The organism is Nocardia jiangxiensis NBRC 101359 (assembly GCF_000308615.1).
GTDB lineage: Bacteria > Actinomycetota > Actinomycetes > Mycobacteriales > Mycobacteriaceae > Nocardia > Nocardia jiangxiensis.
This window is the reverse complement of the sequence record NZ_BAGB01000025.1, coordinates 57,672-115,342: the sequence shown is the minus strand read 5'-3', so window position 1 is coordinate 115,342 and position 57,671 is coordinate 57,672. Positions and strand designations below refer to the sequence as shown.

The 57,671-nt window shown below is 67.0% G+C and carries 56 protein-coding genes, 1 tRNA gene and 1 pseudogene (1 of these 58 only partly in view); 28 read left to right on the top strand and 30 right to left on the bottom strand.

Annotated elements, in window-relative coordinates:
• From ON40_RS07865 to ON40_RS07845, 5 genes are all read right to left on the bottom strand, one after another.
• Positions 1–845, bottom strand: the 5' portion of a protein-coding gene (locus tag ON40_RS07865; protein WP_373281870.1) for an aldehyde dehydrogenase family protein. It extends 634 nt beyond the left edge of the window; the window shows 845 of its 1,479 coding nt (coding positions 1–845); the start codon lies at positions 843–845; its stop codon lies beyond the left edge, outside the window.
• Positions 846–907: 62 nt separating this feature from the next.
• Positions 908–1,696 carry a CbbQ/NirQ/NorQ/GpvN family protein gene (locus ON40_RS07860; protein WP_040820061.1) on the bottom strand — a complete coding sequence of 263 codons (789 nt, stop codon included), beginning with the start codon at positions 1,694–1,696 and terminating at the stop codon, positions 908–910.
• A 62-nt stretch (positions 1,697–1,758) separates the two neighbouring features.
• On the bottom strand, positions 1,759–3,456 hold the full coding sequence (locus ON40_RS07855; protein ID WP_245567709.1) for a nitric oxide reductase activation protein NorD: 1,698 nt from the start codon (positions 3,454–3,456) through the stop codon (positions 1,759–1,761).
• Positions 3,453–4,592 carry a spirocyclase AveC family protein gene (locus tag ON40_RS07850; protein ID WP_051192818.1) on the bottom strand — a complete coding sequence of 380 codons (1,140 nt, stop codon included), beginning with the start codon at positions 4,590–4,592 and terminating at the stop codon, positions 3,453–3,455. Before ON40_RS07850 ends, ON40_RS07855 begins: the two co-directional genes overlap by 4 nt.
• 3 nt (positions 4,593–4,595) lie before the next feature.
• Complete coding sequence (locus ON40_RS07845; protein ID WP_040820056.1) at positions 4,596–5,708, bottom strand: ABC transporter substrate-binding protein; 1,113 nt, start codon at positions 5,706–5,708, stop codon at positions 4,596–4,598.
• A 176-nt stretch (positions 5,709–5,884) separates the two neighbouring features.
• Between ON40_RS07845 and ON40_RS07840 the strand changes: the two genes are divergently transcribed.
• Both ON40_RS07840 and ON40_RS07835 read left to right on the top strand, forming a co-directional pair.
• The gene (locus ON40_RS07840) at positions 5,885–7,153 is read left to right on the top strand and encodes a cytochrome P450 (protein WP_083895476.1); all 1,269 of its coding nucleotides are present in this window, start codon (positions 5,885–5,887) and stop codon (positions 7,151–7,153) included.
• Between the two features lie 62 nt (positions 7,154–7,215).
• On the top strand, positions 7,216–8,127 hold the full coding sequence (locus ON40_RS07835; RefSeq protein WP_040820176.1) for an MBL fold metallo-hydrolase: 912 nt from the start codon (positions 7,216–7,218) through the stop codon (positions 8,125–8,127).
• Here the strand turns inward: ON40_RS07835 and ON40_RS07830 are convergent.
• A complete protein-coding gene (locus tag ON40_RS07830) occupies positions 8,112–8,555 on the bottom strand; it encodes a pyridoxamine 5'-phosphate oxidase family protein (RefSeq protein ID WP_040820053.1) in 444 nt (147 codons plus the stop codon). The genes ON40_RS07835 and ON40_RS07830 overlap by 16 nt on opposite strands.
• A 134-nt stretch (positions 8,556–8,689) precedes the next feature.
• On the opposite strand from ON40_RS07830, the gene ON40_RS07825 reads away from it, so the two are divergent.
• The 7 genes from ON40_RS07825 to ON40_RS07795 all read left to right on the top strand — a co-directional run bounded on the left by ON40_RS07825 (position 8,690) and on the right by ON40_RS07795 (position 14,350).
• Complete coding sequence (locus ON40_RS07825; RefSeq protein ID WP_040820051.1) at positions 8,690–10,009, top strand: NtaA/DmoA family FMN-dependent monooxygenase; 1,320 nt, start codon at positions 8,690–8,692, stop codon at positions 10,007–10,009.
• A 74-nt stretch (positions 10,010–10,083) separates the two neighbouring features.
• A complete protein-coding gene (locus tag ON40_RS07820) occupies positions 10,084–10,497 on the top strand; it encodes an NYN domain-containing protein (RefSeq protein ID WP_040820048.1) in 414 nt (137 codons plus the stop codon).
• A 94-nt stretch (positions 10,498–10,591) separates the two neighbouring features.
• A complete protein-coding gene (locus ON40_RS07815; protein ID WP_051192817.1) occupies positions 10,592–11,041 on the top strand; it encodes an SgcJ/EcaC family oxidoreductase in 450 nt (149 codons plus the stop codon).
• 45 nt (positions 11,042–11,086) lie between these two features.
• A complete protein-coding gene (locus ON40_RS07810; protein ID WP_051192816.1) occupies positions 11,087–11,311 on the top strand; it encodes a hypothetical protein in 225 nt (74 codons plus the stop codon).
• Between the two features lie 168 nt (positions 11,312–11,479).
• Positions 11,480–11,974: a methylated-DNA--[protein]-cysteine S-methyltransferase gene (locus tag ON40_RS07805; protein ID WP_040820046.1), complete on the top strand. Its 495-nt coding sequence runs from the start codon at positions 11,480–11,482 to the stop codon at positions 11,972–11,974.
• Positions 11,955–12,683, top strand: coding sequence for a 2OG-Fe(II) oxygenase (locus ON40_RS07800; protein WP_040820044.1), 729 nt, complete (start codon positions 11,955–11,957; stop codon positions 12,681–12,683). Before ON40_RS07805 ends, ON40_RS07800 begins: the two co-directional genes overlap by 20 nt.
• A 50-nt stretch (positions 12,684–12,733) precedes the next feature.
• Positions 12,734–14,350, top strand: coding sequence for a substrate-binding domain-containing protein (locus tag ON40_RS07795; protein WP_245567708.1), 1,617 nt, complete (start codon positions 12,734–12,736; stop codon positions 14,348–14,350).
• Positions 14,351–14,352: 2 nt separating this feature from the next.
• Here ON40_RS07795 and ON40_RS07790 read toward each other — a convergent pair whose 3' ends face one another.
• Complete coding sequence (locus ON40_RS07790; RefSeq protein ID WP_040820042.1) at positions 14,353–15,513, bottom strand: acyl-CoA dehydrogenase family protein; 1,161 nt, start codon at positions 15,511–15,513, stop codon at positions 14,353–14,355.
• Between the two features lie 166 nt (positions 15,514–15,679).
• Here ON40_RS07790 and ON40_RS07785 point away from each other — a divergent pair, with 166 nt between their 5' ends.
• The 7 genes from ON40_RS07785 (at position 15,680) to ON40_RS07755 (ending at position 22,835) form a co-directional block, all read left to right on the top strand.
• Entirely contained in the window at positions 15,680–16,267 is a 588-nt protein-coding gene (locus ON40_RS07785; protein WP_040820040.1) for a TetR/AcrR family transcriptional regulator, read from the top strand.
• Positions 16,268–16,478: 211 nt separating this feature from the next.
• A complete protein-coding gene (locus ON40_RS07780; RefSeq protein ID WP_040820039.1) occupies positions 16,479–17,552 on the top strand; it encodes an MCE family protein in 1,074 nt (357 codons plus the stop codon).
• 81 nt (positions 17,553–17,633) lie between these two features.
• A complete protein-coding gene (locus tag ON40_RS07775) occupies positions 17,634–18,236 on the top strand; it encodes a TetR/AcrR family transcriptional regulator (RefSeq protein WP_218008752.1) in 603 nt (200 codons plus the stop codon).
• Between the two features lie 100 nt (positions 18,237–18,336).
• Positions 18,337–19,536: a cytochrome P450 gene (locus ON40_RS07770; RefSeq protein ID WP_040820037.1), complete on the top strand. Its 1,200-nt coding sequence runs from the start codon at positions 18,337–18,339 to the stop codon at positions 19,534–19,536.
• Between the two features lie 11 nt (positions 19,537–19,547).
• Entirely contained in the window at positions 19,548–19,742 is a 195-nt protein-coding gene (locus ON40_RS07765) for a ferredoxin (protein WP_040820035.1), read from the top strand.
• 207 nt (positions 19,743–19,949) lie between these two features.
• Positions 19,950–21,683 carry a thiamine pyrophosphate-dependent enzyme gene (locus ON40_RS07760; protein WP_040820032.1) on the top strand — a complete coding sequence of 578 codons (1,734 nt, stop codon included), beginning with the start codon at positions 19,950–19,952 and terminating at the stop codon, positions 21,681–21,683.
• A 48-nt stretch (positions 21,684–21,731) separates the two neighbouring features.
• The gene (locus ON40_RS07755; RefSeq protein ID WP_040820030.1) at positions 21,732–22,835 is read left to right on the top strand and encodes a baeRF11 domain-containing protein; all 1,104 of its coding nucleotides are present in this window, start codon (positions 21,732–21,734) and stop codon (positions 22,833–22,835) included.
• Between the two features lie 33 nt (positions 22,836–22,868).
• On the opposite strand, the gene ON40_RS07750 is transcribed toward ON40_RS07755, so the two are convergent.
• The 3 genes from ON40_RS07750 to ON40_RS07740 form a co-directional block, all read right to left on the bottom strand.
• A complete protein-coding gene (locus tag ON40_RS07750) occupies positions 22,869–24,116 on the bottom strand; it encodes a multidrug effflux MFS transporter (RefSeq protein WP_051192815.1) in 1,248 nt (415 codons plus the stop codon).
• 265 nt (positions 24,117–24,381) lie between these two features.
• The gene (locus tag ON40_RS07745; RefSeq protein ID WP_083895475.1) at positions 24,382–25,209 is read right to left on the bottom strand and encodes a DUF8020 domain-containing protein; all 828 of its coding nucleotides are present in this window, start codon (positions 25,207–25,209) and stop codon (positions 24,382–24,384) included.
• A 255-nt stretch (positions 25,210–25,464) separates the two neighbouring features.
• Positions 25,465–26,190 (bottom strand): VC0807 family protein, encoded by a 726-nt coding sequence (locus ON40_RS07740; RefSeq protein WP_040820025.1) that lies wholly within the window; start codon positions 26,188–26,190, stop codon positions 25,465–25,467.
• 299 nt (positions 26,191–26,489) lie between these two features.
• Here ON40_RS07740 and ON40_RS07735 point away from each other — a divergent pair, with 299 nt between their 5' ends.
• From ON40_RS07735 to ON40_RS07720, 4 genes are all read left to right on the top strand, one after another.
• The gene (locus ON40_RS07735; RefSeq protein WP_040820023.1) at positions 26,490–27,683 is read left to right on the top strand and encodes a sensor histidine kinase; all 1,194 of its coding nucleotides are present in this window, start codon (positions 26,490–26,492) and stop codon (positions 27,681–27,683) included.
• A gap of 55 nt (positions 27,684–27,738) precedes the next feature.
• Positions 27,739–28,455 (top strand): response regulator, encoded by a 717-nt coding sequence (locus ON40_RS07730; protein ID WP_051192814.1) that lies wholly within the window; start codon positions 27,739–27,741, stop codon positions 28,453–28,455.
• Between the two features lies 1 nt (position 28,456).
• Positions 28,457–28,798, top strand: a complete 342-nt coding sequence (locus ON40_RS07725) for a hypothetical protein (protein ID WP_040820021.1) — start codon at positions 28,457–28,459, stop codon at positions 28,796–28,798.
• Positions 28,799–28,971: 173 nt separating this feature from the next.
• Positions 28,972–29,283 carry an excalibur calcium-binding domain-containing protein gene (locus tag ON40_RS07720; RefSeq protein ID WP_040820018.1) on the top strand — a complete coding sequence of 104 codons (312 nt, stop codon included), beginning with the start codon at positions 28,972–28,974 and terminating at the stop codon, positions 29,281–29,283.
• Between the two features lie 74 nt (positions 29,284–29,357).
• Here the strand turns inward: ON40_RS07720 and ON40_RS07715 are convergent, their stop codons facing one another.
• Entirely contained in the window at positions 29,358–29,582 is a 225-nt protein-coding gene (locus ON40_RS07715; protein ID WP_040820017.1) for a DUF3618 domain-containing protein, read from the bottom strand.
• 132 nt (positions 29,583–29,714) lie between these two features.
• Between ON40_RS07715 and bcp the strand changes: the two genes are divergently transcribed.
• A complete protein-coding gene (bcp, locus tag ON40_RS07710) occupies positions 29,715–30,188 on the top strand; it encodes a thioredoxin-dependent thiol peroxidase (RefSeq protein WP_040820014.1) in 474 nt (157 codons plus the stop codon).
• Between the two features lie 491 nt (positions 30,189–30,679).
• Here the strand turns inward: bcp and ON40_RS07700 are convergent, their stop codons facing one another.
• From ON40_RS07700 to ON40_RS07690, 3 genes are read right to left on the bottom strand one after another with little or no spacing between them, the layout of a single operon-like run.
• The gene (locus ON40_RS07700; protein WP_051192813.1) at positions 30,680–31,525 is read right to left on the bottom strand and encodes a helix-turn-helix domain-containing protein; all 846 of its coding nucleotides are present in this window, start codon (positions 31,523–31,525) and stop codon (positions 30,680–30,682) included.
• Positions 31,522–32,046 (bottom strand): DUF6879 family protein, encoded by a 525-nt coding sequence (locus ON40_RS07695; protein ID WP_051192812.1) that lies wholly within the window; start codon positions 32,044–32,046, stop codon positions 31,522–31,524. The genes ON40_RS07700 and ON40_RS07695 overlap by 4 nt, the downstream gene beginning before the upstream one ends.
• Complete coding sequence (locus ON40_RS07690) at positions 32,027–32,356, bottom strand: hypothetical protein (RefSeq protein WP_040820009.1); 330 nt, start codon at positions 32,354–32,356, stop codon at positions 32,027–32,029. Before ON40_RS07690 ends, ON40_RS07695 begins: the two co-directional genes overlap by 20 nt.
• 870 nt (positions 32,357–33,226) lie before the next feature.
• Here ON40_RS07690 and ON40_RS07680 point away from each other — a divergent pair.
• A complete protein-coding gene (locus ON40_RS07680) occupies positions 33,227–33,481 on the top strand; it encodes a hypothetical protein (RefSeq protein ID WP_157186228.1) in 255 nt (84 codons plus the stop codon).
• A 170-nt stretch (positions 33,482–33,651) separates the two neighbouring features.
• Here ON40_RS07680 and ON40_RS07675 read toward each other — a convergent pair whose 3' ends face one another.
• A complete protein-coding gene (locus tag ON40_RS07675) occupies positions 33,652–34,962 on the bottom strand; it encodes a DUF7159 family protein (RefSeq protein ID WP_157186227.1) in 1,311 nt (436 codons plus the stop codon).
• Positions 34,963–35,285: 323 nt separating this feature from the next.
• Between ON40_RS07675 and ON40_RS07670 the strand changes: the two genes are divergently transcribed.
• Entirely contained in the window at positions 35,286–35,918 is a 633-nt protein-coding gene (locus ON40_RS07670; RefSeq protein ID WP_235748388.1) for a TetR/AcrR family transcriptional regulator, read from the top strand.
• Positions 35,919–35,957: 39 nt separating this feature from the next.
• On the opposite strand, the gene acpS is transcribed toward ON40_RS07670, so the two are convergent.
• A complete protein-coding gene (gene acpS, locus ON40_RS07665; protein ID WP_040820002.1) occupies positions 35,958–36,383 on the bottom strand; it encodes a holo-ACP synthase AcpS in 426 nt (141 codons plus the stop codon).
• Positions 36,384–36,579: 196 nt separating this feature from the next.
• Positions 36,580–45,927 (bottom strand): type I polyketide synthase, encoded by a 9,348-nt coding sequence (locus tag ON40_RS07660; RefSeq protein WP_040819999.1) that lies wholly within the window; start codon positions 45,925–45,927, stop codon positions 36,580–36,582.
• A 388-nt stretch (positions 45,928–46,315) separates the two neighbouring features.
• On the opposite strand from ON40_RS07660, the gene ON40_RS07655 reads away from it, so the two are divergent.
• The 4 genes and pseudogenes from ON40_RS07655 to ON40_RS07645 all read left to right on the top strand — a co-directional run bounded on the left by ON40_RS07655 (position 46,316) and on the right by ON40_RS07645 (position 47,645).
• A tRNA-Leu gene (locus tag ON40_RS07655) sits at positions 46,316–46,399 on the top strand.
• A gap of 207 nt (positions 46,400–46,606) precedes the next feature.
• The gene (locus ON40_RS07650; RefSeq protein ID WP_051192811.1) at positions 46,607–46,948 is read left to right on the top strand and encodes a DUF2637 domain-containing protein; all 342 of its coding nucleotides are present in this window, start codon (positions 46,607–46,609) and stop codon (positions 46,946–46,948) included.
• A 5-nt stretch (positions 46,949–46,953) separates the two neighbouring features.
• A pseudogene (locus ON40_RS55975) lies at positions 46,954–47,025 on the top strand (hypothetical protein); the annotation flags it as partial.
• Positions 47,016–47,645, top strand: a complete 630-nt coding sequence (locus ON40_RS07645) for an SAM-dependent methyltransferase (protein WP_373281869.1) — start codon at positions 47,016–47,018, stop codon at positions 47,643–47,645. The pseudogene ON40_RS55975 and the gene ON40_RS07645, both read left to right, overlap by 10 nt.
• A gap of 39 nt (positions 47,646–47,684) precedes the next feature.
• On the opposite strand, the gene ON40_RS07640 is transcribed toward ON40_RS07645, so the two are convergent.
• Together ON40_RS07640 and ON40_RS07635 are read right to left on the bottom strand one after the other, a co-directional pair.
• Positions 47,685–48,029, bottom strand: a complete 345-nt coding sequence (locus ON40_RS07640) for a hypothetical protein (protein WP_040819997.1) — start codon at positions 48,027–48,029, stop codon at positions 47,685–47,687.
• A gap of 23 nt (positions 48,030–48,052) precedes the next feature.
• A complete protein-coding gene (locus ON40_RS07635; protein ID WP_040819994.1) occupies positions 48,053–48,325 on the bottom strand; it encodes a hypothetical protein in 273 nt (90 codons plus the stop codon).
• Here ON40_RS07635 and ON40_RS55970 point away from each other — a divergent pair.
• Entirely contained in the window at positions 48,245–48,424 is a 180-nt protein-coding gene (locus ON40_RS55970; RefSeq protein WP_083895483.1) for a helix-turn-helix domain-containing protein, read from the top strand. The two genes, ON40_RS07635 and ON40_RS55970, sit on opposite strands and share 81 nt — an antisense overlap.
• Here the strand turns inward: ON40_RS55970 and ON40_RS56480 are convergent.
• The 11 genes from ON40_RS56480 to ON40_RS07580 form a co-directional block, all read right to left on the bottom strand.
• Positions 48,390–48,800 (bottom strand): hypothetical protein, encoded by a 411-nt coding sequence (locus ON40_RS56480; protein WP_040819991.1) that lies wholly within the window; start codon positions 48,798–48,800, stop codon positions 48,390–48,392. The two genes, ON40_RS55970 and ON40_RS56480, sit on opposite strands and share 35 nt — an antisense overlap.
• Positions 48,801–49,017: 217 nt before the next feature.
• Positions 49,018–50,370, bottom strand: coding sequence for an NlpC/P60 family protein (locus ON40_RS07625; RefSeq protein ID WP_040819988.1), 1,353 nt, complete (start codon positions 50,368–50,370; stop codon positions 49,018–49,020).
• Between the two features lie 131 nt (positions 50,371–50,501).
• Positions 50,502–50,996 (bottom strand): MaoC family dehydratase, encoded by a 495-nt coding sequence (locus tag ON40_RS07620; RefSeq protein WP_040819985.1) that lies wholly within the window; start codon positions 50,994–50,996, stop codon positions 50,502–50,504.
• On the bottom strand, positions 50,993–52,255 hold the full coding sequence (locus ON40_RS07615; protein ID WP_051192809.1) for an acetyl-CoA hydrolase/transferase family protein: 1,263 nt from the start codon (positions 52,253–52,255) through the stop codon (positions 50,993–50,995). The genes ON40_RS07620 and ON40_RS07615 overlap by 4 nt, the downstream gene beginning before the upstream one ends.
• A complete protein-coding gene (locus ON40_RS07610; RefSeq protein WP_040819982.1) occupies positions 52,252–52,704 on the bottom strand; it encodes a nuclear transport factor 2 family protein in 453 nt (150 codons plus the stop codon). The genes ON40_RS07615 and ON40_RS07610 overlap by 4 nt, the downstream gene beginning before the upstream one ends.
• Before the next feature lie 27 nt (positions 52,705–52,731).
• Positions 52,732–53,157, bottom strand: coding sequence for a MaoC family dehydratase (locus ON40_RS07605; protein WP_040819979.1), 426 nt, complete (start codon positions 53,155–53,157; stop codon positions 52,732–52,734).
• Positions 53,154–53,600 (bottom strand): FAS1-like dehydratase domain-containing protein, encoded by a 447-nt coding sequence (locus tag ON40_RS07600; RefSeq protein ID WP_040819976.1) that lies wholly within the window; start codon positions 53,598–53,600, stop codon positions 53,154–53,156. The genes ON40_RS07605 and ON40_RS07600 overlap by 4 nt, the downstream gene beginning before the upstream one ends.
• A 1-nt stretch (position 53,601) precedes the next feature.
• Positions 53,602–54,024 (bottom strand): Zn-ribbon domain-containing OB-fold protein, encoded by a 423-nt coding sequence (locus tag ON40_RS07595; RefSeq protein WP_040819974.1) that lies wholly within the window; start codon positions 54,022–54,024, stop codon positions 53,602–53,604.
• Positions 54,021–55,187: a thiolase family protein gene (locus ON40_RS07590; protein ID WP_040819972.1), complete on the bottom strand. Its 1,167-nt coding sequence runs from the start codon at positions 55,185–55,187 to the stop codon at positions 54,021–54,023. The genes ON40_RS07595 and ON40_RS07590 overlap by 4 nt, the downstream gene beginning before the upstream one ends.
• On the bottom strand, positions 55,187–56,080 hold the full coding sequence (locus tag ON40_RS07585) for an SDR family NAD(P)-dependent oxidoreductase (RefSeq protein WP_040819968.1): 894 nt from the start codon (positions 56,078–56,080) through the stop codon (positions 55,187–55,189). Before ON40_RS07585 ends, ON40_RS07590 begins: the two co-directional genes overlap by 1 nt.
• A 51-nt stretch (positions 56,081–56,131) precedes the next feature.
• Positions 56,132–57,376 (bottom strand): cytochrome P450, encoded by a 1,245-nt coding sequence (locus tag ON40_RS07580; RefSeq protein WP_051192808.1) that lies wholly within the window; start codon positions 57,374–57,376, stop codon positions 56,132–56,134.
• Positions 57,377–57,671 lie beyond the last annotated feature (295 nt).

Sequence of the window (57,671 nt, the reverse complement as noted above, 5' to 3'; positions counted from 1 at the left end):
CCGGCGTGCAGGCAGGGCGCGAGCCCGAGCAGCAGGGCTTGCCCGAAGTCCGCATCGTCCAGCACGATGCTCGCCGATTTCCCGCCCAGTTCGAGGAACAGGCGTTTCATGGTCGCCGCACCCTTTTCCATGATGCGCTGCCCCACCGCCGTGGAACCGGTGAACGAGATCAGATCGACTTGCGGCGAGAGCGTGAGCTCCTCCCCCACCAGGTGATCCGAGGCGGTGACGATATTGACCACGCCCGGTGGGAAATCCGTGCGTTCGGCGATCAAGCGCCCGATCCGGGTCGCGTTGAACGGGGTGTCGGGCGCGGGTTTGAGGACCACGGTGTTGCCCGCGGCCAGGGCCTGCGCGAGCTTGTGAATGCTGACCTCGAACGGGAAGTTCCACGGCACGATCGCGCCGACCACACCGACCGGTTCACGCCACACCACACGCCTGGTCTCGCGGCCGGTCACCGGCACGTGCATATCGCCGAGATCGGTCTCCCACGAGTATTTCTCGATCAGCTCGGCCGGTACCTTCACCGCGTCGGCCAGCGGAGCGTCGAGCTGCGGGCCGAAGGTGATCGCCCGGGGACAGCCCGCCTCGGCGATCAGCTCCTCCCGCAACGCTTCTCGATCTTCTTCCAGCGCAGCCTGGAGTTGTTCGAGGCAGCGTCGTCGCAGTGCGCGGTCGGTGGCCCACGCGGTCCGGTCGAACGCTCGCCGCGCGGCCGCGATCGCCCGATGCATATCGGCCGCGGACGCATCGGCCACCTCGCCCAGTACCTGCTCGGTCGCCGGGTTCACGACGGGGAAACGACCGGCCTCGCCGTCGGTGAGGCGGCCGTCGATGAGCATGCGTGATTCGAAATCCATTGCCGCCGTGTCGGACATGCATTTCTGCATTCTCTCGGGGTCGTTCATTCCTGCACGTATGCGTCGATCACCGCGGCGAGGTTCGCGGCGACCAGCGGATCGTCCGTGAGCGGCCCGGCGATGGCGGCGAGTGCGGCCTCCCTGGGCGCGAGCCCCTGGGCGATCAACTTGGCCGCGCTGATCAGCACCCGGGTGGAGGCCACCTCGCGCAGGCCGGGGGCGTCGGCCTGCCGCACGGCACGACCGATCCGCACCAGCTGCGCGGCCGCGCGCTGATCGGCGCAGGCTTCGACGGCGATGATCTTCTCCTCGATTTCCGCTGGCGGATAACCCAGTTCGATGGCGATCATGCGCTGCCGGGTGGAATCCTTGAGATCTTTCAGGACGCTCTGATACCCGGGGTTGTAGGAAACCACCAGGCAGAAGCCCTCGGCAGCGTCCAGGGTCGTCCCGAGCCGGTCGATGGGCAGCTGACGACGATGGTCGGCCAGCGGATGCAGTACCACCGTGGTGTCCTGACGGGCCTCGACCACCTCGTCGAGATAGCAGATCGCGCCCTCGCGCACAGCGCGGGTCAGCGGACCGTCCACCCAGCGAGTCTCCCCGCCCTGCAACAGATATCGACCGACCAGATCCGCGGTGGACAGGTCGTCGTGGCAGGCCACGGTGATCAGTGGCCGCCCGGCCTGATGCGCCATCGCCTCCACGAATCTGGTCTTGCCGCAGCCGGTCGGCCCCTTGAGCATGATCGGCAGCCCCTGTCCGAACGCCGCGAGGAACACCCGTTCCTCGTTGCCGACCGGCACGTAGTAGGGGCGAACGGAATTCTCCATATCGTCCTGGCCTTTCTCCGTGATCTTCCGGGATTCGCTTGCGCGACAGAGCTATCGGATCCTCAGGAGGCTCGCGCTCGCATCATTCGGCGGCGCAGGTCGGCGGAACGCAACGCGTCCCGGAACAACGGCGCGGCCACCTGGGACACCTCCTGGGGTGAGGCGACGGCGGCGTAGGCGGCGGTGCCGAAAACCCTGCGCAACGCGTCGATCCCGGTCTCCGCGCCGACGCTCAGACAGACACATCCGATGCCCTGGCGACGAGCCTCGGACAGCGCACGCCGGGCGTCGGCCTCGGCGTAGACACCTTCGTAGCCGTGGTCGTAGGCGAATCCATCGGACAGCACGACGAGCAGTGTTCTTGCGGCGCAGCGATATTCGCTCGCGATCGTCGTGCCGTACCGCACGGCCGCACCCATCCGGGTGTAGGCCGCGGGCTCGAGTGCGGCGAGCCTGCGCAGCGCCGCGGCGTCCAGTCGATCGTCGAATCGCTTGACCCGCAACGCCCGGACCGCGGCCCGTCCCTGAGAGTAGAACCCGTAGAGCGCCACCCGATTGCCCAGTGCGTGCAGCGCCGAGGTCAGCATGAGGGCCGCGGTGCGCTGCTGGTCGTGCACGGTTCCGCCGGAAACGCTCGGCAATGCGGCCGAACCCGAGATGTCGAGCAGTACGACGACCGCCAGATCCGGTGTGCACCTGACACTTTCGATGTACACGGCACCGTCAGTCGAAGCTCCGGAGAGTAGCTGTACACGTTCGTCCACCACCGCGTCCACATCGATGTCGTCGCCCTGCATCCGGCGATGCTTGTGGTCGAGACTCGAGCGCAGCCGGGCCAGCGCGCGCATCAGGGCGTTGCTCACGGGTGCGATCGGGATCGCGTGATCCCCTGCCCGAGGATCGGATTCGGCCACCGTGCACCAGCCGGGCCGGTATCGGCGGCGGTGGACGTCCCATTCCGGATAGGACAGGCCCTCGCGCCGGAGTTCGGCCACGGCATCCGCTGCGGCCGCGGTGCCCGTGCCTCCGGTGTCGATGCGCCCCGGTTTCACCAGTGCCCGAGCCGATCTCGGCACACCGCCAGCGGTGATGCCGCCCTCGGACTCCCGGCCGAGGCTCAGCATGCGCCGGAACAGCCGGGCCGGCAGCCCCTGTCCCCCGACGACGTTGCTGAACAGGGCGGGGAGCTTACCGCCGGAATCATCGTCGTCCAGTTCGTCCGGCGAATCGTCCTCGGCATCGGCCGAGTCGGGCGGACGGGTGTCCGGCGCGCCCTGTTCGGCGAACTTCTCCTGCGTGGTCAGCAGACGCTTCGGGTGGATCGTCCCGAACTCCGGCGGCGGATCACCCAGCGCGCGCTTTCCTGATGCGATCACCAATGATGTTGCGGCACAACCGGACAGCTCAGCAATGTTCTGGTCGACCAATGCGCTCGCGGCGACAGGCAGCAAATCGCCGTTGGCGGCCAGCGCGCGATGGCCCTCCAGCATCAGATACCGATCGAGTACGGCGGGTGATCGGCGGGCGAGCCGCCGGAGGAGCTCGGATTCGAAGCTGCCCGCGCCGATCATCGACGCCTGCACCGTGAGTTCGACGATCTGGTCGAGTGCGGGAGCTTCGGCGTCGACGAACACCACGCGGCCGTCGGTCCACGGCGATTCGTCCGGCGCGGCCGGAGCGACCCGAAGTGCCCGTCCCGCTATTCCCGAGGCAAGCAGACCGAACCTTGCTGGACCACCGTCGATTTCACCGGCACTCACGTCCTGCCCCCGCACCGTCCGCCATCGGCGGGCATCGCTGTCGCGGGGCGTCCCGACTGCGCATTCTCCCACCGCGACCAGATCCCGGCCGAGTACGGCCCGGCCTGCCCGTTCTTTTCGTAGAACCCCTGCGGGTCATAGACTTTCGCCTCCGGGAACGGCCACGGGCAGGCGACCGAGGTGGCCGCGCGGCTGTCGCGGATGATGGCGAATCCGCCGCCGTAACAGAAGTAGGCGATATTGATCAGGATGAACATCACCGTGAACGCGCCCAGGGCGGGATGGTTCCGGAAGATCCGGGCCCGGTGCGAGAGCCGTTCGGCGACCGTGCGTCCGGTGTCGTCGCGGTACAGCAGCACTGCCGCCGGGATCATCACGACCGTGACCAGCGCCGATTCCCAGATCAACGGGAACTGGTAGGGCTTGCCGGTGAACAGCGAGCCGAACGGGATCACCTGCGTGTAGATGTACAGCTGGCTGCGCACCAGGATGCATTCCAGAATCGCGTCGAAGACGAACCCGATCACCAGGGTCAGCCCGGCCAGACTCCACAGCGGATGCCGCGAGACGAACGAATCGTGCGGACGACGGGCCTGTAGCCGGCGCAGCACCCGGATCGCGGGAAAGTAGGGGCCGAGATAGAAAGTGGCATAACCGATCACGATGAACGGCTCGACCGTCGGCGACAGCGACACCAGCGGCCAGTGCACCGGCCAGTGCCACAGCTGCGGGTTGTAGGCGGCGTAGGGCGCCCAGTTCATGATCGGGTCCTGCCACACGATCGCGGTGGTCACCAGCGTCATCAACAGCACCGGATGAGCCGGATAGCGACGCCAGCCCACGACGACCACGGTGACCAGCACCACCATCATCACCACGGTCCCGATCTCGTGCACCGTGATCCAGTGATTCCAGCCGAACAGCGGCGGCACCGGGCGGGGCGCGCCGCTGACCGCGGGATTCGCGATCCGCGGATCGTCCGCGCCGCGGCTCGCGTAGGCAGCGATGACGGCCAGGACCGCCACGATCAGGATCGTGATCCCCGCCGTGCGCAGGCGGCGCGGTGCGCTACCCGGCGCACGGCCGGGTGCGGCGTCCGGCTGGGTGCCGGACCGGAGTTCCTGCGGGGCGCTCACGGTCTACTCCTGCCCGAATCGCGCGACCAGGTGCGATGTCACGCCGTCCGGATCCAGTTGCCGCGCAACCAGATAGCCCGCGCCCATCCACCCCCGCCGGGTCCACTTCCCGAACGAGAGCCGGGTGCCGGGGGCGCCGGCCGCGGCCGGCAACATCTTGACCCGTTCGAGCGCCTCGGCGACCCCGCGCGGAGACAGCGGATGCGCATCGGCGAAGGCGTGCAACAGAACTGTCGCGATGTCGCGGTTCACCACGGGGACGCAGTACTGCGGGCGACGCCCGGAATCGGCCTGGTAGACATCCAGAAACCGCTGTCCCACCAGGTTTCCCTCGTCGTACTGGTCCAGGCCGGTCCAGCCGAGGAAGGCGTTCCACAGCAGTTCGTTGATCCAGGCATTCTGGAATGCGGTGCCCATGAACCGCGGCGGATCCCAATTCAGCGCGGCGAGTGCGGGATTCCCCATCGCGACCCCGAATCCGAAGCCGCAGTGCACGATCGCCTGCGCCTTCGCCTCGCGCAGTGCACGCACCTCCTCGCTGATGTCCTGCGCGGTCTGCGGGATGGCCACCTCGGCGACGATGCGAATTCCCTCCTCGCGGCAGGCTTTCCGAAAATTCCGGATGTAGCTCTCGCCCACCAGGGAGCGTTCCACCAGCGCGCCGACCTCGGTGTGCCCGCCCTTGGCGAGTAGATGCGCCCAGAAGACCGGCTCGTCGGTCATCGACCCCTGCGGCAGGGCGAAGGTCCATTCGCCGAGCCAGTCCTCCGACCCCGAGACATTGATCGCCGGAACCCGGAATCGGCGTTCGATCTCCTCCCGCATCGGAACGGCGTTATCGGTGATGTGCGGGCCGAATACGGCCAGGCACCCCTCGTCCACCAGTTCCCCGTACGCATCGATCACCGCCTTCACCGAGCCCTTGGGCAAGCCCTCCACCTCGCGGAAGACGATCTCCACCGGACGGTCGATCAGGCCGAGTCGTTGTCCCTCGGCGAACACCAGATGGAACGGGCGGGTCAGGTCGTCCCGCATATCCGGCGGAAAGCTCTCGGGAAGTCGGAAGTCGAACAGATAGCCGAGTTTGATGGGCTCGGCAGTACTTTCGTAGGCCACGTGTATCTCCGTCTGCCAGGCGGCTCGAGCAGCGAACCTAAAATTCGTTCCACATGTTACGGATCGCGCGCGTCCGTCGTCAACGGTCGACTTGAACCGTGTTTGACGGGTATTGACCCGCCTCTGAGCGCTCAGTACGCTTCGGAACGAATATTTGGTCTTACCGAGGAGGGTTCGTGGACACACACGTCAAGGCCACCGCAGACCAGGTCGAACCGCCGGCTGCGAGCGGGCAGGAGCGCGAAGCCGGTGACGACAGCGTCTTCGAGGTATTCGACGACGACGTCGCGGGCGATGTCCGCGACCCGTATCCGGAACTGGCCGCCGCTCGCCGGGAGCATCCGGTGCAGCGCCTGGACACCTCGAACATGCCGCACGCCGACGATGCGGCGGTGTTCTTCGTCTACGGCTACGTAGATATCCTCGAGGTGCTGCGCGACGGCAAGACCTACTCCTCGGCGCACATCATCGACATGCTCATGGGCGACATCATGGGCAAGCACATCATTCTGGGGATGGACGATCCCGAACACCGCCGCTACCGCGCGCTGGTGTCCACCGCGTTCCGGCAGAAGGCCCTGGCGAACTGGGAGGAACGGCTCATCGTCCCGGTCGCGGACGAGTTGATCGACCGGTTCGCCGACCGCGGACACGCCGATCTGGTCACCGAGTTCACCTTTCCCTTCCCGACCCTCGTGACCGCCGGGATGCTCGGCCTGCCGCGGGAGGATCTGCGGCAGTTCCAGCGCTGGTCGATCGCCATTCTCGGGTTCCACTCCAACCGCGAACGCGCCATCACCGCTTCACAGGAGGTCAAGGCGTATCTCGCGGAGATCCTCGCCGAGCGTCGCCGCGAACCGCGCGAGGATCTGATCAGCGATCTGTCCCGGGCCGAACTGGACGGCGAGCGCCTGAGCGACGAGGAGATCTTCTCCTTCCTGCGACTGCTGCTGCCCGCCGGGATCGAGACGACCTATCGATCGACCGGAAATATGTTGTGCACCTTGCTGTCTCGTCCGGATCAGCTCAACGCGCTGCGGGACAATCGGGCGCTGATCCCCCGCGCGGTCGAGGAGTCGATCCGGTTCGAGACACCGCTGCTGAACATCACCCGCATGGCCACCACCAGTACGGTCCTGCACGATGTGCCCATTCCGAAGGGGTCGACGGTGATGCTGATGCTCGCCGCCGCCAATCGGGACGAGAGCCGGTGGAACGATCCGGACGACTTCGACATCTTCCGCGCGCCGCGCCCGCACATGTCCTTCGGGCAGGGACCGCACAACTGCCTGGGCATCCACCTGGCCCGCACCGAGATGCGACTGGCCCTGGAGAAGATGCTGGACAAACTGCCGAATCTGCGGCTCGACCCCGATGCGGACGATCCGCACATCCGCGGCCAGGTCTTCCGATCCCCCACCTCACTGCCCGTGCTGTTCGGCTAGCAGATCGCAGCCCACACGGCGCGCTCCGCCCGATCGCACGGCAACAGGTGCAGGATAACGGGGTGAGAACTCCCCTCGGCCGTCCCGATCTCGCGCCCTACCACGCCTACCAGCAGCGCGCCGATGTGACACCCGGCGGGTTGACGGCGCACTTCCTCGGGACCAGTTCGCTGCTGCTGTCGGACGACACGACGAGTCTGCTGTGCGACGGGTTCGTCACGCGGCCGGGGCTGCTGCGGGTCGCGCTGGGGCGGATCGCGCCGGATCCGGGGCTGGTCCGGGCCGCGATCGAACGGCTGAACGTGCGGACGCTGAACGCGGTGTTCTGCGCGCACTCGCATTACGACCACGCCCTGGACGCGCCGGTGTGGTGCCTGCAGACCGGTGCGGAGCTGGTCGGGTCGGAGTCCACCGCGAACATCGGGCGCGGGCTCGGCCTGGCCGAATCCTCGCTGCGGGTGGTGGGCGACGGGGACACTCTCGAATACGGGCAGTTCACACTGACGTTCCTGGATTCGGTGCACAGTCCGGGTGACCGTTATCCGGGCATAGTGACGCGGCCGCTGGTTCCGCCCGCGCGCACCCGCGCATGGAAGACCGGGACCGCCTACTCGGTGCTCATCGAACATCCGCTCGGTCGAATTCTGATGCACGCCAGTGCGAATCACCGTCCCGGCATGCTGGACGGACGTCGCGCGGAGGTCGTCTATCTGGGCATCGGCGGTCTGGGCAGGCAGTCACCCGAGTTCGTGCGGCGGTACTGGGACGACGTCGTCGGCGCGGTCGACGCACGGCGGGTCGTGCTGGTGCACTGGGACGACTTCTTCACCGGGCTGGACCGGCCACTGCGCCCGCTTCCGCACTTCGCGGATCGCTTCGACGCGACGATGAAGATGCTGCTGCCCCTGGCCCAGCGGGACAACGTGGACGTGGTGCTGCCGCTGGCCTGGGCTGCCGCTCAGCCGTTGGCGTAGACGCGATCGGGAACGATCAGCACGACCGCCCGGCGCTCCTGTGCCATGACGCGGTCGTATTCGTCCCAATCCTCGTGGGTGCCGCCGGCCGCAGTGAACACCTCCCGCAGCAGCAGACGCAGGCGTTCGGGGTCGATTCCGGGGACCGGATCGTCGGGTCCGGTGATCCACACCGGCCCCTCGGCGGCGGCCCACTCCCAGCCGACGCGCACGACGGCCGTCATCCGCGGCCGGGCCCGCAGATTCGCCAACTTGCGAGTGCCGCCGCGCAGCACCATCCCTACTACTTCCTCGCCGGTCAGCGGGTGTTTCAGCACACCGGCGTTGACGAGTGAGGAGTGGATCGTGCCATCCGCTCGGGCGGTCGACACGACACAGAGCCCATGATCACCGGCGATCAGCCGGGCGAAATCCGCGAGATCGGTCACCCCCGCAGTCTACGGAATTCGGCGGCAGGGGACGCGGCCTCGGGCGGGTGAATGCGGCGATCACGCACTGCGGGAAAGGATCTCGCTGAGCGTAACCCGTGGGCGATACCGGTGTGCCTGGTTAGCGTCGCGGTATGGCAAGCACCGACCGGCGGCGGCCGCTGAAGATCGTGACCGGGGTGAGCGGATCTCCCAAGGTCTATGCCGCGGCGATCGATCCGGGGAAGTCCACGCTCACCGATCTGCTCGAGACGGCCCGGCTCGCGGAGGAACACCGGTTCGCCGCGTTGTTCGCCGCCGACCTGCTCAGCTTCGGCATGCAGGGCGCGATCGGGGCGCAGGAGCCGCTGATCGTGCTGTCCGCGTTGAGCGCGGTCACCCGGCACGTCGGCCTGATCGCGACCGTCACCACCACGTTCCATCACCCGTACAACCTGGCGCGACTGTTCGGCACACTCGATCACATCAGCAACGGCCGCGCGGCGTGGAATGCGGTGACCTCCTCGGTCGGCGAGGAGAACTACGGCGACGCCGAGCTGCCGAGTCCGGAGGAACGGTACGCCCGCGCGGCGGAATCGATCGAGGTCGTCAACGCGCTGTTCGACAGCTGGGGGCCCGATGCGCTGACCTCGGACGGGCGGGGCGGGGCGCGGTTGAACGCGGAATCGGTACGTCCGATCGAGTACGCGGGCGACCACTTCACGGTTCGCGGTCCACTCAACATCCCGCCACTGCCGCAACGTCGGCCGGTGCAGTTCCAGGCCGGGCAGTCCGAGGGCGGGGTGGAGCTCGGCGCCCGGTTCGCGGAGGTGGTGTTCACCTCACTGGGCACCTTGGACGACGCATTGACCTACACCAAGCGAATCCGCACGCGCGCAGCGGAACTGGGCCGCGCCGACGGACTTCCGTTGATCTTCAGCTCATTGCACGCCACCTACGGCGCCACCGAGGCCGAAGCACTGCGCCTGGTACGCGAACGCGAAGAGGCCACCGACTTCGAGGCGGGACGCCACGCCCTGGCCGATATGCTCGGCGGCGGAGTCGATCTGACCGATCTACCACTGGACGAGCCGATTCCGGAACATCTGCTGCCGGAGGTGCGTTCGGTGCATCGGCGGCGCGGCCGGGTGGAGATCTTCACCGGTTACGCTCGGTCCGGAAAGACGCTGCGGGAGTTGATCATCGCCGCCAAGGACACCGGACACTGGGCCGCCGCGGGCACTCCGGAGCAGCTGGCCGACGCGATCGAGGAACGTTATTCCGCAGGCGTTCTCGACGTCATCGGCCTCGGCGGTCTCGACGATCCGCGCACCCGGGACTTCCTGCTCGCCGGACTGCTGCCCGAACTCCGCAAGCGTGGCATCGTCGGCCGCGACTACGTGGGCGACACCTTCCGCGACAATCTGGAACTCCCGCCGCTGCCGCCACGATCGGCCGGAACCGCGCCGTACTGATCCGAACGGCCACACACGGCTGGAGTACCGGCCACGTTGGACACGCACCGCTGCGCGACCGGCCGACTCCCTTGATGGAGACTGAGCACGTGGACGATTCCGTGCGGATGCTCGTCGTGGACGCGGCCAATGTCGTCGGCTCCCGCCCCGACGGCTGGTGGCGCGACCGCGCGGGCGCAGCGCGGCGGCTGCTGACGGGCCTGGCAGCGCTGCGGGAACACCTTCCGCACTCGTGCGAGGTGGTCGTCGTCCTCGAGGGTGCCGCAAAAGCGGTGGACGACAACGAATTCCGCAACATCAGGGTGGTACGCGCCGCGGGCTCCGGCGACGACGCGATCGTCGCGGTCACGGCCGAACACGGCGACCACGCACAGGTCCTCGTCGTCACCGCGGACCGCGGCCTGCGGGCCCGCATCGAGGCGCTCGGGGCCCGCACGACCGGACCACGCCGGCTCCTGGACCGGATCGATTCGGCCCGGAACCCCTAGCCGACCACGAGACCGTCACCTCGCTCACACCGGCTTGACCTCAACTTTGGTTGAGCTTGCAGGCTGTGATCAGCATCAGAGAGCGGAGGATGACATGGATACTCGACCGAATCTGCACGACCAGGCCGCCGATACGACCGCACAGGCCGTGGCCGCCGACCTCGCCGCCGAATTACAGAAGGCGGGCGAGACGGCCGACGCCGACCGCTACGACAACTCGTTCGCCGCGGACGTGTTGTGGGGCACCCCCTTCGGCGCGCTGGTCGTGGGGCACAGCCGGATCAACGCGATCCACCGCCGAATGATGCGGCTGAGCGAACCCGTCGCACCGTCGTCCCGCTTCGAGGTCGTGGCAGCGGCCAGTCCTGCCCCGGGCGTGGTCGTCACCCAGATCCGCAGACAGGCCGTCGAACCGGGCGCCTTCTCGGAAGTCGCCCTGTACGTCCTGGTGGAGCGCGACGGGCGGTGGTGGCTGTCCGCGGCGCAGAACACTCCGATCGACGAATCGAAATCCTTCCTGAAGCGCACGGACCCGGACTCCTGATTCCGCACCCGGCGATGCCCCCTGCGGAACGGCAACGGCCATCCCGTGCGGATCTGGAATCACCACCTGACCTTCGAACCGATCGACGACACCCGTTGCCGCTACACCGATGAGATCGAGGTGCGGGACGGACTGCACGGATTCGGCGTCCGGTTGTTCATCCACGTCATGTTCGGGCATCCGCATCGGCATCGTCGGTGGCGGCAGCTCGCCGCACTCCTGGCGCGGAGCGATATCGATATCCGCCCCGGGCGAGCGGCCGCCGACTGATCCGATCGCGGCCGACAATCGTCCGATTTCCGCGTGCGCACGACCTCGAGCAGGAAACTCGTTGCCGGATCGCCACCGAATGCCATGTCCGATTACCGCTGGTATCGGACGGGGAACTCGGGCAGAGTCGTCGGTGAGGATACGACGCGACGAGTGAGAGGAATCGCGATGGCCGTGTACGCGACGATGAACAGCCCGGTCGGGGAACTACTGCTGACCGGCGAGCTCGGCCCGGACGGCCTCGCCCTGGATTCGGTGTCCATGAGTGGCGGGAAGAAGACCCCGGCCGTGGGCGACCGGACCGCGGCGCCGGAGGCGTTCACCGAAGTGATCGCTCAGCTGAACGACTACTTCGCGGGCGAGCGAACGCATTTCGACCTCGAATACACCACTGGCGGAACAGATTTCCAGCGCCGCGTGTGGCAGGCAGTGGACGAGATCCCCTACGGAACCACCGTCGGCTACGGGCGGATCGCCGAGCAGATCGGCGCCTCGCGCGCGGCGGTGCGCGCGGTGGGCACGGCCATCGGCGCGAACCCGCTGCTGATCGTGCGGCCGTGTCACCGGGTCGTCGGCGCGAACGGCGCCCTGACCGGCTACGCGGGCGGCCTGGACAACAAGCGAGTACTTCTGGACCTCGAATATGCCCGCCGCACAGCATAATTCGAGCGAGATCGCCGCCCGGGTCGCGGACCAGGACTGGCCCGCGCTGGTCGAGGAGCTGGACGAGTACGGATATGCGCTCACCGGACCGCTGTTGCGCGCCGAGGAGTGCCGGGCCCTGGCCGCTCTCTACGAGCACCCGGAGTTGTTCCGCAGTACGGTGATCATGTCCCGGCATCGCTTCGGCTCGGGCGAATACCGCTACTTCGACCACGACCTACCCGAACCGGTCCGCGAACTGCGCAGCGCGTTCTATCCGAAACTCCTGCCCATCGCCCGGGACTGGGCGGCGAAATTCGGCCGTCCCGGGAGCTGGCCCGAACGCCTGGAGGACTGGATCACCCTGTGCCACAGGGCCGGACAGCACAAATCCGCGCAGATCCTGTTGCGCTACGGCCCCGGCGACTGGAACGCACTGCACCGAGACCTGTTCGGCGACATGATCTTTCCGCTCCAGGTGGTCATCGGCCTGAATGAACCCGGCCGCGACTACACCGGCGGCGAATTCCTCATGGTCGAGCAGCGGCCACGAGCCCAATCCCGCGGCTCGGCAACGCTGTTACCGCACGGCCACGGGCTGATCTTCACCACCCGCGAGCGCCCGGTGCGCGGGGCCCGCGGCTGGTCCGCGGCCCCGATGCGGCACGGGGTGAGCGTCGTGCGTTCCGGTCGTCGGCACACCCTCGGCCTGGTCTTCCACGACGCCTGATCCGCCCCGACGGCGCCGAGCCTCGCTCGAACCATCCGAACGATGAATTGTTGCCCAACAATGCGAGCCGGGGGTGGATTCGGGAGCATCCGGGGCGAAAATTGCTGGACATCAAGATATTCGGGGGAAAGATCCGAGTGGACAGCTATCTGGTGCAGATCGGGTTGCCGGTCATCGCGCTCGTGGTGTCGTTGATCGCGTTCTTCTGGGAATTCGTGATCATGCGGCGTAAACGCCTGGGCTACCGCGTCCAGATGGATACGCCGGTGACCGGGGAGATCGAGTCGGTATTTCCGGGCGTTCTGGAACAATTGCAGCCCGACGGCGGTAGTGCGGACACGCATCTGCAGGACCTGTCGACCGTGCTGATCCGCGTGGAGAACGACGGCGTCACGAACATCGATTCCGCCGATTACGCGATGCCCGACGACGAACGGGTCGGGTTGCGCCTGCATTTCCCGCATCGCCGGATCGCCGGAATGGCGGTGACCGAGCTGAGCGACAACATCCTCGGGGCGTATCTCGAGCCGGGCCGAGGTATCGCGGCGCACGCGGACGAAACGCACGACGTCGGCGTCATCGACCTGCCGAAGGTCCCGATGAACCGGCGAGACCACTACAAAATTCTCGCCATTCTCGCGCGCGGGACCGGCAACGGCCCGTATCCGGAGCCCTCACTGCACGGCAAGCTCAAGGGCGGCCGGGTCCGGGCGACCCAGAGTCGCACCGGACTGTCCCGAAATATGCTGGCGTTCATCGGATTTCTGGTGGTCGTCATCGTCGTGCAATTCGGCATCTCGCTGGCCGGGAACAATCCGCCGGCACCGGACTGCATTGCGGGCCAGCTCACTCTGGTGGGGTCCTCGGCCTTCGAACCGGTGATCAAGGATGCCGCCACCGCCTACCGGAAGACTTGTCCCACAGCGAATTTCACCTTCGCATTCGACGGCAGTGAACGCGGCCTGACCACCGTCGACGAGAAGGGCCACGGCGATCCGGGACTGCTGGCCATCACCGACGGCCCCAAGGGTGTCGGCTATCCCGATCTGCTGCCGCGTCCGCTGGCCATGGCGGTGTTCTCGGTGATCGTGCGCGGCGATCTGGGCGTGCGGGATCTGACCGCCCCGCAGATCCGGGATCTGTTCGAGGGCCGGATCAGCAACTGGAACAAGCTCGGCGGACCCGACCTGCCGGTGCGACTGGTCAACCGTGCCTTCGGATCCGGCACCCGCGAGACCTTCCAGCAGCGTCTGCTCGGCGGCAGTTCCGTGACGCTCCCGGAGGCCAGCTGCCGGACCATCCAGGTCACGAATCCACCCGGTGTGGCGGCCTGCGAGGTGCCGCTGACCGGTGACATGCTCAAAGCTGTCGCGGACATTCCCGGCGCGGTCGGCTACTCCTCTTACACCGAGGCCGCTGATTATCCGGGCGTCACCGCGGTCACCATCGACAAGCATCAGCCCACCCGCGACGAGGTCCTGGCGCACAATTACGCCTTCTGGGGCGTCGAATACGCCTACAGCAACGGCGAATTGCCGTACGACTCGCTCGCCGCGGCATTCCTGCGCTACCTCACCGACAACGCGGGCAAGGACATCATCCGCTCGCACGGCGGTACGCCGTGTGGCGAACTCGCCGATCCCGCCCAGTGCAGCCCGGAGCGATGAACTCACAGTGAGCGGGAGATGATCTCCTTCATGATTTCGCTCGTGCCACCGTAGATTCGGTTCACCCGCGAGCCGGTGTACATGTTGGCGATCGGATACTCCATCATGTAGCCGTAGCCGCCGAAGAGTTGCAGGCATTTGTCGACCACCTTGTCGGCGGTCTCGGCGGCGAACAACTTGGCCATGGACGCGGTGGCCGGGTCGTTCTTTCCGCCGACGTACTGTGAGATCGCGTAGTCCACAAGGGTTTTGATGGCCAGCGCCTCGGTCTTGACCTCGGCCAGGGTGAAGGCGTTGTGCTGGAATTTGCCGATCGGGCGCCCGAACGCCTCCCGCTCCCGCGAATACCGCAGCGCCTCGAGCACCGCGGCCTCGGCCAGTGCCGAGCAGATGCTCGCGATGATGAGCCGCTCCCGCGCGAGCTGCTCCATGAGCTGGTAGAAGCCCAGACCTTCCTGCTCGCCGAGGAGGTTCGCGACCGGCACGCGCATATCGGAGAAGAACAGCTCGCGGGTGTCCTGGGCGTGCTGGCCCATCTTCTCCAGCACCCGGCCCCGCTCGAAGCCTGCCAGATCCTTGGTCTCGGCCACGATCAGCGAGACGCCCGCGGCGCCCTTGGCCGGATCGGTCTTGGCGACGATGACCACCAGATCGCAGTGAGTTCCATTGGAGATGAACGTCTTCGAGCCGTTGACCACGTAATGATCTCCGTCGCGGATCGCCGTGGTGCGCACCGCTTGCAGGTCCGAGCCGGTCCCGGGCTCGGTCATGGCCACGGCCAGCACCAGTTCACCGGCGATGATGCCCGGCAACCACTTTCGCCGTTGTTCCGCACTGCCGTACTGGTGGATGTAGTGCGACACGATCGGCGAATGCACCGAGAAGCCGAACCCGTTGTCGTGCGCGTAGACCAGTTCCTCCTGCACGACCGCCTGCATGCCGAAATCGCCTCCGGCGCCGCCGAATTCCTCCGGCAGATCCAGTCCGAGCAGGCCCGCCGCACCGGCCTTGTTCCAGAATTCGCGGTCGACCATGTGCTGCCCGCTCCAGCGCTCGCGATGCGGCACGCTCTCCTTGCGGAAGAACTCCGCCGCGTGCTTGCGCAGTTCGCGATGCTGATCGGTCTCCCAGGAGGGACGGTAGTCGGGGAAGAGTTCGGACATGCGTGATCCCTCTGCTTTCCGGCGCGCGGGGTTGCACACCCCGGTCGTTCACGGCAACGGACAGTACAGTTGTATTGTCTGCCGGTCAACAGCACCGCTATTTCCCGCGGGGCTGGACTACTACGCGACGTAAGATCTTCGGCAGACCCTGACGAGCTGAGGACCGATGCTGAATCCACGCGCGACGAACGAGGATCTGACCGCCAAGGCACGGATCCGCAATGCCGCCATGGATCTGTTCGCGCAGTACGGCGAGTCCCGGGTGTCACTGCGGGCGGTCGCCGCCGAGGCGGGCGTGACGCTCGGCCTGGTCCAGCACCACTTCAAGACCAAGGCGGGGCTGCGCGAGGCCGTCGATCAGCTGGTGAGCGAGTACTTCTATCAGGCCGTGCACTCGGTGCCCAACACCGGAACCCCGGGCGAGGTCGCGGGCGCGCGGGACGAGGCCGTGCGGGAGATGCTGCGCGAGAACCCGGCCGTGGTGAACTACATCCGCCGCGCCGTCCTCGAACCGGAGCCGACCCGGCTGAAATTCCTGGAACGCCAGGTGGAGCTGGTGCGCAGCGAGGTCGTCGCCCTGCGCGAAGCAGGTCTGGCCTCGACTTCCCGCCGCGAATCGACCCAGGTGGTCGCGGTGCTGGTGCGGCAGTTCGGCGAACTGCTGCTGGCTCCGATGATCGATTCGGTGTGGCAGATGGTGGCCGACGAGGCCGATACCGCCAAACCGCGACTGACCGTCACCGTCGAGGAGTGACCCGGCAATAGCCGAGATATAGCCGGACGCTGTGTCCGGTTTCACACATTCTGTTGCCGAATGCCTGCGGGGCACACCGGAATCCCTCCGGCGATACAGATGTCCAGGAAATTGTTCAACTGCGCAGTGGGACCGGCACGCCGCTGCTACCTTGGCTTGCTATCGGGCGATGCCTCGTTCACCAGCCGTCCCCGCCCCGAGGAGCAGCACCATGGCGCACTGGATACGGGGTGCGGCGGTGGTGCTGATCGGCATGGTCGTACTCGGCTGCACCGGTTGCTCGGTGATGCCGGGACGCCCCGAACCGACCCACATCACGGCCGATTTCCGCAGTATCTCGGGCATGTTCGCGGGCAATCCGGTCACGGTTCTGGGCCTGCGGGTCGGCACGGTGGACAAGATCGTGCCGCATCCCCGGTACGCCGAAGTCCACATGAGCATCGACCACGACGTCACGATCCCCGAAAACGTCACGGCCGCACTGATTTCCCAGTCCATCGTGACCGATCGGCATATCGAGCTCTCCCCCGCGTACACCGGCGGCCGGACCCTGACCGACGGCGCGCATCTGACCGTCGAATCGACCCGCAGCCCGGTCGAACTGGACACGCTGCTGCAGACCATCGACAGATTCACCGCCGCCCTGGCCCCACCGCCGGGCAGTACGCAGGGCCCGCTGTCGGGCACCCTGCTGCACGACATGCTCGACGGACGGGGTGCGAAGATCCGCGACACGTTGACGGCGCTGACCGGCGCGTTGCGGGTGGGTGTGCTCAACGGGGATGCGCTCGCGCAGATCATCGTTCAGCTCAACGACCTGACCTCGATGCTGGCCGACAACGACGCATCCGTGCGCGAATTCGGCAACAACGTCACCCGCATGTCCACGCTGCTGGCCGAACAGTCCACCGGGCTCCAGGCGACGCTGGCTCAGCTCGAAGCGGTCCTGGCCAACACCGGCACCGCCTTCGGCGCGTATCGAGATCGGCTGGCCGACAGCCTGACCGGCCTGACGACCGCGACCGATCAGTTGCGCGCCAACGCATCCCAGATCATCGAAAGCACGGACGTCATCCCGCTGCTGTCCGAGAACCTCGATCGCCTGGTCGATCGCCCCGGCCGGTTCGGCCGCGCGCACGCGCTGATCGGCACCGTCAGCGGGGAGATAGTCAGTACCTTCTGTGCGCGGGTCGAATTGCGGGCCGATGGCTGCCGGACCGGACGGGTTCAGGACCTGGGCCCGGACTTCGGTCTGACGGCGGCGATGCTGGGCCTGACCCGATGATTGCGGCGGGCCCCGGCCGGGCTCGCCAACGCTGGCGAGGAAGGTCGGACTCACGGCACTCGCAACGGTTACAGTGCTCGCGTGGGTGAGACCTCGCAACGCGCACGCAACCCCTGGGGCCAGGGCGAGCGGTTGCGGCTGGAGATCCTCGAGGCCGCCGCACGGTTGCTGTCGGATCTGGGCAGCGAGGAGGGACTCACGATCCGCGGCGTGGCACGCGCCGCCGGAATCTCACCGGCGAGTATCTATCAGCACTTCAGCGACAAATCCGCTCTGGTCGACGGCCTGATCGAATACGACGCCACCCAACTGGCCACGGCGATGGCCGATGCGCAGGCGCAGTTCCCGCCCGAGGCGGCGCTGGATCGGGTGCGCGCGCAGATGAAGGCGTACTGCCGATTCGCCCTGGACAGTCCGGGCCACTACCGCCTGATGATCGACAACCGGCCCGCACAGGCCGCGCGCCCGGGTCCGCTCCTGCAGTTCGTGCAGCAGGTGATCACCGCGTTCGAGCACTGCCAGCAGACCGGGGTGCGGTTGCGGCTGCCACCGGATCGGGCCGCGGTGGTGGTCTTCGTCGGGACGCACGGCAGGGTCGCGCTGTGGCATGCCGGCCAGGGCGCACAGCCGACCGAGATCGTGACCGATTTCGTCGACGAGCTCATCTCGCTCGTCATCGATTGACTCCCTTCACATCTCGCTAATCGTTGCTTAGCAGAACCAACGGGATCTATTCTGGCCGAGTTAGTGAACGATTGTTTAGTAACTCTGTCAGGGGGTCACGATGACCGAATCCCTTCCCGCATACCCGATGGCGCGAGCCACGGGCTGTCCGTTCGACCCGCCGCCACAGCTGCGCGAGGTCGGTCCGGTCAGCCGGGTACGCATCTGGAACGACGAAACACCTTGGCTCGTCACGGGTTACGACGAGCAGCGCGCTGTTCTCGCGGACCAGCGGTTCAGCGCCGATACCCGCAAGGAGGGCTACCCGCATCAGTCGGCGGCGATCAACGCGCGACGTCGCACCTTCCGCGCGTTCATCGCGATGGACGATCCCGAACACGATCGACAGCGAAAGATGTTGACCCGCAACTTCATGGTCAAACGGGTCGAGGCCATGCGGCCGCGCGTGCAGCAGATCGTGGACGGGCTGATCGACGATATGCTCGCCGGTCCGCAGCCCGCGGATCTGGTGACCGCGTTCGCACTTCCGGTGCCCTCGCTGGTCATCTGTGAGCTGCTCGGCGTGCCGTACGAGGATCACGAATTCTTCCAGTCCTGCAGCCGCAAGCTCATCTCCCGCGAGGCGCCCCCCGAGGAGGCGATCGCCGCCAACGAGGCGCTACGCGAATATCTCCTGAAACTCATTGCGGCCAAACAACAGACGCCGACCGACGACCTGATCGGCAGACTGGTGAGCGGGCAGGTCGCCGCGGGCGAGCTGACCGTGGAGGAAGCCGCGGATATGAGCGTGCTGATGTTGATCGCCGGGCACGAGACGACGGCCAACATGATCGCGCTGGGCACCCTGGCCCTGCTGGAACATCCCGATCAACTCGCCGAACTGCGCGAGACCGAGGATCCGGCGTTGATCGCGAACGCGGTCGAGGAGCTGCTGCGGTATCTGAACATCGTGCACGGCGGACGTCGGCGGGTCGCCCTGCAGGACGTCGAGGTCGGCGGACGGCTGGTCCGCGCGGGCGAGGGCGTCATCCTGGCCAATGACGCAGGCAACCGGGATGATTCGGCATTCCCGGACCCGGACGTGCTGGACATCCACCGCAAGGCGCGTCATCACGTGGCCTTCGGCTACGGCGTGCACCAGTGCCTGGGCCAGCCGCTGGCGCGGATGGAGCTGCAGGTGGTCTACAGCACCCTCTACAAGCGGATACCCTCACTGCGCCTTGCGATTCCGATCGACGACGTGCAGTTCAAACACGAGATGGTCGTCTACGGCGTCCATTCCCTCCCCATCGCCTGGTAAGGAGCTTGCTCATGAAAGTCATCGTGGATCAGGACAAATGCGTCGGCTCGGGACAGTGCGTGATGATGTCCGAGGCCGTATTCGACCAGCGCGACGAGGACGGCGTCGTGGTGCTGCTGCAGGACGAGCCCACCGAGGACCAGTACGAGGCGGTGCGTGACGCGGCCCGGGTGTGCCCGGCGCTGGCCATCGAGATCGACGAGTAGCAGACGCCGAACCGGGTCACCTCACCGCGACGCGTCCGGACCTGCACCCCAGGTCCGGGCGCGCCCACCCAATCGTGACTCGTTCGAAATATAGCGAACCCTTCGCAAACGCCGCATGCTCTGAATATCCTTCCCGAGTGGGCCCATGGCAACTGCCCGGCTCGCGATCGCTCGCAGGATCACGACGAGTGGGAGGCGGGTAGCGGTATGGCGAAGAACGTCGCCGACGGACTGTGGGACATGCTGGTCTCGGCGGGCGTGCGCCGGTGCTACGGCATCGTGGGCGACGCGCTCAACCCGGTCATCGACGCCATGCGCCGCAACGGGAACATCGATTTCGTCCATGTGCGGCACGAGGAGTACGGCGTCTTCGCCGCGGTCGCCGAGGCATGCCTGACCGGTCGGCCGGTCGCGGTGTGCGGCACCGCCGGGCCGGGCGTGACCCATCTGATCAACGGCCTGCTCGATGCCCGCAAGGAAGGCGCGCCGATCATCGCCCTCGCCGGTGACAGCGAGTCCGCGCTGCTGGACAGCGGCACCGTCGAAGAACTCAATCCCTACAAGTTCTTCGACACCGCGGCGCACTACATCGGCCGCATCACCAATCCCGCGCAGTTGCATCACGTCGTGAGCAGCGCGGTGACCATCGCGATGGCCGAGCACGGGCCGACCGTGGTGGCCCTGCCCGGCGACGTGGCGGTGCAGGACGCACCGAAACTGTCTCTGCGCCTGTCGGTTCCGGCGCCGCAGCGGCCTGCGGCGGCGGCCGCTGATCTCACGGCCATGGCCGAGATCATCGACGACGCCGATCGAATCGCGGTATTCGGCGGCGACGGTTGCGCCGACGCGGGCGTCGAGGTGCGCGCTCTGGCCGCGAAACTACAAGCGCCGGTGGGCTATTCGCTCAAAGGTAAGCAGTGGCTCGAGCACGACAACCCGAATGCGGTCGGCATGACCGGACTGCTCGGCTACGGCGGCTGCTGGGAGGCGATCAACAAGTGCGATGTGCTGCTCATGCTCGGCACCGACTTCCCCTTCCCGAACTTCCTGCCGCACACCGGCGTCAAGGTCATCCAGGTCGATCGCAACCCGCGGCGCCTCGGCCGGCGAATTCCCTTGGCGCTGGGCGTCATCGGTGACGTGCAGGCCACCGTGAGCGAACTGCTGCCCATGGTCGCGGCCAAGTCCGCGAACCGATTCCTGAACAAATGTGTGAAGGCGACGCGCAGCTTCGAGAAACATCTGCAGCACTACGTCACCCGAGGTCCGGAGCTGACGCCGATCCGGCCCGAATACCTCGCCGCACTCCTGGACGAGGCGGCCGACGACGACGCGCTGTTCTTCGCCGACACCGGCACCGCGGTCATCTGGGCCTCGCGGCACATCCACTACGGGGGCGACCGACGCCTGTTCGGATCGTTCTCCTGGGCCTCGATGGCCAACGCCTCCCCCAACGCCTTCGGCGCACAACTCGCCTTCCCGGGACGCCAGACCATCGCCCTGTGCGGTGACGGCGGGTTCACCATGCTCGGCCTGGGCGATCTGCTCACCCAGGTGCAGCGCAGGACGCCGGTGGTGAACGTCGTGCTGAACAACGGCATGCTCGATTTCGTCGACATCGAGCAGCAGGAGGCCGGGCTGATCCCGTTCGGCACCGAGTTCCGCAACCCGGACTTCGGCAAGGTCGCCGAGGCCATGGGGGCCAAGGGAATTCGCGTCGAGAAGCCGGGCGAGCTGCCCGATGCGATCCGAACCGCGTTGGCGCACAGGGGCGGACCGGTGGTGCTGGATGTGCTGGTCGACAAGCACGCACTGGCCATGCCCGCGCACGTGCCGGGCGCGACGGCCGCGGGCTTCACGCTGAGCCTGGCCAGGCAGACGCTGCACGGAGATCTGGACAACGTCGTGACCACGGCCGAACACAATATCGGCCTGCTCTGATCCACCGACGGGCCCGAACCCGCCGACGCCGAGATACGGAGGATACGCATGCTGCACACCGATATTCCGACCCGCGGTGAGATCCTCGCCCTCGTATCGACCGTCGAGCCGTGGTGTGTCTCGATCTACACCCCGACCGAGGTGAGCAGGCCGACGCCGGACAAGAATCGGATCGCGTTCGGGAATCAGACCCGCCAGGCGCTCGAACAGGTCACCGACAAGGAAGCCCGGGTGGCCCTCGAGGAGGAGTTCGAGGACCTGATCGACGACGAGGAGTACTGGCGGTATCAGTCGCGCACGCTGGTGGTGCTCGCGACGCCCGAGCGGATGCGGACGTTCCGGGTGCCGAATCGGCTCGAGGCGGGCGTCACCGTCGGGGATCGGTTCGACATCAAACCACTGTTGCGCACCATCACCTTTCCGCAGGATGCCTTCGTGCTGGCACTGTCGGAGAATGCGGTGCGCCTGGTCGAGGTGACCCCGGACGAACCGGCGCAGGACGTCGCGGTGGCCGGGCTGCCGGTGAGTCTGATCGACCATATCGCCCAGCCGGGCATGAGCCGCAGCCCGCACGGACGGCTACAGGGCACCGAGGGCCGGAAGGTGCGGATCCGGCAGTTCTGCCGCGCGGTGGATCACGCGTTGCGAAATGTGCTGTCCGGCAGGGATGTTCCGCTGATTCTCGCCGCGGCCGAACCGACCGCATCGCTGTTCCGCTCGGTGAACAGCTATCCGAGCCTGCTGACCGAGGAGCTCGCGGGCAATCCGGAACATCTGGCCGACGCGGAACTGGCCGCCCGCGCCCGCACCGTCCTGGACGGCCACTACGCGGACGAATTGTCCGCGCTGCGTGCGGAATTCGAGCAACGTCGCGGTGACGGCCGCGGCACGGCGGATCTGTCCGATATCGCCCGCGCCGCGACGTTCGGCATGGTGCGAACCCTCATGGTGGATATCGACACCCCGGTTCCCGGAACCGTCGGCGAGGACGGATCGCTCGCCTTCGCGGCCACCGGCCAGGCGGACGCACCGGGCATCCTCGACGAAATCGCCCGCCGCGTATTGCTTTCCGACGGCCGGGTACTGGCGGTGCGCGCCGCGGACCTGCCCGACAGCGCACATGCGGCGGCCATCCTGCGATACGTGCCCTGAGCCGTCCCGGGCGCGGCCGACGCGTCCGATGACCTAGCCGATCTCGGTCCGCTCGGTGGATCGGCTGCCGAAGGTCACCAGACCGACGCGGGCGACCACCGCGAGGACGGCGACGGTCACGGTGACCACGCCCATCGGGACCGCGCTGTGCCCGCCCAGGCCGACCAGCGGGGCCACGACCGCGCCCAGGACGAACTGCGTGCAGCCGACCAACGCCGACGCGCTTCCGGACACGTCGCCGAATCGCTCGAGGGCCAGGGCCGCGGCATTGGGCATCGTCAGCCCGATGGAGGACACCATCACGAACAGCGGAATCTCGATCGCCACGGGCCCGCCGTGCGCGAGCGCCACGATCAGCACCGCGACCGCGCCCACGCACACCATGGTCAGGCCCAGATCCAGGACACGGCGAGGGGACCAACGCCGCAACAGCCGGATGTTCAGGGCGTTGGCCAGCACGATCCCGATGCCGTTGGCGGCGAAGATCAGGCCGAAAACCTGTGGGCTGAGCGCGAACAGGGTCTGGAAGACGAACGAGGACGCGGAGATGTAGGCGAACATCGCCGCGAAGGACAGCGCACCGGCCAGTGCGAATCCGGCGAATTCGGGCACGACCGCGATCCGGCGCAGCGCGGCGAAGGTCGCGGTGAGTTCGCCTCGGTGCCGCGCCTGCGGCGGCAGCGTCTCGGGCACGCCCAGGATCGCGATGATCACGAAGAGCAGCCCCAGTACAGCCAGCACCCAGAACAGCCCGCGCCAATCGATCACCCGCAACAGCTGCGCACCCGCCACCGGCGCGACGACCGGCGCCGCGCCGCTGACCCCGAGCAGGATCGAAAATGCCCGCGCTCCTCGGGTTCCGGACCAACTGTCCCGGACGATCGCGAAGGAGATGACGATTCCGGCCGCACCGGCCAGCCCCTGCAGCAGCCGCGCCGCGTCCAGCAGTGCGACCGTGGGCGCGAGGGCGCACAGCACCGAGGCGACGGTGAACACGACCATCCCGGCGATCATCGGACGCCGTCTGCCCCATCGGTCGCTGAGCGGACCGGCCAGCAGCTGCCCCAGCGCCAACCCGATCAGACAGGTCGTCAGCGACAGCTGGATCCCGGCCTGACTCGCGTGCAACGCCATCGCCGCCTGTGGCAGACTCGGCAGATACAGATCCGTCGTGATCGGCCCGAACGCCGACAACGCGCCCAGCACCACGATCAGCCGTGTACTCCCACGCCGGGAAACCGTCGTATCGACGACCTTCACCGACCCGCCCTGTTCACTCATCTTCCTGGACCCTCCTCACCACCCCGCCTCGCCGACCATACCCAGCGCCGGCCAGGACGGTAGTAGTCCGTTCGGTACCCCGGACAACGCGCCCGCGAACGCCGCTGGGCACTCGGCGAATACGCGGAATGCTCCACCGCGGTGGGCATCGTCCGGTCGGTGAATCGCGGATTCCGCTGGGCATTCAACCTATTCGCGCGCACGCCGCCGGGCGGGCCTCCTGGAGAGGAGACCCGCCCGCCGGATGTTTCGTCGGTGCGCGGACCTACTTCTTGGCGGGAGCAGGCGGAGCGGCCGGGTTCGTGCAGAACGCGCCGGGTGTGGTGCACGGGGCATTGATGGTGCTGAAGTACTGGTACGCCGACCACAGCATCATCGGGCCGCCGACCAGGATGGTGCCCAGCAGCGTGCCCACGGTGCCGATCGTCGCGACACCGGCGATGCAGCCGATGATCGCGCCGGGCACCACACCCGCGAACAGGGTGGTGATCGCGGTGGAGACCGAACCGACCACGCCACCGGCGACACAGCCGACGGTGACGCCGATCAGCGCGCCGACCACCGCGCCGACCAGGCTGGAGATGGTCGCGCGCGAACCGAACGCCGACAGCTCCTGCTGGTCACGCGGGCTGAAGGACTCGTCGATCTGTTTCGGATCCACCTTGGTGGCATCCTTGGCGTTGGCCATCGCCGCCGCGGAGATCGGGTGGGCGACCGGGGTGCCACCGGTGGTCTGCGGGGTCAGCCGCACCTGGTGGTCCGCGATGTCCGCGTTGATCGGGAACTGGGTGTTGTCCTTGCGGTACACCAGCGGAACCGAATCGACGACGGTGCCCTTGGCATCGGCGACGGTCAGGCTGTCGCCGACCTTCTTGAACGTGCCGTCGACGGCCTTCAGAACAGCCGATCCACCGTCCCGGTTCAGCGTGTAGTGAATTCCGTTGACGACCACCGTCTGCGATGCCGGAACATTCTGGAACGGCGACGCGACGGCAGGAGCGGGGGCCGGTGCGGCCGGGGCGGCATAGGCGGGCGCCGCGGCGATTCCGACGGCGCTCACCACCAACGCTGCACTCGCAGCAAACTTCCTCATCTGGTACGACCTCAAACCTTTCTTCGACAGCGGTGACCCTGCGCATTCAGCGCGGACCCACCGATCCTCACCGGTCAATCAGGCCGTACCAATATTTCTGAAAGGTGAAATTAAAATGGAAATCTGAACCTTTCGACAGAAACTCACCAGAAAACCGACGGCGAATTACAATCATTGCACCGGCGATTTCTTTGATTGAAATCGCCGGTGCAATGATGGAAACCTGTTCAATTGTAATGAAAGAAGCCGGGGAAACTACGCTGCGGCGATCCGCGCGTCGATGTTCATCCGCTTACGGACGTGCATCGAATAGGCGAAGGCCAGGCCCAGCGCGGTCCATTCGACGGGATTTCCCAGCCCGACCACCGTCGAGGTCGGCAGCGTGGCGATCATCGCGAACCGCACCAGCGCGGTCGCGGCGAATGCGCCGCCCCAGACCAGGGTCGAGTGCCGGAAGATCCGTCGGACCTCGGAGTCCTCGTGCCACAGCGCGTTCCAGGCCCGGATCTGATCCGCACCGGACGCCCGCAGGCGCTGCACGATGCCGAACATCGCCGGACGCCCGAACACGCAACTGCCCAACAGCACGGCGGCGACCACCACGTCGGTGATGGGGTCCTTGGCCAGGATCATCCGGTCGCTGCCGCTCACCAGCGCCAGTACCAACCCCAGACCGTTGATCGCCAGGACGAATCCGGCCAGACCGTCGAAGCGACGCTGCACCGCCGCCGGGACCAGCACCCACAGCGCCGACAGGACGGTGGAGCACACCAGCGCGACGAAACTGCTGTGTCCGAGTGCGGTGAGCAGATAGTACGAGCCCATCGGAATCACCACCGGGGACAGATTCACGACGATCCGCCGGAGCCGACCGGTCCGGTCCGAGGAGGAACCGGCGGCAGCCGTGGTGACCGCGGAATCGGCTGCGGCGGCGGGAATCTCGCCGAATGCGCGATTGCTGGTGGGTACGGGCTGGGTCATCGGATTCTCCCTGCTGATCGCCGAGTTGGTATGTGAACAAAGCTATTTCGCGCAGGGCCCGTAGCGCGTGGACCGACGGATGGAATCGGCCTTCTCCACCCCGGGGTGTAGTGCGGAGATCTCCACCCGCGGACTCCACCACCGGCAGGTTCTCGCGCGCCGCCGCACTACCTAGGGTCGACCCGTCGCCCGGCACAGCGGTGCGCCCGCCGCACCGGCGGCGTACGACACGCCGCCGCCGCGCTGCGCCGCCGGTGATCGGCGACAATGCTGGGCGGTACCGATCCGTAAGGAGAGTGATGGCGCAGAGACTCCTGCGTACCGCGCGACGGTTACTCGGCACCGATCCGGAGAACAGCCCGCTGTTCCGGATCGTCGGCGGGCTGCTGCTGGCGGCGAATCTGCTGTGGAATCACCGCGGTCCGGTCCCCGTCTGGCTGTGGGTCGTGTTCGGCGGCGCCTACGCGATCTTCCTGATCTACGAGGTCTTCGGGGACAACCGCCCGCGTCTGGTCGTGCCCGCGCTGATCGGCTGCATGATGCTCTCGGCCGTCGCGACCGTACCGTGGCCCGACACGAACTCGGTGAGCGCCCCGGTGATCCAGCTGTGGGTGACGGTCGGCATCTTCGCTCGGCAGATCGCGGTGAGCACCCGCACGATCCTGACCGCCGTCGCCGTCGCGGCCGTGCTGCTGATCATCGGCGATCTGCTCGCCGGAGAGTTCACCACCCACGTGCTGACCCCCGTGGCGATCCTGGTGATCGTGCTGTTGATGGGCCTGTATCGCCGCCAGTACCGCCTGCAGATCCACCAGACCGAAATGCTGCTCGAACAGACCCGCCGCGCCCAGCAGGAACACGCCCGCGCCGCCGCGCTGGACGAACGCGCCCGCATCGCCCGGGAGATGCACGATGTGCTCGCGCACTCCCTCGGCGCGCTGACCGTGCAGCTCGAGGTCGCCGAGGGCCTGCTCAGCGAGAAGGGCGACGTGACCGCAGCGTTGACCCATCTGCGCCGATCCCACCGCCTGGCCCAGGACGGGCTGACCGAGGCCCGCGGCGCGGTGGCCGCACTGCGCGAGGACGTCCCCCCGCTCCCGGAGGCGGTGCGCGGACTCGTCGAGGGCTATCGCCGGGACCGGCGCATGAGTGTGGACTGCCTGGTCGACGGCGAACCGCGCGCGGTGCAGTCGGCCGCGGTCGTGTCACTGCTGCGGACCGCTCGCGAAGCGCTCACCAATGCCGCCAAACACGCACCCGGCGCGGCGGTGACCGTCGCGCTGAGTTTCACTCCGGACCGAGTGCGCCTGTCGGTGCGCAATCCGATCCTGTCCGGCACCGAACCGGCCGAACCACCGCGGGCGCGCGACGAGAACGGCGGGTACGGTCTCACCGGAATGCGCGAGCGGATCGCGTTGGTCGGCGGCACCCTGTCCGCCGGACCGGGACGCGACGGCCGCGATTGGGTGGTGACGGCGGAAGTACCCGGTTGAGCGGGCGGCGACGGGGCGTCAGCACACGAGATTTCGCCCGGCCGAAAGGAAGAGCATGAGTGGGTCAGGGCCGGAAGCGGCGGCGGAGCCCGACACCGCGATCCGGGTGCTCGTGGCCGATGATCAGCAGGTGATGCGCGAGGGTCTGGTCGCACTGCTCGGACTCGTCGACGGGGTGCGCGTCGTCGGCTCGGCCGGTGACGGCGAAGCGGCGGTGCGGGCGGTGGACGAGCTGTCCCCCGACGTCGTGCTGATGGATCTGCGCATGCCGGTACTGGACGGTGCGGGCGCCACCGCCCGGATCATCGCCGAACATCCGGGCACCGCGGTCATCGTGCTGACCACCTACGCCGACGACGAATCCATCCTGGGCGCACTGCGGGCGGGCGCGCGCGGCTATCTCACCAAGGACGCGGGACGCGCCGAGATCGCCGCCGCCATCACCGCGGCGGCCGCCGGACAGTCCACCTTCGACGCCACCGTCTCCCAGCGCCTGGTCGCCGCACTGTTCGACGCGACGGTCGCGCAGTCCCGGACCGCACGCGAAAACCCCACGGCCGCAACTCCCAAACCGGACGGATTGACCGCCCGCGAAGCGGAGGTCCTCGGCCTGATCGGGCAGGGCCTGAACAACGCCGAGATCGCCGGGTCGCTCTACATCTCCGAGACGACCGTCAAGACGCACATCAACAACGCCTTTGCCAAGATCGGCGCGCGCAACCGCGCCGACGCCGTCCGCTACGCCTACCGCCACGGCCTGGCACAGCCCTGAGATGGCCGACTACGCGCACACCGACTTCGCCGCCAAGGGCCGCGCCGAGAAGGCGCGCCGCCTGGCGGCTTACATCTGGCAGCGCGACATCACCGGCGCCGAACTCCTGGCGTTGTCCCCGGCAACCCGCCGCAAACTCGCCCGCGCCGCGGACACCAATCCCCCGAGCACCGACGAAACCTGGTCCCGGACAGCACAATTACTCGACGAGAAAGACGCCTGGGCGCAGCGCCACCCGAATCACCCTGCGGCGCAACGCAGCTACTCCGACGAAAAGATTCTCTGGGTGAAACCGCCGGTCACGCCGTGGCACGCGCCCCCGCCCGGCCCGTCCGAGGGCTGAACTCGGCGCCCTCGCACCCTGGGAACCGGCTGGGAGATTCGGGCGCACTCGCGACACCAGGTTGACAACGGCGCACGCCATCAGAACAGTAGACTCGCAAGCCCGGCCCGAGCACCACGGGGAGTGCCGGTCGGGTCCCGCCCCAATCATCCGTAGCTACTATCGAGGAATACATGAACGTTCGCAGGCTCATCGTGATCGTGGGCACGGGCTTGGCACTCGCCGCCCCGCTGGCCCCCTCCGCATCTGCCGGAAGCCCCAACATCCCGTCGGGCTCGGCGGGCACCGGGTCTTCGAGCATCGACGACCTGGTCGGCTCCACCGGATCGGCGGGTCTGACCCAGACCGGCTCCGCAGGCGGCCATGTGTACAAGAACTGCGACGAGGTCCGCAAGGCTGGCAAGGCGCCGCTGTTCCGCGGCGAGCCGGGCTACGCCCCGTACCTGGACCCGGACGGCACCGGAATGGCTTGCCCGACGCAGTAATCCGGCCCGGAAAACTCGACACCCGGTGTGGCGCAATGCCACACCGGGTGTTCGTTTTTCGGGCCCGATATTTCTCAGCGGCGGAAGATCTTCACCAGCGTCACGGCCACGACCACGGCGCCCGCGCCGATGAGGCCGTATTTCACCTTGGGCTCGTTCAACTTCGCGAGCACCGCGTGTTTGGTCTTGTCGGCGATCCGCTGCGGGTCGGCCCGAACGGCGAGCTCATCGAGTGTGTTCGCGAGCCGGTTGCGCGCGGCTTCGATCTCCCGCTCGATGCTCTCGGTATCCTTCGCCACGTTGTGTCTCCTGTGATTCGTACGGTGGGCGTGCGTCGCTGCCGTGGAGTCTATCCGCCGCCGCGATATCGCCGACGCCTCCGCTACCCGGCTGCGGCCCCGACCCGCCCGCGAGTGAGCTACCGTGCTGGCATGACCGAGAACTCCCGGCTCGCTCCGGGCGATATCGCGCCCGGCTTCACCCTTCCCGACGCCGACGGTAAGCCGGTGTCCCTGGCCGACTACCACGGCCGCAAGGTGATCGTCTACTTCTACCCGGCAGCCAGCACGCCCGGCTGCACGAAGCAGGCCTGCGACTTCCGCGACAATCTGGCCGAACTCGGCGGCGCGGGCATCGAAGTGGTCGGCATCTCGCCGGACAAACCGGCCAAACTCGCAAAATTCCGCGACAACGAGAAGCTCACCTTCCCGCTGCTGTCCGATCCGGACCGCGAGGTGCTCACCGCATGGGGCGCCTACGGCGAGAAAACCATGTACGGCAAGAAGATCACCGGCGTGATCCGCTCGACCTTCCTGGTCGACGAGGAGGGCAAGATCGCGGTGGCGCAGTACAACGTGCGGGCCACCGGCCACGTGGCCAAGCTGCGGCGCGATCTGTCGGTGTAGCGGCCCGGCATCGCATCGAGCGGAAGGAATGGTGCGGCCCGGACACCGGAAACGACCGGGCCGCACCGTCATTCGCGAATGCCGTCGTCCACGAGGCATCCACGTATCTCGCGGCCGCAGGCTCACATGCGCTTACCCGTCTACCCCGCATAACGGTCCGTCAGGTCTTATGTTCATCTGCCATGAGCCGAGCCGTATCGCGGCACTTGGTCGGTACCGCGTATGAACCAGGTCGGAACTATTACGACGGAACGCTGCGTATCGGGCACACCACTGAAACCAAATCGGCGGCAATCCAATTGGCGTCTGAACGACTGGCCGAGATGCGCCGGGGCGGTGCCGGCTCGGCAACCCGGAAGGTCTCTGTGAAGCTTTGGCCGAACGAATCGCGTCTGATGGATTCCGGCACTGTCGGCCGCTGGGTCGATATCCCAAACCACAGGCACCTGTGACTGTATCCAGCGGTCAGCCCCGGACTGGTCCGGACTGACCTACTCGGCCGCTTCGGTCCGGACCGTGAGCGCCCGGCGGATCAGGGTCCGGGCAGCATCCCCGGTGACGGACTGTCCGGCGAGGGTATCGAACGCCCGGCCGTATTCGGCTATCTCGCGCGGTTGGGTAATCGAGAGTTCCGCAGTGTGACCCTCTACCTTGACCACTCGCGTATCGAACATCATGAAGGCTTCGATAACCACCAGGGCCTCCGCCGTGAGCGGGACGATACCGAGCGTAAGGTTCGGCATTCCTATTATGGAAAGCAGTCGATCCAATTGGCCTGTCATTACCGAGTCGTCGCCGACAGTCGTATACAAAGATTTCTCGCTGATTATGAAATGAAATCTCCGGCCACGTTTATAGAGGATCTGCTGACGCTCCATCCGAGCAATAACTCCGGCGTCCAAGTCGTCCGGGAGGTGATAGAATTCGATCACGCGGCGAAGCTTGGCTTCGGCGTAAGCGGCTGTCTGTAGAAGTCCCGGAATAATCTGACTTTCGTAATTGCGTATCAGTTCAGCGCTCGACTCGTTTTTCATGACGAGTTGCTGACCGCGCTTCACGCCGGACCCGAGAAGTTTTCTCCATTCCATGTACATGGTTTGGAGATGGTTCAAAGTCGCCAAGAGTTCCGGTAACTCGCCATTGGCGTTGCAGATCTGACAATACGCACGCAGGACTGCGGCACTCGGGGTTGCCTTACCGTGCTCGATACGGCTGATCTTCGATTCGTGAACATGGAGGTGAGCGGCAAGCTCCCGGCCTGAAACTCCTGAATTCCTTCGGATTTCTCTCAGTCTCAGACCGAAAGCCTCGCGCGCCTCCTGAACTGAACTGGTCACTTCACCCGTTCGGTGTAATAGTCGTAGAACTTCGTGGACAACGGCCAGAGTGTTTCTTTGACGTTCCGGCACCGAGTCACGATGCCGGGGTCGGTTGTGATTGCTGCCCCGGCCGGTTTTCCGTCAGTATCGGAGAGGTTGAACGCTACTAGTTCGTCATCGAAAATCCACCAATCATCCGCAGGAACAAGCAACGGATCTACTGAACTTCTCCCGATATACCGAATGTCTTCACCAGCATCGACACTTTCACCAGTGACGGACAGTAACCACCGTTGATAATCGCTGTGCGGCTCCGTGATGACGCGAATACGACTCACAACGACGTCCCGCGAGGTCATTCCCCGGATAAGGCTCGTCCAATCGCTTTTATCGTAGTCTCCGGATTCGCCTCGGAGGAACCGCCGAAGCGGTTCCGATTCGCTGGGCTCCGCATAGGAGTCTCGAACCTCCATATGAAACGCTGACCGGCGGCATTCATCGAACAAATGCAGCCATGTGTCAGCGGGGCGAAATTCCATAGTAAGTCCTCCGGGATTTGGCAACTTCAACGGCTGTCTCGTTCGGTTCGAATGTCATTTGTTCCAGCGTCTCGCTATCTGTCACAGGATTACCGCTGACGAAGAACGTACCTCGACCAGAGTCGATCAACTCCGCACCGATGAAGGTATCCGGCAGGACGAACCCAAGCAGCAGGTGTGGCACCTCGACCGTTCCCGTTCGGTCGGTCTTCCAAGCCTGCACTACGTACGTGTCGTGGTCAGTGGCATACAGAGTGGGGCATCCGCTCTTGTCGGACCCTCCCTTGCCGAGGAACTTTAAGCGGGTCATGGTGGCTCCTGCTTTGTTACTTGCGACTGCTTGCGCTGCCGCTCTCTATGATGCCGCCGTTCGCTGCCGAAAATAGCCAGATCAGACATATTATGCAAGTTTCCGCAAGCTTGTAGACCTGATCGGCAGACGCTTCGTAGCTTCGAACCAGCGCCCGGGGCTGGTGAGAGAGACCCGGCCCCGGGTTGCCTTCCACTGGCCGACTACAGGGGTCGAGATGAGCACAAACGGGAACGGAGTTCCCTCCGGTGAGCCGATCTCCGATCGGACTCGCCCAGGAGACGAAACAGACACGCGTTCAAGGCTTTACACGTTTCCGGGTGGCGTGTTCGAGATACAGGAGCACCCGGGAGACGAACCGGGCGTAGGGGTGTACCTGGAGTACCACCCCCGACAGTCCTATAACGACGCTCGCACGATCGGTCCTGGTGAGGAGACGCAGGAGCGCACGCTTGTCGACGACGAGACGGAGCCCGCGTGATGGGGCTGTGTCCGGCCTTCGTTGAATTCCTGCGATTTCGAATTCAGTCCGTCCACACCTTCTGCCTATTCACCACAGATAGTCGGCGAAGGCGTTGCAGCGTGTGACGTACCGCCGGACCGGCATGTGGTTACTCTCGCGCTCGAATGGCAGCACGGCGGGAAGTGGGAGGTTGCCTCGGTGTCGCAACCGGACTCGACCGTCCCGGGGACGTGGGGTGCCGGGCGGCGTCACTACAAGGTGTCGGCGGCCTGCTACGCCGGTACATGGCGGATCGCTGTTTCGATCCGGGGCGGCATCCAAGGCCACGAGTTTCGCTACGACAACCAGTCTGGCACCGTGAACGTACCGACCTCCGTGTGTCATCCAAGATTCTGAGAGGCAAGGCCATGACCGACGACGAGACTATAACCCCGGTCAGCTACCCGATAGACCCGAACAACCCGCCCGAGTTCCCGGGCAAGCTTCCCCGGGACTTTTCCACGCCGTTGCGTGAACAGTTGCAGGCGATGGCGGAAGCGGTCAACCCGTACCTCGGGCCGGACCACAAGGTCATCCGTGCCCTCATCGACGCTTCGCACGAGATCACCGCCGTGACGTTCCCCAAGCAGGGTGGTTACGCTGAGTACACCCCCGAGGGCTGAGAGACTTTGCGCGCCACCGGACACGTGGCCAAGCCGCGCCGCGATCTGTCGGTGTAGGGCGCGAGCGCCGAAAGGTGCGGCCCGGACGCCGGAAACGGCCGGGCCGCACCATCATTCGCGAATACCGTCGTCCACGAGTCCCGGCATTCACGTATTTCGCGGCCGCGAACTCACATGCGCTGCGCCGAGTCGGGACTCGGGTGCTGCGTGGAGTGCGGCATCGGGTGCGGCATCAGTTCGGCGGCCCACGCCAGCATCAGCCGCCAGTGGTTGTCCCACCACTTCGCGAAGTGCGGTGAGGTGAGCTCCGGCGGCGGGGCCTCGCCCGGGAACAACAGCTGCTGATTGGGCCCGACCACCGGCGAATTCGGTTCGGGCAGTGGGGGGAATTCGGTCGAGGGGCCCGCGGCGGCCGGCCCCGGGGTCACCTTCATCAGCTGGGGGGCCTGCTGATGCTGATCCATCCGGTTGCTCCCGGCCGGGCCCCACAGCATGCCCGCCGAATCGATCGGCGCCGCACCGGGCGCATCGGACGAATGCGAGGAATGCCCCGAGAGCGACTGTGGCCGTGGCGATCCGGCGGGAGCGGGCTGTGCGGCGGGCTGCGGGGCCGGAACCGCACGATGCCGCTGCGGGGTGGTGTTCGCGGCATCGGCCAGATCGGGTGCGGCGCTCGGCCGCGAATCCGAGGTCGCCTCGTACACGCCACCCACGACCAATCCCCCGGCCAGCACACTGGCCGTGGTGACCAGCGCCGCGGCACTGCGGGACACCCGCGGACGCCGGACCTCCACCTCGGGCTCGGGATGCACGGCCAGCGCCGCACCCGCCGCCGCGGCCACCGAACCGATCCGGCTCGCAATGATCGGCACATCGAATCCGTCGGCCAGGCTCGCCTCCACCACCGAGCTGCGCGCGCGCGAGCCGATCGGCACCACCGCATCGGGCTGCACACCCGCCGCATCGAACTGGTCCCACGCCGCGGTCACCGCCGGACGCAGGGACTCCTGGCTCAGCGCCGACCCCGACGCCGCGATCGAGGCCACCACCCGATCACGCCCCGGCGAGATCAACGAGAAGCACTGATATTCCCGAACCACCTCGCAGATCAGCAGATGATCGAATTCGCTCGCCCACGGCATCGCCCGAGCCAGAGCCAGATGGGCGGACTTGGCCGAGACCATCGACGCGCTGCGCCAGGGCCCCGCGGCCAGACCCGTCACGATCGCGCGCCGCTCGGCCGGATCACGGTAGGTGACCGCCACACCGGCGATCTGCTGATCCGCGTCGATCTTCTCGGCCAACGCCTCGAGCGCGGCCTCGACCGCCCGCGCCAGGTCGACCCTGCCGTCGCCGATGGTGAACGTCCGCTGGATCAGCAGCCGGTCGGACAGGGCGCCGTCCCCGTCGGACAGGGCCACCGCGTGGACCGCGCCGCGCTCGGTGCAGACACCGAAGGTCACCACAGATCGTGCTACCACAGATCATGCCTTTCGACGTGCCGGTGAAGCCGGGTTCATGCGATACGAGCTCTGCACATCACGCGCGGAACTGCACGACGCGGAATGCTGGGTTCAGAGCAGAGGAGTCGCCTGGATGCACGCGTACTCGGTATGTCTTCGTCACGACATCCGGCCCGGATGGGTCGTGAGCCGCAACGAAACCGGAATCCGACGGCGCAGCCGCGTGTCATCAGCGTGTCGCTACCGCTAGCCTGGTGGACGTGGTGGAAGCGCGCACGGCCCCGAGGTCGAACCGACGTCCGGACCCGGCGTTGGAGTTGCAGGACGACCCACAGGAGCTCATGCCCCGACGCCGCCCCACCCAGGAACGCAGCAAACGCAAATTCGACGCGCTGCTGCAGGCATCCCGGGAATTGCTGGTAGAGGTCGGATTCGAGTCGTTCACCTGTGAGGAGGTGGCGGCGCGCGCGGAGGTGCCGATCGGCACGCTGTATCAGTTCTTCGCGAACAAGTACGTCATCGTGTGCGAGCTGAACCGGCAGGATCTGGTCGCGGTGACCCGCGAGCTGTCGGATTTCAACGGCGAGGTCCCGTCGATGGACTGGCTGCGGCACATGAACAAGTTCGTGGACCACATGGCCGATCTGTGGATGACCGACCCGTCCCGGCGCGAGGTGTGGCTGGCCATGCAGTCCACCCCGTCCACCCGCGCGACGGGAACCATCCACGAGAAGGAGTTCGCCGAGGTCGTGCAGCAGATGCTGCGCCCGCTGATGCCGCGTACGCCGCGCGCCCGCCGCTCGATGATGGCGCAGGTGCTCGTGCACGTGGTCTATTCGATGCTGAACTTCTCCGTGCAGGACGGCCTGCGTCACGAGGACGCGGTCGGCGAGCTCAAGCGACTGATGGTCGCCTATCTTCTGGTGGCGGAGAAGGAATCCCGCACCGGCGGCCAGCGCCAGCCGGAGGCCTGAGGCCCCCGGCCGCGCGCGCCGAACCGAAAACGGTTGCGGCTAGGACCGTTCGATGAGATCGGCCAGCTCACCCGGATCTTCCAGGACCACCATGGCCGCGGCGGTGTCGCCGTCGTGGGTCAGCGACAGGTGCACCCGCACGCGCGGCAGGAATTCCGCTGCCAGGCCGTGCAATTTGATGCTGGGGCGACCCCAGGCGTCGTTGACGACCTCGATCAACGGATAGGGGTTGTCGCCGATCTGCGGGCTGCGCGCGAAGCGAGAGGTGGCCCATGCCTTGAGCACCGCCTCCTTCGCGGCCCAGCGCGCGGCGTAACTGCGTGCCGGATCGGTGCCCTTGCTCTGGCAGTAGCGCCGCTCACCGGCGGTGAAACTCTCCCGCAGCATGGTGGTTCCGGCGCGCTCGAGTTGTTCGGCGAATTCGGAGATGGTGACCAGGTCCAAGCCGATACCCAGGATCGTCAAGGCGTACGAACTCCTCGTCGTAGTGCGGGGGTGAGAGTGCGGGCGACGTGATACGGACGGGTTGTCCCACGACCATTTCCGCCGCGACTACCCGCCGACCTTACGGGATCGGCGCGCGGTCGCGGCGGAAACGAGTTGGTGTGCGCCCCGGCGTCGTTCCTCCCGCAGGAGTCACGACGCCGGGTGCGATGTTTCGTTATTCGGCGAGAGCGCCGGTGCTGCAACCGCCCTGGGCCAGGTACAGCCCGTCCGAGCCCAGCCGCGCCTGCTCGGAGAGCAGCACGTCGGCCTCGAGCTGACGGGACTGCTTGGCCGGGGTGCCGTCGCCGCCGAGCCGCCGGTCCGCCGGACGCTCGTACATCGGCGCACCGCCGCACATCGCCTCGGTGAACCGCTGTCGCCCGTTCAGCCGACGCTGCTGCGCCCGCTGCTGGTAGTCCTCGCGACGCTCGGGGTCGATCGCCTCGAGGAATGCCTGCGGATGCACGATCGCGAGCAGACCCGAGACGTGCCCGAAGCCCAGCGAGGTGACCAGACCGGCCTTGAGCGCGAACCGATCTCCGAAGTGCAGCGGCTCACGCGCCCACACCAGGTGCGGGTACTCGCTCATCTTCTCGTCGACGCAGTCCAGGCTGCGGTTCGGCGGGACGACGCCCTGTTCGAGCACCTGGCACAGCCCGATCATCTGGAACGCCGCCGCACCGCCCTTGGCGTGCCCGGTCAGCGACTTCTGCGACACCACGAACAGCGGCGCGCCCTCCGAGCGTCCGATCGCCGTGGCCAGCCGCTCGTGCAGCTCGGACTCGTTGGGATCGTTGGCGCCCGTGGAGGTGTCGTGCTTGGAGACCACCGCGACCTCGTCCGGGGTGACGCCCAGCTTGCGCAGCGCAGCCGCCAGCCGGGACTCCGGACCGCCACGGCCCGCACCCAGCGCACCCAGGCCCGGCGCGGGGATCGAGGTGTGCACGCCGTCGGCGAAGGACTGCGCGTAGGCGACCACACCGAGCACCGGCAGGCCGATCTCCAGCGCGACGTCACCGCGGGCCAGCAGAACCGTTCCGCCGCCCTGTGATTCGACGAATCCGCCGCGGCGACGGTCGTTGGCGCGGGAGAAGTAGCGATCGCTGATTCCCTTGGCGCTCATGGCCGCCGAGTCCGCGGTGGCGGACATGTCACCGAAGCCGACGATGCCCTCGATACCGAGATCGTCGTAACCACCGGCGACCACCAGATCGGCCTTGCCCAGGCGGATCTTGTCCACACCCTCCTCGACCGAGACCGCCGCGGTCGCACACGCCGCGACCGGGTGGATCATCCCGCCGTAGCTGCCGACGTAGGACTGAACCACGTGCGCCAGAGCGACATTCGGCAGAGCCTCCTGCAGGATGTCGTTGGCCCGCGGCTCACCGAGCAGGTTGTCGATGTACAGCGAGCGCATCGAGGACATCCCGCCCATACCGGTGCCCTGGGTGTTGGCCACCAGCGACGGGTGCACCCAGCTCATCAGCTCGGCCGGGCTGAAGCCCGAGGACAGGAACGCGTCCACGGTGCACACGATGTTCCACAGCGCGACCCGGTCGATCGAGGCGGCCATATCCGCGGAGACACCCCACTTGGTGGGATCCCAGCCGGTCGGGATCTGCCCGCCGACGGTGCGCGAGAGCTTGGCCCGGCGCGGCACCCGAATCTCGGTGCCCGCCTGGCGGATCACCTGCCAGTCGCTCGAATCCGCGACGGGCGTGATCACGGTGTGCTCGGGATCCGCGGCGTGGAACGCGCGGGCCTCGGCCTCGCCGTTGACCACGAAGGTCAGATCCTTGTCCAGGAACACCGAGGTCAGCAGCGGCGCGGTGTTCTCGGCCATGGCGCCGTCGTCGCCGTAGCGGCGGATGCCGCAGCGCTCGACCACGGTGTCGTGGTACTGCTCGGCGATCTCCGATTCGTCCACGTACTCACCGGATTCGGCGTCGTACCAGCCCGGCTTCGGGTCGTTCTCCCAGGTGACCAGACCGGTGGTCCAGGCCAGCTCCAGCACGCCCGCGGCGGACAGCTCGTCGGAGACCTCGATTTCGAAGCGGGTCCGCGCGGAGCCGTACGGGCCGAGCTCACCGGCGCCGACGATCACGACCATATCTTCCAGATCCGCTGTGACCGAACCCCATTCGGGCGTCGGCAGAGCCGAGCTCACCGTGGGTGGGCAGGGCAGCGCCGCGATGGTCGGAGCCGAATCCTGCTCGTCCGCAACGGTTTCGGCCTCGGCCTGCTCGCGGGCCTGCTTGGCCAGCTCGGGCAGGTCCAGCTTTGCGTCCGCCAGGCCGCCGGTCAGGTCGATCTGCTGCGGACCGGATTCGCTGGCCACGCGGGCCTGTCCGGTGCACCGCTGCAACAGCTGCTCGGCCATCTCCTCGGTCGACCAGGTCTGCACTCCGGCCTGTTCCACGGCCTCGACCAGCGGGTCGTTACCGCCCATCAGGCCGGTGCCGCGCACCCAGCCGATCAGCGCGTGCACCAGGGTGACCCGCGCGGACCAGGACTTCTCCGCACGCCACTTGGCGACCACCGCGTCGAGGGCGGCCTTGGCCTCGCCGTACGCGCCGTCCCCGCCGAACATGCCGCGGTTGGGCGAACCCGGAAGCACCACATGCAGTTTCGCGTCGACGTCGTGGTCCGCGCCGATCGCGGAGAGTCCGGCGATCAGCCGCTCCACCGACCACAGCAGCACCCGCATCTCCATTTCGGCGCGAGCGCCGGCGTCGGAGAGGTCACCGGCCACGCGCGGTGCGGCGAACGGCAGCAGCAGCGTCGGGGTCATCGCCGGCTTGACGAGAACCTTTGCGCCACCGGCATTGTCGATCTGCTCGTTGCCGACCCACTCGATCAGGGCGTCCACGTCGGCGTAGGCGGCCATATTCGCGGGCACCACCCACAGCGCCGCGCCGTGGCGGGCGTTGTCGCGGTAGAGCCGCTTGTAGAAGGCCAGGCGGGCATCGTCCAGCTTCGAGGTGGTCACGATGACGGTCGCGCCGCCACCGAGCAGCCGCGCGGCCGTGGCCGCGGCGATGGAACCCTTGCTGGCGCCGGTGATCACCGCGACGTCCGAGGACCACACGCCCGGCTCGACGGTGTTCAGCGCCGCCTCGGCGATCCGCTCGTACTGTGCGGCCAGCACCGAACGGGCCTCGCCCATCGCGCGCTTGCGCCACCAGTTCGCCTGTGCGGCAACGGCTGCGCCCGCACCGACGAAGCCGTCGACGTTCTCCTCGCCGTCGCTGCCCAGCCACAGCCGGGCCAGATCCTCGCGAGCGGTCGCCCAGCGGTCGTCGATCAGTACCGCGCGGCGGGCGTCGAACGCCGGAGCGACCAGCCGCGGCCAATCCGAACCCAGTTCCGCGGCAACGAGATCCACCAGCGACTCGTCCGATGCCTCGGGCGCGGAGATCCGGTCGGTGAGGCCGAGCTGATCCAGCACCACCCGAGCAGCGGTGGCGAGCACGCCGTCACGTCCGGTGATCTGCTCGGTGAACTCGCCCAGCGCGGCCGCGTCGACGGTCGCACCGCCGCCACCACCGGCCGTGGGCAGCGAGACCGCCACCCCGCGACGCGCGGCGACAGCCTGCACGGCCGCGTCGATCGCGGCGTCCACGGCCGCACCGTCACCCAGCGCGCCGGCTACCAGCCCGCCCAGATCACCACCGCGGATGCTGGCGCCCTCGCGGGTGCCCAGGGACACCTCGGCGGTGACGTGGTGGGCCCAGCCGTCGCCGAGTTCCCAGACCTTCTTCACCCGCTCGGCGATCGCGGCGGGCCGCTTACCGGACGGGCCGAACACCTTGCGCAGATGATCGCCGATCGCATCGGACAGCACCGAGCCGAACGGCTTGTAGGTGCGGGCCAGCCGATCCACCGTGGCCGACAACGCGCCCATATCGGCGTCGGCGGCGCCGTCGATCGCGCCCAGGGACAGTTCCGAACCCAGGTCGACCAGCAGCTGGTTGCGGCGCGAGGACACGCCGTCGCACAGGCCCTCGATGGTGTCCACCGGGCCGATCTGATCCATCCGGAGCTTCGTCCACAGCGCGATGAGCACGCGGGTGGCGTCGGCGGCGGTGAAGGAGATGTCGTCGGGGCGCGGGCCGCCGGACGGGGCTGCCGGGGCAGCTGCCGGAGCCGCGGGAGCCGCTGCGGCAGTAGCGGTTTCGGTCGAAGCCTCGACCTCTTCCGGCTCGTCGACCGGGGCGGGATCGGTGTCGGTGGAGTACACCGCACCGGACTCGCGCTCGATGTTGAGCACCTCGACCTTCGCGGTGCCGAACTGCGGCAGCTTGAGCGTGTTGGTCGCCAGGTTCGCCACGGTCGGCGTTGCGGCCAAACCGATTTCGACGAACCGCTCGACGCCCAGACCACCCTGATCGGGATCGCCGAACAGCAGATCCTGGGTCTCGATCCAGCGCACCGGGCTGGCGAACTGCCAGGCCAGCAGCTCGATCAGCACGACCCGGCACAGCTCGGACGGCCGCGCGGACCAGCTGTCCCAGTCCGCCAGCACGGCCGCGAGCGGCTCGGACGGCACGTAATCGGCGATCTCGGTGATGAATTCGCGATCCAGCGAGAACGGCCGCGGCACCAGGTTCGGGATGTAGCGCCCGATGAGTACCTCCGGGTGCAGCTCCTGCGGCAGCAGCTCCTCGAGCTTGCCGCGGAACTCCGGAACACCCTTGCGCAGCACGGTCGAGTGGAACGGCACGTCGATGCCGGGCACCAGGATGAACGCCCGCTTACCGCCGAATTCCGCACGGCGACGCTCGATTTCGTCCTCGAGCAGCTCGAGTCCCTTGACCGTGCCCGCGATCGCGTACTGCGCGCCGCGCAGGTTCAGGTTCACGACCTCGAGGAACTCCCCGGCCTGCTCGCTCACGCTCGCGACCCAGTCGATCACCTCGGCGTCGGGCAGCCCGATCTGCGACGGACGGATGGCGGCCATCCGATAGTCGCTGCGGCCCTGGTCGTCCCGCGGCACCAGCTCGTGCATGGCCGAACCACGCTGGAACACCACCTCGAGCACCGCCTCGAGCGGCAGCACACCGGCGACGGCGGCCAGCGCGTTGTACTCGCCGACCGAATGTCCGGCCAGCATCGCGCCCTCGACGAACGCGCCCGCCTCGCGCAGCTCGGCCACCTGCGCCACCCCGAGGGTGGCCATCGCGACCTGGGTGAACTGCGTCAGATGCAGCACGCCCTGCGGATGCCGGTACTCCACGCCGCGCGCCTTGAGGTAGGTCGGGTTGTCCCGGACCACGGCCAGGATCGAGAAGCCCAGCGCCTCGCGGGTGTGCTTGTCGGCGCGCTCCCAGATCTGCTTGGCGGCCTTGGAGCGGGACCGCGCATCCAGGCCCATCCCCTTGGCCTGAATGCCCTGTCCCGGGAAGGCGTACACGGTCTTCGGCGCGGCCAGCCGCCCGGTGCCCGTCATCACCAGATCACCGTCGATGCGGCAGGACACCTCGACGATCTCGGTGCCCGCGTCCACCGCGACGCGCTCGACGCGCACGTCGATCTCCGCGCCCGGCCGCACCATCCCCAGGAATCGGGTGGTCCAGGCGGCCAGGCTGCGCGGCGGCAGCGGGGAGGAGGGATCGATCGCCGAGACCGCGTGCTGCGCGGCCGCCGACAGCCACATGCCGTGCACGATCGGGCTGCCCAGACCGGCCAGCTTGGCGGCGTTGTCGGAGGTGTGGATGGGGTTGTGGTCACCGGAGACCGCCGCGAAGGCGGCCATCGCGCGCGGAGCCAGAATCGTGACGTCACGGCGACGGCGGCGCGGGGTGTCGGTCGCGTCGTCCGAGACCGTCCCGGCCGCACGCGGCGGATCGGTCAGCTCGCCGCTGCCGTTGCGACCGCGAATCGCGAAGCGCTCCACCAGCTTCGCCACGACCGGGGTGTCCAGTCCGTGGTCGCGCATCACGCCGACGGTGACGCTCACCTCGACGACGCGACCCAGATCGGTGTCGAGCACCGCACCGGACTCCGCACGCACGGCCAGCACCGCGTGCTCGTCGGGCAGGGCATCGGCCAGCTCGATCCGGTGATCGAGGTGCACCAGATCCAGCATGCCCTCGATGACGCTGCCGCCCTGTTCGGTGCGGGCCGCGCCCAGCACCGCGAAGACCGCGGGCCAGCAGGCGCCCACCAGGACGTCCGGCACGATGCGGCCGATGGTGCTCAGCGCGGCGGGCATACCCGAGCCGGTGACACCGGCGTGATCGGCGATCAGATCCGGCGACCAGGCCAGATTCACGTGTGCGACGTGCGTACCGTCGGCAGACTTGACCTCCGGCAACGCCTGTCCGGCGGCGACGGCCAGCAGCGCCGACATCGCGGCCGCGGCGTCGTCCTCGGCGACGACCGGCGCACCGCCGTTGTAGGCCGAGGCCGGCACGGTCAGCCGAATCCGAACGCTCGCACCGGCTTCGGTCTCCCGGCCGGTCAGGCGGGCCAGCGGCACGGCCAGCTCGACGTACGCGTTGTCCGCGTCGGGTCCCTCGATCGCGGCCAGCGTCGCACCGGTGGAACGGTGGTAGGCACCCTGCTCGCCGACGGTCCAGTCACCCGGATCGCCGAGGCGGTGCACCGGGTTCGGGGTGGTACGTCCGGCCCACTGCACGTCGGGAGCGGCCAGCACCAGGTCGATGGCGCCGGCGATCACGTCGGCGCGACGGCGACCGTCCACGGCGCGAGGCGTAACTCCTTCGCGCACCAGTGAATACGCGGTGTCCTGTTCGAAGCGGTCGAGCAGTTCGCCGACCGGCTCGTCCACTCGGGTGATACCCGCGACCGCGACCGTGCCGGGGATGACGCACACCTGATCGGCGGAGTACCGCGGATCGTGCGCCTGCCACAGCGAATCCGAACGCCACCAGCGACGCACATCGCCGTCCACGACGGGCACGAAATTGACCGGCTTACCCGGGGTCTTGCACAGCGCGACGAAGAACGGCACGTCGGCGGGGTGCAGCACCGCCTCGGCGGCGGCCGGGTACTGCTCCTTCAGTGTGCAGATCGCCTGCACCGGAGCCTCGAACGCGTCGTCGCTCGCGAAAAGCGTTGCGATCTCGCCGCGGTCGGCCGGGTTGAGCCGGGATTCGGTGCGGCGCACCATCTCCGCGAACCGGTCCCGCCAGGTGATGTCCAGCCACACCGAGCTGGTCGCGTCGGTGATCGCGTCGCCCAGGTCGGTGCCGCAGTCGAAGTCCTTGCGCCGGTCCAGGCCCACCGCCAGCTCGACGTAGCGCTCGAGCCATTCCAGGTAGGTCATCGTGACCAGATCGCCGAAGTACGGCTTGGCGGTGCCGTTCAGCGCGGCGATGATCTCCTCGCGCCGTTCGGCGACCGCGTCGGCGTCACCGGCGACCTCGTCCAGCAGGCGGCCGGTGCGCGAGGCGGCGTTGTCGATCTCGTGGATGTCCGCGCCCAATTGGCTACGGCCCGAAGCCATTCCGCCGGTCGCGGTGCCCGCGCCGACCCAGTCCGGGGTGCCGGGGGTGTCCACCAGCAGCTGCTTGACCTCGGGTGCGGTGGTGGCCTCCAGGGTCGCCATCGCGGCGGTGCCGACCAGCACGCCGTCCAGCGGCATCGCCGGGTAGCCGTACACCTGCGACCAGCGGCCGGTCAGGTATTCGGTGGCGCGCTCGGGGGTGCCGATGCCGCCGCCGACACAGACCACGACATTCGCGCGGTTGCGCAGTTCGGCGTAGGTGTCCAGGAGCAGATCGTCCAGATCCTCCCAGGAGTGGTGACCGCCGGCGCGCCCGCCCTCGATGTGCATGATGACCGGGTAGTCCGGCACGGCGTCGGCGATGCGCAGCACGGCGCGGATCTGCGCGACGGTGCCCGGCTTGAACGCGACGTGGCTGATACCGACCTCGGTCAGTTCCTCGATCAGGGCGACGGCCTCGTCCAGTTCCGGAATTCCGGCGGTGACGATCACGCCGTCGAGCGGGGCTCCGGCCGCGCGGGCCTTCTGCACCAGGCGCTTACCGCCCAGCTGCAGCTTCCACAGGTACGGGTCCAGGAACAGCGAGTTGAACTGCACGGAACGTCCGGGGTGCAGCAGGGTCTTCAGCTCGGCGACACGATCGGCGAAGATCTGCTCGGTCACCTGACCGCCACCGGCGAGTTCGGCCCAGTGGCCCGCATTCGCCGCGGCCGCAACGATTTTCGCGTCGACCGTGGTGGGGGTCATCCCCGCCAGCAGGATCGGCGAGCGGCCGGTGAGCCGGGTGAACGAGGTTTCGACCACGACCCGGCCGTTGGGCAGCCGAATCGGCTGCGGCGCGAACGTCGTCCAGGCCGCGGCGACCGAGGGCGCCGCACCGGGGGTGAACAGCGCGCGCTGGCCGGGACGGGTGGCCGCGGCGACGATGCCGACGCCGGTGCCCTTGAGCGACCCCTGGGTCAGGCGGGTCAGCAGATCACCCGGGCCCAGATCCAGAATCCATTGCGCGCCTTCGGAAACCGTGCTCTCGACGATGGACACCCAGTCCACCGGATCGACCAGGATCTGCCGGGCGAGTTCACCGGCGAGTTCGGCGTCGATACCGCACTTGTCGGCCCAGCCGGACACCAGATCCACGGTCTCGGCCAGCGCCGGGTGGTGGAAGCCGATCTCGACCTCGACATCCTCGAACACCGGCGCGAACACCGCGCCGCCGCGCTTCTTGGCGTCGCGATCGCGGGTCTGCTCGTCGTTGATCTCCGCGCAGCGCTGCCGCACCCGGTCCAGCTGGGCGACAGTGCCGGACAGCACCACCCGGCGGCGTCCGTTACGAATGGACAGCACCGCGGCCGCGGCCGGATCCACGCCCTCGGCCACCTCGGCGATGATCGCCTGCAGCTGTTCGGGGTCGACATTGGACACCGCGACCATCGGGGACTTCTCACCGACCGGGATCAGCCCGCGACGGCGCGCCACGAGAGTCGCTGCCGCACCGATCAATTGGGCCGTCGCGAGCAGTTCGGCGTCGCGCGAACCGTTCTCCTGCGCGGCCTTCGCCGCCAGCAGGCCCTGCGAGTGCCCGACCACCGCGACCGGCGCGTGCTCGGCCGGATCCAGTCCCTGCAGGCGCAGCGCCCGCAGCGCGGCGACCTGGCTCAGGAACACACCCGGCATGGAGACCGCGGCCGAACGCAGCAGCTGCGGCGAGGGTGCGCCGGAGATCTCCTCGGAGTCCTCGTCGGCCAGCTCGTCCTCGAGCATCCAGGCCACCGGGTCGAATCCGACCGGCCGGACCACCAGCAGCTGCGAGGCGACCGGCCCCAGCAGCGTCGCGGCCTCGTTCACCAGCGCGGTCAGCTCGGGCTCCAGGGCGCTGTCACGCCCGATCTCCTCGAGCTCGCCCAGCCACTGCGCCCCCTGGCCGCCGAAGGCCAGCGCATAGGCCTCTCCGGCCAGCAGCCGGTCCACAAGCGACGACTTGATACCCGTGTCGGGAACCCCCCCGGAGACCTTTGCGGTAGATCCGGTCCCGGTGCTCTCGTTGATCGTCAAGACGTTCGACTTCCTACTCGTGGTGGCTCGCCCCTGCACTCGGAGCCGCACCTGGTGTGCACACCGCACTCCTCGGCCCTGAGGACTGATCAATGGCGAGGATGGCACAAAATCATGAGGAAATCCTCACGTTTGCCCCGTACCCCCACGGCTACCGCCGAGTATTTCGGCACGAACGTACAAGAATGCCGCCAAACATGACCCTCCCTCACGTTTGAACCCGCTGGTGAGGCCGGTAACCCCCGTTCAGAAAAGTTGAGGGGCCCTCATATTGACCGTTATACAATCGTTATAACTCCAGGTGGTGTTACCCGTGAGTACGAAACGCCGATCCAGCGCTTCGCTCCAGCCGCCACGCCCGGTAGAGTTTGGACGGTCGTACCAGCACGCGCGAGTGGCGAAAATGGCAGACGCGCTGGATTTAGGTTCCAGTGTCCTGACGGACGTAGGGGTTCAAGTCCCCTCTCGCGCACAAAAACCGGTCACCGGTGACACATCTGCGTCGAGCGTGCTCGAGACCTACTAGAGCACGCGGAGGCGACTGTGAGAATGTGTCCAACCTGCAAGGACTCCCGGCGCATCTGCCGGAGATGCCACTTTCTCGTCCCGGCCCCGAAGGCCGTCGGGCATTGGGCGGGAGGGCTCGCATGATCGAGCCGATCGTGCCCTGCACGCGTTCGTGCACACCCACACTGCCCCGATCCTCGCTGCCGCGGTGGCGATCGTCCCGCCGATCGCGCTACTGACTGCGGTGCACGGTGTCACCGTCCTGCTGCGCACACAATCCCAAAGCCGATCCCTGCATCGGATCGCGACGTCGATGACCGTGCTCATAGCCGCCGCGGCGTTCTGGCTCTCGTTCACCGCCCTGCGCTCACTTGCGGAGTCGGCGGGCATTCCGCACCAGCAAACCTGGCTGTGGCCGCTGATCATCGAGGGGTCGATGACGCAAGCAACTGTCGCGCTCATCGCACTCACCCGTGCGCAACATACACCCGCTCCGAACATGCCGCGCGAGTAGAGACGGTGTTCCCCTCGGTCGGTGTCGCGGCACGAGTCAACCGTGCGTTCATGCACCGCGCCACACGCTGGCTCGCCGGACAAGGCATCCGCCAGTTCCTCGACATCGGCACCGGTATCCCGACCGAACCGAACCGAACCTGCATCAAGTCGCCCAGGCCGAAGCGCCGGAGTCCCGGGTGGTGTACGTCGACAACGACCCTACCGTGCTCGCCCACGCCCGTGCCCTGCTCACCAGCAGCCCGCAGGGCCGCACCGCGTATGTCGACGCCGACGTCACCACACCCCAGGCGATCCTGGACGCGCCCGAGCTACGCGGAACACTCGACCTCACGCAACCGGTGGCGGTAAGCCTGATCGCGTTGCTGCACTTCATCCCCGACGACAAACGGCCACACGAAATCCTCGCCACGCTGATGGACGCGGTCCCCTCGGGCAGCTACCTCGTCCTGACCACCGCGACAACCGATTTCGACCCGAGCACCTTCGCCAAAATCCGGCGGATCTACGCCGAGGGCGGCATCGCCGTACAGTTCCGCGCCCGGGACGAATTCGCCGAGTTCTTCAATGGATTGGAGCTGGTGGACCCGAATGTGGAAGTGCCGCACCGCTGGCGACCGGACCAGTCGCCGAACGTGGAAGACGACGACCTGGATGCGCGCGTATCGTTCTACGCCGCAGTAGCGCGCAAACTCTAGACCGCCCGCCTCCGATCGGCCGCCGCGTCGCTCGGTCAGCTAACCGTAGTGGCATCGGCAATATTTGGCCTTGATTGGAGCGCGACTGTAGCTGACCCGCCGCAGCAGCGGAGTCAGAATGTCACCGCTGTCAGCCAGCTGGCACAGCAGCGCACCGATCGGGTCGTCAATGGCACCGCTGTCGGCCACCTCGCTCCTCAGCGCGCCAACCGGGTCGGGAAACACCGCGACCGCGTCGGACCAGATTTCGTGCCACTCTGTGAGCACCGGCTTGAACACAGGGAAATCATGCGCGAGGACCGCGCACCTGGACTGCGAATTCTCCAAGCGCGCAGTCAGTTCCGAGATCGGAACCTGTGAGTAGTCGGGATCGAATGACTCCATAATCGAATATCCCCTCCCGTTATTCAGATCATCTCCACCATACCCTTGCATCGATGCCACGGTTGGCGGCCAGCTCGGCGCAGCGCGGCGGCGACGCGGGGCTTGGTGAGCTTGGAGACATGGGCTGAGATGGGTGCGAGGGCCATGACGGCGCGAGCCTCGGGTTTGGCGAGGTTGGTAGCCGACTTTCCGGCGAGCACAGCCAGGAACGCCGGATAGTACTCTGCGACCGCGACCCCGCCGGACGCCGCAACCCCACCGAAGTCGCCAACATCCTCGCCCGCCATCACGACCACGGCCGAACACCAACCCAAATCGCCCGCGAAACCGGCCGCAGCCGCTCCACAATCAGCAGAATCATCAGCGACGCAGCACTGCTGGAACAGTTTTGTTGAGACCCTCACCTCGCCCCGGCACGTAGCGGCTGTGCTGATGAGGTCTTCGCCCGAGAGTTACGAGGGCGTCCAGGACCGATTTCAGGATTTTGATACGGTCTGGGACGCTGGCGTCCTTCATGGCCATGCGAGCCAGGCACAACACTCCGCACACGATGACGATCACAGTTGACGCGATGACCGCGACGACGGTTGCAAGGACCAGTGTCACCGTTCCGTTGCGGTAGGTCTTGTAGCCGCGCGACCAGTTGTTGCCCGAGGTTCGAGACGCCCCGACCTCCTGCGCGGCGCGCAGAATGCTCCAGCCGCGAGCCCGCAACTTCATGAACCGTTGGCGCTTGGCCGACTGCGGACGCCGCCCCGGCCCCTTCTTCACACGACGAGTCGAAGACAACACAACCTCCAGAACCTAGGGGATGTGTTGCGACAACCGATAGAAACCACCCACGAACCACCGCTGGCCCGGACAAGTCCTGGTGAACCGCCGAGTTGGGTCCGTTTTGGCCGCAACCTGAACGTCCTGGACTGGTTGGAGACTCCTCCATTTAGCAAGGGAGAAGTCATGGGAACCTACCGCCCGACCTCGATGGGGGCTAGATTACGCGGCGGACGCGCATGCCGCTCATGATCGGGCTGATCCGGACCACGTCGCCGGTGGTGGGCGCCTGGATCATCCGGCCGTTACCGAGATAGATGGCGACGTGTCCGGGGCCATCCTGACCCCAGTTGCCGAACAGCAGGTCACCGGGAGCAGCCGCCGAGAGCGGGATCTCGGTCCCGATATGCCATTGGGCTTGCGATGTTCGCGGCAACGTCATGGCGCCGCCGGTGGCCGCGTGCACGGCGAAAGAGGTGAGCCCGGAGCAGTCGAATCCTCCCATGGAGGGGCCAGCGCTGCTGCCGCCGCCCCACACATAGGGAAGACCGAGATATCTCAATGCCTGCTCGATGATCCGGCGGCCGATATCTTCACCGAGCGGCAGATTCTGCGCAGCGGGCAGCAACTCGTCCTCTGCCGAAAGCAACCAGTCGTACTGTCCTTCGGTGGCTCGGATGCGAGCGACGTAGGGCTTGGTTTGGTATTCGTAATCTGGACTGCCGGAAGGCATTCCGCCCGATCGCAGGACAGCTCCGGCGCCGGCGTTGTATGCCGCGATCGTGAGATCGAGAGTATCGCCGGTGACCAGCCCACTCAGCTTCCACTGCTGGATCTGCTGATAGGTATCGCAGAGCAGGTGACCGGAGGCCATCACCGAATCCCCGACGTCGAAGACGTCGGGGATGCCGGTGCCGTGGACATCTTTGCCGTAGACCGCCCACGTGGTGGGCATGAACTGGCCGGGGCCGAGGGCTCCGGCGGGTGACACCGTGGCGGTGGGACCGTAACGGAATCCGTTCTCGGCGGCGTAGAGCGCGGCAAGCGTGGGTGCCTTGATGCCGGGACAGAGGCGGCCGGCCTTCTCGAGCCACGGAACGAACGTGGCGACCTCCCCGCCTGCCGTCAACGGCGGCGCTATCGCCGCCGGACTCACAGGGACGAAGGCAAAATCTTCCAGACCGGCCGCATACTGGGTGTCGCCGGACGATGATGACCGATCGGCCTGAGCAGCCCCCTGCTGCGACGGAACTCGAGCATCACCGATGCCGGGCCGAGGTCCGGTCGGCGATGTCGCGGTATTCGCCTGTGGTATAACAACATTCGACGGAGCCAGCGACGCGATTCGATCGGAGGCGGCGGCGATACTCTGTCGTGCGGCCTGCTGGGCCGGTTCCGGCAGTTGTACCACCGCGTTGCCGAGCTGTACAGCGAGCGATTCAGCCGTATCACCGCCGGATTGGACCGCAGCGTGTGCCCATGTCTTGGCATCGTGCCCAAGCCCGGAGTTGTCGACCGCACTGGTGGTGGATGCCACGATCGTGGCGATCACGGAAATCGGATCCGACATCGCGCTCTTACCCTTCTCTATTCGTTGCTTCGTTGCTCCGAAACGGCATTACGCTGCCGGAAGCGGTCTCCGGGGAAAACATCGTGCGGGACAGCGACTTTCGTCATCCGCGGAGGCGTCGATATCACCCGTTAACCGGAGCTCGCCGGGGTCTGCTCGCCAAGGGGCGCCGCGAGGACCAGTGCCGCCCGCCGCGCCGTGCACACCAGCTGCCCGCGCTGGTTGTGGCCGCGATGCTCGAACGTCACGATGCCCTGTCCCGGACGAGACGCCGACCGGCGCGTGGCGGCGATCTCCGTCTCGGCGGTCAGGGTATCGCCTATGAAAACCGGTGCGGGAAAGCTGATCTCGGAGAATCCGAGATTTCCGACCGTGGTTCCCTCGGTGAGGTCGGCGACGCTCAAGCCAACGACGGTGGACATCGTGAACAAGCTGTTCACCAGCCGTTGACCGAACTCCTGCGTCTCGGCGAAGGCCGAATCGAGGTGCAGGCTCTGGGTGTTCATCGTCAATGTGGTGAACAGCAGGTTGTCCGCCTCGGTCACCGTCCGGCCGGGACGGTGCAGGTAGACGTCGCCGACGATCAACTCGTCGAGATACTTTCCGCGTCGTTGATGAACGGTCATCGTTGTGCCCCTGCATATTCGGTCAGCGCCGCACGGTGCTGCGGATGTGAGATCGCGATGAGCGCCTCGGATCGCTCAACGGTCGTCAACCCCTCGAGTACGGCAACGCCGTATTCAGTGACGACCGCGTCGACCATCGACCGCGGCATCGTGACGGTGCCGCTCGCGCCTATCGCGCCTACGATCTTGGGATGAACGCCGTTCGCCGTCGCGGCGGGCAGCGCGATCACGCGCAATCCACCGAGCGACCGGCTCGCCGCATCGACGAAATCGAGGCTGCCGCCGACCCCGGACACCTGCCGTCCGCGAATCATCTCGCTGTTGACCTGACCGGACAGATCGACCTCGATGGCGGTGTTGATCGAGACGAATCGCTCGATGCGGCCCAGCAACGCCGCATCGTGGGCTCGCGAGGAGGGATACACGCTCACCGCGGGGTTGCCGTCCGCGAACCGCATCAGCCGTTCGGTGCCCATCAGTTCGGGCGACGTGATCGGTGACTCGTCCACCTCCGGGGCGATGATCCCGCGCTCGAACAGGTCGACCATCTCGTCGGTGGCCATTCCCGCGAACCGCACTCGTCCCACATCCGCGGTGGCGAGGGAGCTCACGACGGCTTCGGGAATCGACCCGATGCCGATCTGTAGCGTGGGATCTCGCGGCAGCAGGGCGAGAATGTGGGCGGCGATTTGCTTGCTGATCGCGTCGGGTTTCGCCGACTCGTAACGCGGTGTCGGATCTTCGGTCTCGACGAGCGCGTCGAACACTGACCGGTGAACCGTGGTTCCGCCGTGCGTCCGGGGAAGATCCGGATCGACCTCGCCAATCCGCACACCGGCGAGCCGCAACGCGTCGAGCCCGTAGCCCGCCGAGGGGCCGAGCGAGCAGTAGCCGTGGCGATCCGGCGGGGTGACCCGGACGAGGGCCGCGCCGACACCGTGAGCGGCCAGCAGGCCCGCGACCCGCGACGCGCGAATCGGCACATATCCCACGACACCGTCGGCGACGAGCTCGCGCACGGGCGCCATGACATGCCATGTCCGATAGCGCAGATCACCGCTGCGCACGACATCGAGAAAGGGATAGTCCCCCAACAGCATTCCCGAGCCGAGCGTCCAACCACGTCCGGGGGCCTGCTTGTTCACCGCGCGCAGCAGTGTGGTCGGCGCACCACATCCCGGCGCCGCGACGATATGCGCACCGTCGCCCACGAGAGCAAGAGCCGATGCCGCATCCATGTGCTCGACGATCACGCTCATTCTGTCTTGCCCGCCTGCGCAGCCGCCACCGACTCCGCCGAAAACGCGTCGTCGAAGGCTTCCATATCTGCCTGGAATTCGTCGACCTCGGTGACGCGGCCGTCGACAACCCGGTAGACCAGGCACTCTCGCAGCCGCACGGTCCGGTCGGCGACCTCGACTATGCCGTATTGGTAAGCGGCCGCGTAGTCATCGCTGGCCGTGATGTCGATGACCTCGAATTTCGCCGGACCTGTGAAGATTCGCTTCATCTTGCCGAACAGGGTGAGAATCGACCGTCGCCCCTCGTACACGCCCGACAGCGCGTTCGCACCTGGAACTCGCCACACGCATTCGTCGGCCAAGACCGCCTCGATCTCCGCCCGATTCTGCTCCGACAATGCCGCCATCAGGCGGCGAACAACCAGGGCATTGGGATGTTCGACCACGTTGTCCTCCAGATCTCCCATGATTTCCGCCCGATTCGGCGGGAAGTGTCAGATGCGGGCGCTCGCGCTGCCCGCCAGTACGGCGACACCGTCCTGATTGGTCGTGACGACCTCTAGTTCGACGTATCGGCCGTCCGCGTCGTCGCGAACGGCGCGGACCGTGGCGACGGCCTCGAGGCTGTCGCCCGGCCAGACCGGGCTGACGAAGCGAACCCCGTAGTGCGCCAGCCGATCTCGTCCCAGCCAATCGGCAAGAAGCCGCTCGGTGGCTGCCATCACCATCATTCCGTGCGCCATGACACCTCGGTAGCCGGCGCGCACCGCGTGTGGCTCGTCGGTGTGCAACGGGCTGTAATCACCTGCGGCGCCCGCGTACTGCACAATCTGAGTGCGACTGATCTCGCGGCACACGACCCGGCGCCGGGAGCTGCCGACAGTGAACTCCCCGGGCCTGACCGATACGTCACTCGTCACGACGAAACCGGCTCATCCGAAACGGCGAACTCTGTATCCACCAAGACCATTCGTGAGCGCAGCACCAGCTCGTCCGAGCTGCTGCGGTACTCCTTCACGATCTCCCGGAATACCAGCGCGCCTGCTCGCCGACTCTGTTTTCGCCAGCGTCGGCCGTCGGATTCGTGCACGGTGAGCAGATCGCCGACACGCACGGGTGCGAAATACTCGAAATGTTGCTCGGCGTGCAGCACGCTGACGCCGCTCGTATTCGAATCAGACAGCGCGCCAGCCGGTTTCATCCCACGCATGTGCGTCGGATCGAATTGAATCGAGGCTGCGACGAAGGTCGCGGGGACCACGGTCCCCTGCGCGGGGATCTCGGCTGCCAGATCGGCGTCGCCGACCGCGCGGGCGAAAGCCAGAACGTGCCCGGCTTCCACGGGGAACACGTGATCGGCCATCTCAGGCCTCCTGGGCGACCGGACGGAACCGGGGCAACGCTGCCCCGGCACCGGTGTCGGCGAAGATCACCTCGACCGGTTGGCCGATCGCCAGCTCGTCCGGATCGCACTCCACGATATTGGTGATCATCTTCGGACCTTCGTCGAGAGCGACCATGGCCAGCACATACGAGCCCGCGCTGGCATAGTCGAGGATCCCGCGAGTGGTGACCGTGTAGCTGTAGATGGTTCCGCGGCCCGACGCCTCGAAGTCGACGAGATCGGTGCTGTGGCAGTTCGCACACACGAAACGGGGGTAATAACCCGCGCGCCCACACCGCGAGCACCGCTGCAAGAGCAACGTGCCGTCGAGCGTCGCCGCCCAGAAGCTCGCCGTCTCCGGCTGGATATCGGGCGGCGGCGCCGGAAGTTCGGGCGATGTCATGCGTCCTCCCTGCCGAGAATCACTGTCGCGTTTCCCATACGGGTGGACAGCCAGCCGCCGGTGCCGTGCGCGAGGGCCAATGCGCAGTCCGGCACCTGAACCGCCGGATGTGCTTCGCCGCGCAGCTGCCGGACGGCCTCGATGATCTTGGTCATGCCACCCCGATTGGCAGGATGGTTGTTGCACAGCGAACCACCGTCGGTGTTGAACGGAAGCCGGCCGTGCGGCGACTGCAGAGCGCCGTCCAAGACGAACTTGCCGCCGTCGCCCTTCTTGCAGAATCCGAGGTCCTCCAGTGCCAGCAGGACGGTGATCGTGAACGAGTCGTAGAGACCGACATAGTCGATGTCGGCCGGACGAACGCCCGCTTCGTCGTATGCGTCGGCGCCGGAGCGCACTCCCCCTGTGACCGTGATGTTCTGCCAGCCGGCGCGAGTGTGTTCCACGGCCTCGCCGTGCCCGAGGACCTTCACACACTGACGGTCGAGATCCTCTGCCACATCCGGCGCCACGACGACGAGCGCGCCCCCGCCATCGGTGACCAGACAACAATCGAGCCGATGCAGCGGTGAACTGACCATGGGCGAGTTCACCACCTCGTCGACCGTGACCACCTTGCGCAGCATCGCGTTCTCGTTGTGCTGCGCATGGACGGACGCGGCCACCTTGATCTCGGCCAGCTGTTCGCTCGTGGTGCCGTACTCGTACATGTGACGCTGGGCAGCCAGGGCGTACAGCGCGCTCACGTTGGTGCCGAATATCGGTTCGAAGGACTTCTCCGGTGGCTCACCCATCAGCTGACCGGGCGCACGCAACGAGGTGGTCCGCGGCCGCCCGCCCAGGGTTATCAGCGCCACGCGGCACTTGCCCGCGGCAATCGCCGCGGCCGCATGACCGACGTGCGACATATAGACGGAGCCGCCCATGTCGGAGCTGTCCATGTGCCGCAGGCTCAGACCGAGATAGTCGGCCATCGCCAAGCCACCCAGCCCCGGCGCGTCGGCACCGCAGTAGTAGGCGTCCACGTCGCCCAGGCTCAATCCGGCGTCGGCCAGCGCGCCGATGGCCACCTCCGCGTGGATCTGTGGAATCGATGTGTCGGGCAGATTCCGGCCGGGATGCTCGTAGGCCCCGGCGATGTAGGCCCTTCCCCTGATCGACATCAGACGAACGGGTTCGGCGGGGCGGCGTCGGTCGAGGGGCGGAAGGCCGCCTCGACTTCCTTGGCCATCAGGCGCAGGTCCCAGGGGCCATCGGAACGAAGCGTCACCAGCGGCTGCGGATCGCTGTACAGCGACACCTCGTATCCACGCGCATGGATCACGTGGCCGTTGCACCACCCGGACTGTTCCGACGCCAGATATGCGGCGATCGGAGCGATGTTGTCGGGGGAGAGCTCGTCGGCCCCTTCGCTGTATGCGGAGGCATCCTTGAAGGTGGCGGTCATCCGCGTGGCCGCCGCCGGCGAGATCGCATTCGCTGTGACGCCGTAGCGCTTCAGCGCTACCGCGCAGGAATAGGTCAGACCGACGATGCCCATCTTGGCCGCGGAGTAGTTGGGCTGCCCGGGGGCTCCGTGCAGGCCCGCGCGTGAGGTGTAATTGATGATCCGGTTCTGCGCATTCGGATCACCGACTTTGCGCCAATGCGCGGCCGCGGGCCGGATGGTGTTGAAGTGCCCCTTGAGGTGAACCCTGATGACGGCGTCCCACTCCTCCTCCGACATGTTGAAGATCATGCGGTCACGGAGGATACCTGCGACATTGACGAGAATGTCGAGCTTGCCGAACCGCTCGATCGTCGATTCCACCAGATCACGAGCCGCCTCGTGATCGGAGATGTCGGCCCCATTGGTCACTGCCGTGCCACCCGCTGCCTCGATCTCGCGAACGAGTCCATCGGCGGGGCTACCCTCGGACTCCAGCCCACTCAGCGATGCGCCGATGTCATTGACGACAACCGTCGCGCCTTCTGCCGCGAACAACTTCGCGACCGAGCCGCCGATGCCGCGACCTGCTCCGGTCACGATCGCGACCCGTCCGTCAAGGGTTCCCATGTGCAGTTCCTCTTCTCTTGCGTGGGCTGGGTAAATGTCGTCCGGACGGCGTCAGCGGGCGATCCGGATCGGCAGGCTGATCGGGCCCCTGGCGAAGGACGGGCGGTACTGGACCTCGAATCCCGGCTCGAGTTCGAACACGCTCAACTCGCTGATGGCCCGGATCGCGGCCCGGATCTCGCGACGAGCCAGATGGTTGCCCAGGCAACGGTGAATGCCCGCACCGAAAGCGACATGCGACGCGCCGTTCTGGCGTTCGAAATTGAGCGAGTCGGGATCCGGGAACTTTTCGGGGTCGCGGTTGGCCGCGGCCCAGTTGAGCAGGATGCGATCGCCCGCTTTCATGGGGCAGCCCCGGACTTCGGTATCCGCGGTGAGAGTACGTCCCGCGGTCGGGACCGGACTCTCGAAGCGGAGGAACTCGTCGACGTACTTGTCGAGTGTTCTGCCGTCGATGCCGCGCAGGCTCTCTCGCAGCGTGTTGTCCGTGCCGAGAATCCGGGCAATGCTGGCAAGTCCACCCATCGTGGTTTCCATGCCCGCCATCACTGTCAGGTTGAGGGTCTCGACCCTCGCCCGCTCGTCGAGCTCCAGCCCATCCTCCGACTCACCTGTCCCCATGTGCGCGATCACGCCAGGGAGGTCGTCCTTGCGGCCTTCGGCACGACGCGACTCGAGCAGATTCGCGCAGAACATCAGCAGCCGCGGAGCGGCCTCCATCACCTGGTCGGGCTTGGTCAGCAGGGTGTCCAGAACTTCCAGCACCCAGCCGATTTCCGACGCCTTCTGATCCAGGAACGTCTCGAAGAAGACGATCGGCGGGAGTTGCGAGGTGAACTCCGCGACGAAATCGACCGGACTCGCATCCGCGCACCGCCCGATGAGCCCGTCCACGATCTCCTCGATACGAGGCTCCGCGGATTCCATCGCCTCGGGAGTGAAGAACGGGTTGAGTACCTTGCGAATGTCTCGGTGCAGCGGCGGGTCCGTCTCGAGCGGGACCATCCGCAATATGTCGAGATCGAATTGCACAGGAGACGCACCGTCAGCGCTGCTGTACAAACCCCAGTTCGCGGCGGCCCCCTGCACATCGGAGTGCTTGTTCAGCACCCAGAAGCCCTCGGCGTCCGCGCTCCAGGGCCGAGTGCTCCAACCGGCGGGGCATTTTTCGCGGAGTTCATTGACGCGGGGCCAGAAGTCAGCCGCCAACTCCGGGTCCAACGGACTGAAGTTCGCCGCCTCTGACGCCGCATCCGGGGTGTTGTCGCCCACTGCCGTGGGGGCGGGCTGGTTCATGATGCAGCTCCTGTTTCATGTTTTGCCGATGTGTGACCGCGGTCCGCCGTACGTCTGCGGGTCCCGTACGCACGGAGAGCCAATTCGGTGCCTCATTAGAGGAAAATTCTGTGCTGTTTTAGGTACAGTACTGTTTGTACGCGTGACCTGAACCACTGTCAAGAGCCCGGCCAGACCAACAATATCGCCAGGTCCCATACGCATCGAGCGCCTCGAACCGCAGGCTATGACAGGGATCCACAGACCGATCGTGTGCAAATGATTCGGTTTTGATTTAGACTAAACCGACGGACCG

Excerpts from the sequence above, each read along its gene's own strand:
- ON40_RS07755 (WP_040820030.1), top strand. The coding sequence starts at position 21,732 with ATGCTGCACACCGATATTCCGACCCGCGGTGAGATCCTCGCCCTCGTA.
- ON40_RS07825 (WP_040820051.1), top strand. The coding sequence starts at position 8,690 with ATGGCAAGCACCGACCGGCGGCGGCCGCTGAAGATCGTGACCGGGGTG.
- ON40_RS07590 (WP_040819972.1), bottom strand. The coding sequence starts at position 55,187 with ATGTCGATCAGGGGAAGGGCCTACATCGCCGGGGCCTACGAGCATCCC.
- ON40_RS07860 (WP_040820061.1), bottom strand. The coding sequence starts at position 1,696 with ATGGAGAATTCCGTTCGCCCCTACTACGTGCCGGTCGGCAACGAGGAA.
- ON40_RS07600 (WP_040819976.1), bottom strand. The coding sequence starts at position 53,600 with ATGGCCGATCACGTGTTCCCCGTGGAAGCCGGGCACGTTCTGGCTTTC.
- bcp (WP_040820014.1), top strand. The coding sequence starts at position 29,715 with ATGACCGAGAACTCCCGGCTCGCTCCGGGCGATATCGCGCCCGGCTTC.
- ON40_RS07815 (WP_051192817.1), top strand. The coding sequence starts at position 10,592 with ATGGATACTCGACCGAATCTGCACGACCAGGCCGCCGATACGACCGCA.
- ON40_RS07745 (WP_083895475.1), bottom strand. The coding sequence starts at position 25,209 with ATGAGGAAGTTTGCTGCGAGTGCAGCGTTGGTGGTGAGCGCCGTCGGA.
- ON40_RS07740 (WP_040820025.1), bottom strand. The coding sequence starts at position 26,190 with ATGACCCAGCCCGTACCCACCAGCAATCGCGCATTCGGCGAGATTCCC.
- ON40_RS07765 (WP_040820035.1), top strand. The coding sequence starts at position 19,548 with ATGAAAGTCATCGTGGATCAGGACAAATGCGTCGGCTCGGGACAGTGC.
- ON40_RS07615 (WP_051192809.1), bottom strand. The coding sequence starts at position 52,255 with ATGAGCGTGATCGTCGAGCACATGGATGCGGCATCGGCTCTTGCTCTC.
- ON40_RS07725 (WP_040820021.1), top strand. The coding sequence starts at position 28,457 with ATGGCCGACTACGCGCACACCGACTTCGCCGCCAAGGGCCGCGCCGAG.
- ON40_RS07585 (WP_040819968.1), bottom strand. The coding sequence starts at position 56,080 with ATGGGAACCCTTGACGGACGGGTCGCGATCGTGACCGGAGCAGGTCGC.
- ON40_RS07785 (WP_040820040.1), top strand. The coding sequence starts at position 15,680 with ATGCTGAATCCACGCGCGACGAACGAGGATCTGACCGCCAAGGCACGG.
- ON40_RS07580 (WP_051192808.1), bottom strand. The coding sequence starts at position 57,376 with ATGAACCAGCCCGCCCCCACGGCAGTGGGCGACAACACCCCGGATGCG.
- ON40_RS07805 (WP_040820046.1), top strand. The coding sequence starts at position 11,480 with ATGGCCGTGTACGCGACGATGAACAGCCCGGTCGGGGAACTACTGCTG.
- ON40_RS07695 (WP_051192812.1), bottom strand. The coding sequence starts at position 32,046 with ATGGAATTTCGCCCCGCTGACACATGGCTGCATTTGTTCGATGAATGC.
- ON40_RS07820 (WP_040820048.1), top strand. The coding sequence starts at position 10,084 with ATGGAGACTGAGCACGTGGACGATTCCGTGCGGATGCTCGTCGTGGAC.
- ON40_RS07730 (WP_051192814.1), top strand. The coding sequence starts at position 27,739 with ATGAGTGGGTCAGGGCCGGAAGCGGCGGCGGAGCCCGACACCGCGATC.
- ON40_RS07595 (WP_040819974.1), bottom strand. The coding sequence starts at position 54,024 with ATGACATCGCCCGAACTTCCGGCGCCGCCGCCCGATATCCAGCCGGAG.
- ON40_RS07735 (WP_040820023.1), top strand. The coding sequence starts at position 26,490 with ATGGCGCAGAGACTCCTGCGTACCGCGCGACGGTTACTCGGCACCGAT.
- ON40_RS07680 (WP_157186228.1), top strand. The coding sequence starts at position 33,227 with ATGACCGACGACGAGACTATAACCCCGGTCAGCTACCCGATAGACCCG.
- ON40_RS07670 (WP_235748388.1), top strand. The coding sequence starts at position 35,286 with ATGCCCCGACGCCGCCCCACCCAGGAACGCAGCAAACGCAAATTCGAC.
- ON40_RS07720 (WP_040820018.1), top strand. The coding sequence starts at position 28,972 with ATGAACGTTCGCAGGCTCATCGTGATCGTGGGCACGGGCTTGGCACTC.
- ON40_RS07800 (WP_040820044.1), top strand. The coding sequence starts at position 11,955 with ATGCCCGCCGCACAGCATAATTCGAGCGAGATCGCCGCCCGGGTCGCG.
- ON40_RS07690 (WP_040820009.1), bottom strand. The coding sequence starts at position 32,356 with ATGACCCGCTTAAAGTTCCTCGGCAAGGGAGGGTCCGACAAGAGCGGA.
- ON40_RS07640 (WP_040819997.1), bottom strand. The coding sequence starts at position 48,029 with ATGGAGTCATTCGATCCCGACTACTCACAGGTTCCGATCTCGGAACTG.
- ON40_RS07770 (WP_040820037.1), top strand. The coding sequence starts at position 18,337 with ATGACCGAATCCCTTCCCGCATACCCGATGGCGCGAGCCACGGGCTGT.
- ON40_RS07610 (WP_040819982.1), bottom strand. The coding sequence starts at position 52,704 with ATGGGAGATCTGGAGGACAACGTGGTCGAACATCCCAATGCCCTGGTT.
- ON40_RS07620 (WP_040819985.1), bottom strand. The coding sequence starts at position 50,996 with ATGACCGTTCATCAACGACGCGGAAAGTATCTCGACGAGTTGATCGTC.
- ON40_RS07750 (WP_051192815.1), bottom strand. The coding sequence starts at position 24,116 with ATGAGTGAACAGGGCGGGTCGGTGAAGGTCGTCGATACGACGGTTTCC.
- ON40_RS07625 (WP_040819988.1), bottom strand. The coding sequence starts at position 50,370 with ATGTCGGATCCGATTTCCGTGATCGCCACGATCGTGGCATCCACCACC.
- ON40_RS07760 (WP_040820032.1), top strand. The coding sequence starts at position 19,950 with ATGGCGAAGAACGTCGCCGACGGACTGTGGGACATGCTGGTCTCGGCG.
- ON40_RS07790 (WP_040820042.1), bottom strand. The coding sequence starts at position 15,513 with ATGTCCGAACTCTTCCCCGACTACCGTCCCTCCTGGGAGACCGATCAG.
- ON40_RS07780 (WP_040820039.1), top strand. The coding sequence starts at position 16,479 with ATGGCGCACTGGATACGGGGTGCGGCGGTGGTGCTGATCGGCATGGTC.